Genomic DNA, 55250 nt, shown 5'->3' on the forward strand with positions numbered 1-55250 from the left:
AAAGCGTACTGGTTGGATACTTCCTGCAGGCGCGCGGTCTTTTCGGACACGCGCGGCGCACGGATCACTTCATAGAGCTTGGCGTCGTTCATGCCAGCCACTCCTCGATCTTCTTCACCGCTTCGGTGGTGACCAGCACGCTGTCCGCGCCGACCAGTGCGACCGGGTCCAGGCCCTGGACGTCGCGCACCTGGACGTACGGCAGGTTGCGCGCCGACAGGTACAGGTTCTCCGAGGCGTCCTCGGTGACGATCAGCGGGCGCTTGCCCAGGTCGAAATCCTTGAGCTTGGCGACCAGGCCCGAGGTCTTCGGCGCGTCGATGTCGAACGACTCGACGACCGTGATGCGGCCCTGGCGGTTGAGCTCGGACAGGATCACCGCGATCGCGGCGCGATACTGCTTGCGGTTGACCTTCTGCGCGAAGCTGCGCGGCTTGGCCGCGAAGGTCACGCCGCCGCCGACGAAGATCGGGGCCGTCAGGGCGCCATGCCGCGCGCCGCCGCCCTTCTGCTTCTTGGACTTCTTGGTGGTGCCGTTGACTTCGGCGCGGGTCTTCTGCGCCTTGGTGCCGGCGCGACCGGCGTTGCGGTAGGCAACGACGACCTGGTGGACCAGGTCCTCGCTGAACTCGCGGCCGAAGATCGCGTCGGAGACGGACAGTTTGCTGTTGCTACCGTTGATGGCGAGTTCCATCGTCATCTCTCCTTATGCCTTGCTCGAGGGACGCACGATGACGTCGCCGCCCGGCGCACCCGGGACCGCGCCCTTGACGGCGATCAGGCCGCGCTCGGCGTCGACCTTGACCACCTGCAGGCGCTGCGTGGTCTGGGTCTCGGCGCCCATGTGGCCCGACATCTTCTTGCCCGGGAACACGCGACCCGGGGTCTGGCGCTGGCCGATCGAGCCGGGGGCGCGGTGCGACAGCGAGTTGCCGTGCGTCGCGTCGCCCATCTTGAAGTTCCAGCGCTTGATGGTGCCCTGGAAGCCCTTGCCCTTGGTGACGCCCTGGACGTCGACGATCTGGCCGACTTCGAAGATGTCGGCCTTGATCTCGCCGCCGACCTGGAAGTCGGCGACCTTGTCGTCGGCCACGCGCAGCTCCCACAGGCCGCGACCGGCCTCGACCTTGGCCTTGGCCAGGTGGCCGGCTTCGGGCTTGGTGAGCAGCGAAGCGCGCTTGACGCCCACGGTGACCTGCACGGCGCTGTAGCCGTCGGTCTCGACCGTCTTCACCTGGGTGATGCGGTTCGGGGTGGCTTCGATCAGGGTGACGGGGACGGACTTGCCGTCCTCGGTGAATACGCGGCTCATGCCGGCCTTGCGGCCGACGATGCCCAACGAATGGATCTTCGCGGTCATGGTTCGGGGCCTCAGGTCAGCTTGATCTGGACGTCGACGCCAGCCGCGAGCTCGAGCTTCATCAGCGCGTCCACGGTCTTGTCGTTGGGGTCGACGATGTCGAGCACGCGCTTGTGCGTGCGGGTTTCGTACTGGTCGCGCGCGTCCTTGTCGACGTGCGGCGAGGTCAGCACGGTGTAGCGTTCGATCTTGGTGGGCAGCGGGATCGGGCCGCGCACCTGCGCGCCGGTCCGCTTGGCCGTTTCGACGATCTCGCTGGCCGAACGGTCGATCAGCCTGTGATCGAACGCCTTGAGCCGGATCCGGATTTTCTGGTCCGCCATGACGGAATTCCTTCGTTGAAAGAGCGACAGGCCCGACGGCTGTGTGCGCCGGACCCCGTATCGGGGCCCCGACTCCCGGACCAACCACGCCCGGACGCCTGGGAAGAACAAAAAAGCAGGGCAGACCGGTTGCCCGATCCGCCCAGACCTGGATCACAAGCGTGCCGAAACGCCCCGCCTATGTGTCCCGGAAACCTCCGGAACGGGCGGAGCACCTGCCACGCGACAAGATCCCTGTCTGGCGAAAACGAGGCGCTTCCTGCCCCTCATTTCGCGGTTCCGCGGCCGCCCTGACAGACTCGGCTGCGGTGAGTCGAACATTATGAAAGCTTCACGCGGCAGATGCAAGCGCTTTTCCGCATCTTTGCCGCGAGCCGGGGACTCGGCGTCGCCGCCCTGCCCCTTCGCACCCCGGAAAGGGCCTGCCCACCGGGGGCTTGCGGCACGGCGGGGCCCTGCCCCACCGCGCCTGGCGGATCCGCCGCAGCGGACCCCGGACCGCCGCGTGCCGGAGCGCGCGGCGACCTGGACTTACTTGATGATCTTGGCCACCACGCCGGCGCCGACGGTACGGCCGCCTTCGCGGATCGCGAAGCGCAGGCCCTCGTCCATCGCCACCGGGTTGATCAGCGCCACCACCATCTTCACGTTGTCGCCCGGCATCACCATCTCGGTGCCCTCCGGCAGCGTCACCGCGCCGGTGATGTCGGTCGTGCGGAAGTAGAACTGCGGGCGGTAGCCCTTGAAGAACGGGGTGTGACGGCCGCCCTCGTCCTTCGACAGCACGTACACCTCGGCCTCGAACTCGGTGTGCGGGGTGATCGAACCCGGCTTGGCCAGCACCTGGCCGCGCTCCACGTCGTCGCGCTTGGTGCCGCGCAGCAGCAGGCCCGCGTTGTCGCCCGCCTGGCCCTGGTCGAGCAGCTTGCGGAACATCTCAACGCCCGTGACCGTGGTCTTCTGGGTCGGACGGATGCCGACGATCTCGATTTCGTCGCCCACCTTGATGATGCCGCGCTCGATACGGCCGGTCACCACGGTGCCGCGGCCCGAGATCGAGAACACGTCTTCCACCGGCATCAGGAACGGCTTGTCGATGTCGCGCTCCGGCTCCGGAATCCAGGTGTCCAGCGCCTCGACCAGCTTGATGATCGCCGGCACGCCGATGTCGCTCTGGTCGCCTTCCAGCGCCTTCAGCGCCGAACCGTGGATGATCGGGGTGTCGTCGCCCGGGAACTCGTACTTCGACAGAAGCTCGCGCACTTCCATCTCCACCAGCTCCAGCAGCTCGGCGTCGTCCACCATGTCCGCCTTGTTCAGGAAGACCACGATGTACGGCACGCCCACCTGGCGCGCCAGCAGGATGTGCTCGCGCGTCTGCGGCATCGGGCCGTCCGCGGCCGAGCACACCAGGATCGCGCCGTCCATCTGCGCCGCGCCGGTGATCATGTTCTTCACGTAGTCGGCGTGGCCCGGGCAGTCCACGTGCGCGTAGTGACGGGTCGGGGATTCGTACTCGACGTGCGCGGTCGAGATCGTGATGCCGCGCGCCTTCTCTTCCGGCGCCGCGTCGATCGCGTCGTAGGCCTTGAACTCGCCGCCGAAACGCTCCGCACCGATCTTCGTCAGCGCCGCCGTCAGCGTCGTCTTGCCGTGGTCAACGTGACCAATCGTGCCCACGTTCACGTGGGGCTTGGTGCGCTCGAACTTGCCCTTTGCCATGGTTCTGTACCTCTGGATTCAATGAATGTGGGTGCCTGGCGCGCGGACGGCGCGCCAGGAGGCCGGGATCAGCCCTTCTTGATGACCGCATCGGCGATGTTCGCCGGCGCTTCCTCGTAGTGGTCGAACTCCATCGTGAAGGTCGCGCGGCCCTGCGACATCGAACGCAGCGAGGTCGCGTAGCCGAACATCTCGCCCAGGGGAATCATCGCGTTGATGATCTTGCCCGACGGGCTGTCGTCCTGGCCCTGCAGCACGCCGCGACGGCGGCTCACGTCGCCCATCACGTCGCCAAGGTAGTCCTCGGGGCTGACGATCTCGACCTTCATGATCGGCTCGAGCAGCGCCGGCGAGGCCTTGGCGAAGCCCTGCTTGAACGCCATCGAGGCGGCCAGCTTGAACGCCATTTCCGACGAGTCGACGTCGTGGTACGAACCGAACACGAGCTTGACCTTCACGCCCACCACCGGGAAGCCGGCCAGCGGACCGCTGGTGATGGTCTCGCGCATGCCCTTCTCGACCGAGGGGATGAACTCCTTCGGGATCACGCCACCGGTGATCTCGTTGATGAACAGGAAGTCGTCCTTGATGTCGGCCGCGTACTTCTCGCGGTCCTCGGCGGTGATCGGCGACATCTCGATCACGACATGGCCGTACTGGCCCTTACCACCGGACTGCTTGGCGTGCTTGTAGTCCGACTTCACGTCCTTCGAGCGGATGGTCTCGCGGTAGGCCACCTGCGGCTTGCCGACGTTGGCCTCCACGTTGAACTCGCGCTTCATGCGGTCGACGATGATGTCGAGGTGCAGCTCGCCCATGCCCGAGATGATGGTCTGGCCCGACTCCTCGTCGGTCTTGACGCGGAACGAGGGGTCTTCCTGCGCCAGGCGACCCAGCGCCAGGCCCATCTTCTCCTGGTCGGACTTGGTCTTGGGCTCGACCGCCATCGAGATCACCGGCTCCGGGAAGCTCATGCGCTCGAGCACGATCGGGGCGTCCTGGGCGCACAGCGTGTCACCGGTGGTGACGTCCTTCAGGCCCACCGCCGCGGCGATGTCGCCGGCCAGCACTTCCTTGATCTCGTCGCGGTTGTTGGAGTGCATCTGCAGCAGGCGGCCGATGCGCTCCTTCTTGCCCTTGACCGAGTTCAGCACCGCGTCACCGGCGTTGAGCGTGCCGGAATAGACGCGGAAGAAGGTCAGCGAGCCCACGAACGGGTCGGTCATGATCTTGAACGCCAGCGCCGAGAACGGGGCCTTGTCGCTGGACTCGCGGGTCAGCTCCTTGGTCTCGTCATCGACGTCCACGCCCTTCACCGCCGGCACGTCCACCGGCGACGGCAGCAGCTTCACCACGCCGTCGAGCATGGCCTGCACGCCCTTGTTCTTGAACGCGGTGCCGCAGAACATCGGCACGATCTCGGTCGCCAGCGTGCGGGCACGCAGCGCACCGTAGATCTCGTCCTCGGTCAGCTCCTCGCCGCCCAGGTACTTGTCCATCAGCTCTTCGTTGGCCTCGGCGGCCGACTCGACCATGAAGGCGCGCGCCTCCTCGGCCTGGGCCTGCAGCTCGGCCGGGATGTCGCGGTACTCGAAGCTCAGGCCCTGCGAAGCGCTGTCCCAGTGGATCGCCTTCATCTTGACCAGGTCGACCACGCCCTCGAAGCCGTCCTCGGCGCCGATCGGCACCTGCATCGGCACCGGCACGGCGCCCAGGCGCGACTTCAGCTGGTCGCGGACCTTGAAGAAGTTGGCGCCGGTGCGGTCCATCTTGTTGACGAACGCGATGCGCGGCACGTGGTACTTGTTGGCCTGGCGCCACACGGTTTCGGACTGCGGCTGCACGCCGCCGACCGCGCACAGCACGAACACCGCGCCGTCGAGCACGCGCAGGCTGCGCTCGACCTCGATGGTGAAGTCGACGTGCCCGGGGGTATCGATGATGTTGAAGCGGTGCTCCGGCATGGACTTGTCCATGCCCTTCCAGAACGCCGTGGTCGCGGCCGACTGGATCGTGATGCCGCGTTCCTGCTCCTGCTCCATCCAGTCCATCGTCGCGGCGCCGTCGTGCACCTCGCCGATCTTGTGGCTCTTGCCGGTGTAGAACAGGATGCGCTCCGACGTCGTCGTCTTGCCGGCGTCGATGTGCGCCATGATGCCGAAGTTGCGGTAGCGTTCGATGGGGGTCGTGCGGGCCACGGGTATGCCTCAGATTCGATGCTGTGGAAGTCCGCGCAGCTGGGCGGGGACCGTCGCGAAGGACTCGCTTCTTCAATGGCCGAATGCCGCCTGTCGGCGGCATCGGACCATCGCATGCGGCAGGGCCGCAGGAAGTGGCGCCAGGGGCGCCGTCGGGGGCCGAAGCACGGCCCCACTCGGGGATTACCAGCGGTAGTGCGCGAACGCCTTGTTCGCATCCGCCATGCGGTGCGTTTCCTCGCGCTTCTTGATCGCGCCGCCGCGGCTCTCGGACGCGTCGATCAGTTCGGCGGCCAGCTTGCGCGGCATCGAGTTCTCGCCGCGCTTGCGCGCCGACTCGATCAGCCAGCGCATGGCCAGCGCCATGCGGCGCGACTGGCGCACCTCGACCGGCACCTGGTAGGTGGCGCCACCGACGCGACGGGACTTCACCTCGACCGCCGGGGACACGTTGCTCAGGGCCTTTTCGACCACTTCGACGGCATTGCCGTTCTTCTCGCCGATGACGTCCATGGCGCCGTACACGATCTTCTCGGCGACCGACTTCTTGCCGCTCTGCATGACCATGTTGATGAAACGCGCGATGATCTCGCTGCCGTGCTTGGGATCGGGCAGGACCGAGCGCTGGGGAGTATTGCCTTTACGCGACATGATTCAGTTTCCTCAGGCCTTCGGGCGCTTGGCGCCGTACTTGGAACGCGCCTGCTTGCGCTTGGCGACGCCGGCGGCGTCGAGCGAGCCGCGCACGGTGTGGTAACGCACGCCCGGCAGGTCCTTGACGCGACCGCCGCGGATCAGCACCACGCTGTGCTCCTGCAGGTTGTGGCCTTCGCCGCCGATGTACGAGATGACCTCGTACCCGTTGGTCAGGCGCACCTTGGCGACCTTGCGAAGGGCCGAGTTCGGCTTCTTCGGGGTGGTGGTGTACACGCGCGTGCACACGCCACGCCGCTGCGGGCAGTTGGCCAGCGCGGGCGACGTGCTCTTGTAGATTTCAGGGCTGCGCGGCTTGCGCACCAGCTGATTGATCGTTGCCATCGGTCAGGGGTTTCTTGGGTTTCGGGGCGGATGCCCTCGTGAAAACGACGGCAGGCGGGAATCCCCACCTGCCGAGACGAAAAAGTATAGCCCGCGCTGACGGAGACCGTCAACGCAAGCCATGCTCCATGGTCCCGTCGCGGCGGTTTCCCGCTGCCGGACCAACTGCCTCCGCCCGTCCTGGGCCGAAAACGAGGCGCTCCCTGCGCCTCATTTCGAGATCTGGGCCCCCTGCCGGGGGCCGGGTGTCGCGTCTCAGCTCGCGCTGGACTCCTGCTCGCCTTCGCCCGCCGGCGCGTCCTCGATCATGACCGTGGACGGATCGGCCGCGGCCGGGGCCTGGACCGGGGCGCCGGACAGCGCCTCCAGCTCGGACTCGGTCAGGCCGGTGGCCTTGTTGCGACGGCGGGTATGGTACGCCAGACCGGTGCCGGCCGGAATCAGGCGGCCGACGATCACGTTCTCCTTCAGGCCGCGCAGGCTGTCGCGGGTGCCGCGGACGGCCGCCTCGGTCAGCACGCGGGTGGTTTCCTGGAAGGACGCCGCCGACAGGAACGACTCGGTCGCCAGCGAGGCCTTGGTGATGCCCAGCAGGACCGGCTCGACCTTGACCGGAAGCTCGTTGCGCGCCTCCAGCTTCTGGTTCTCCTCGATCACGCGCTGGCGCTCGGCCTGCTCGCCGGCCAGGTAGCGGCTGTCGCCCGGGTCGGTGATCTCGACCTTGCGCAGCATCTGGCGAATGATCACCTCGATGTGCTTGTCGTTGATCTTCACGCCCTGCAGCCGGTAGACGTCCTGGATCTCCTTGGTCAAGTACGAGGCCAGCGGTTCGACGCCCAGCAGGCGCAGGATGTCCTGCGGGCTCGGCTCGCCGTCCACCACGGTCTCGCCCTTCTCCACGTGCTCGCCTTCGAACACGATGATCTGGCGGTACTTGGGGATCAGCTCCTCATGGTCCTCGCCGTCCGCGCCCTTGATGATCAGGCGCTGCTTGCCCTTGGTGTCCTTGCCGAAGCTGACCACGCCCGACTTCTCGGCCAGGATCGCCGGATCCTTGGGCTTGCGCGCCTCGAACAGGTCGGCCACGCGCGGCAGGCCGCCGGTGATGTCGCGGGTCTTGGACGCTTCCTGCGGGATCTTGGCGACCACGTCGCCCACGCCCACCGGGGCGCCGTCCTGCAGGTTGACGATCGAGCGCGGCGGCAGCAGGTACTGCGCCGGCAGGTCGGTGCCCGGGATGCTGAGGTCGTTGCCGGCCTTGTCGACGATGCGCACGATCGGACGCAGGTCCTTGCCCTGCGAACCGCGGCGCTTGGGATCGGTGATCTCGCGCGAGGCCAGGCCGGTCAGCTCGTCGGTCTTCTCGATGACGGTGACGCCGTCGACGAAGTCCACGAAGCGGATGAAGCCCGCCACTTCCGAGACGATCGGGTGGTTGTGCGGATCCCAGTTGGCGACGGTCTGGCCGGCCTTGATCTCGGCCGCGTCCTTGACGGTGATGGTCGCGCCGTAGGGCAGCTTGTAGCGCTCGCGCTCGCGGCCGTGGCCGTCCAGCACCGAGAGCTCGCCCGAGCGCGACACCACGGTCAGGTTGCCGCTGGCGTGCTGCACCGTCTTGAGGTTGTTGAACTTGATCGAGCCGGTGGTCTTGACCGTCACGTTGTCGATGGCGGCCGCACGCGACGCCGCGCCACCGATGTGGAACGTACGCATCGTGAGCTGCGTGCCGGGCTCGCCGATCGACTGCGCGGCCACCACGCCCACGGCCTCGCCGAGGTTGACGATATGGCCACGGCCCAGGTCGCGGCCATAGCAGTGCGCGCAGACGCCGAAGCTGCTTTCGCAGGTGATGGTCGAGCGCACCTTGAACGACTGCACGCCCGCATCTTCCAGCTTCTGCACCCAGGCTTCGTCGAGCAGGGTGTTGCGGGTGACGATCGGATCCTCGTCGTTGCCCGGCAGGAACACGTCCTCGGCCACGACGCGCCCCAGCACGCGGTCGCGCAGCGGCTCGACCACGTCGCCGCCTTCCACGATCGGGGTCATGGTCAGGCCGTTCATGGTGCCGCAGTCGCTCTCGGTGATCACCACGTCCTGCGCCACGTCGACCAGGCGGCGGGTCAGGTAACCGGAGTTCGCGGTCTTCAGCGCGGTGTCCGCCAGGCCCTTTCGGGCACCGTGGGTCGAGATGAAGTACTGCTGGACGTTCAGGCCCTCGCGGAAGTTCGAGGTGATCGGCGTCTCGATGATCGAGCCATCGGGCTTGGCCATCAGGCCGCGCATGCCGGCCAGCTGGCGGATCTGCGCCTGCGAACCACGCGCGCCGGAGTCGGCCATGATGTAGATCGAGTTCATCGACTTCTGGTCGATCGTCTCGCCCTTGGCGTTGGTCACCTTCTCGGTGCCGATCGTGTCCATCATCGCCTTGGCCACGCGCTCGTTGGTGCGCGACCAGATGTCGACCACCTTGTTGTAGCGCTCGCCCGCGGTGACCAGGCCCGACTGGTACTGCTGCTGGATCTCAAGCACCTCGGCCTCGGCCTCGGCGAGGATGCCCTTCTTCTCGTCGGGGATGGTCATGTCGTCGATGCCGATCGACACGCCCGCGCGGGTGGCGAAGCCGAAGCCGGTGTACATCAGCTTGTCGGCGAACACCACCGTGTCCTTCAGGCCCAGCTGACGATAGCAGCTGTTGATCAGGCGCGAGATGTTCTTCTTGGTCAGCTCGGTGTTGGCCAGCGCGAACGGCAGGCCCTCCGGCAGGATCTCGGCCAGCAGCGAACGACCCACCGTGGTGTCCACGATCGAGGTCTTCTTCTCGCGGTTGCCTTCCTCGTCGATCACCGTCTCGGTGATGCGCACCTTCACCTTGGCGTGCAGGCCGGCGACCTTGTTGTCGTAGGCGCGGCGCGCCTCGGCGACGTTGGCGAACACCATGCCCTCGCCCGGGGTGTTTTCCAGCGCGCGGGTCATGTAGTACAGGCCGAGCACCACGTCCTGCGACGGCACGATGATCGGCTCGCCGTTGGCGGGCGAGAGGATATTGTTGGTCGACATCATCAGCGCGCGCGCTTCCAGCTGGGCCTCGAGGCTCAGCGGGACGTGCACGGCCATCTGGTCGCCGTCGAAGTCGGCGTTGAACGCGGTGCAGACCAGCGGGTGCAGCTGGATCGCCTTGCCTTCGATCAGCACCGGCTCGAACGCCTGGATGCCCAGGCGGTGCAGGGTCGGCGCGCGGTTGAGCAGCACCGGGTGCTCGCGGATCACCTCTTCGAGGATGTCCCACACCTCGGCCTCTTCGCGCTCGACCAGCTTCTTGGCGGCCTTGATCGTCGTGGCCAGGCCACGGCGCTGCAGCTTGGCGAAGATGAAGGGCTTGAACAGCTCCAGCGCCATCTTCTTCGGCAGGCCGCACTCGTGCAGGCGCAGGGTCGGGCCGACCACGATGACCGAACGGCCCGAGTAGTCGACGCGCTTGCCGAGCAGGTTCTGGCGGAAGCGGCCCTGCTTGCCCTTGATCATGTCGGCCAGCGACTTGAGCGGGCGCTTGTTGGTGCCGGTGATGGCGCGGCCACGGCGGCCGTTGTCCATCAGTGCGTCGACCGACTCCTGCAGCATGCGCTTCTCGTTGCGCACGATGATGTCGGGCGCGTTGAGCTCGAGCAGGCGACGCAGGCGGTTGTTGCGGTTGATGACGCGGCGGTACAGGTCGTTGAGGTCGGAGGTCGCGAAGCGGCCGCCGTCCAGCGGCACCAGCGGGCGCAGGTCCGGCGGCAGCACCGGCAGCACGGTCATGACCATCCACTCGGGGCGGTTGCCCGACTCGAGGAAGGCCTCGACCAGCTTGATGCGCTTGGTGAGGCGCTTGAGCTTGGTCTCAGAACCGGTCGCGGCGATCTCTTCCTTGAGCTTCACCACCTCGGCCTGCAGGTCGATCGTGCGCAGCAGGTCGTAAACGGCCTCGGCGCCCATCGCGGCGTCGAAGTCGTCGCCGTGCTCCTGGCGCATCTGCATGAACTGCTCTTCGTTGAGCAGCTGGCCGCGCTCGAGCGGGGTCAGGCCCGGCTCGGTGACCACGAACGCCTCGAAGTACAGGATGCGCTCGATGTCGCGCAGGGTCATGTCCAGCATCAGGCCGATGCGCGAGGGCAGCGACTTGAGGAACCAGATGTGCGCGACCGGCGAGGCCAGGTCGATATGGCCCATGCGCTCGCGGCGCACCTTGGCCAGGGTGACCTCGGTGCCGCACTTCTCGCAGACCACGCCGCGGTGCTTCATGCGCTTGTACTTGCCGCACAGGCACTCGTAGTCCTTGATCGGCCCGAAGATGGCGGCGCAGAACAGGCCGTCGCGCTCGGGCTTGAAGGTACGGTAGTTGATGGTCTCGGGCTTCTTCACCTCGCCGTAGGACCACGAACGGATCAGGTCCGGCGAAGCCAGCGCGATCTTGATCGCGTCGAAGTCGGGCGTCGGACGCTGCTGGTTGAAGAGGTTGAGCAGATCTTTCATTTCTTTCTCCAGGAATGAGGATGTCGAGGTGGTTCCGTTGCCCGCGCGGGAAGGGCGCTGCCCTGCCCGCGCGCGGTGCCTCAGTGCTCCTCAAGCTCCATGTTGATCGCCAGCGAGCGGATTTCCTTCACCAGCACGTTGAAGGACTCCGGCATGCCGGCGACCATCTCGTACTCGCCATCGACGATGTTCTTGTACATCTGGTTGCGGCCCTGCACGTCGTCGGACTTCACCGTCAGCATCTCCTGCATGGTGTAGGCCGCGCCATAGGCTTCCAGCGCCCACATTTCCATTTCGCCGAAGCGCTGGCCGCCGAACTGCGCCTTGCCGCCCAGCGGCTGCTGGGTGACGAGCGAGTACGGGCCGGTCGAACGCGCGTGCATCTTGTCGTCGACCAGGTGGTTGAGCTTCAGCATGTGCATGTAGCCCACGGTCACCTTGCGCTCGAACGCCTCGCCGGTACGGCCGTCGAACAGCTGCGCCTGGCCGCTGGTGGGCAGGTCGGCCAGCTCGAGCATGCGCTTGATCTCGGCCTCGCTGGCACCGTCGAACACCGGGGTGGCCATCGGCACGCCGTCGGTCAGGTTCCTGGCCAGGGTCAGCAGCTCCTCGTCGCTGAACTGCTTGAGGTCCACGCGCTGCGCGACCAGTTCCTTGTCGTGGTTGTAGATCTCGTCGAGGAACTTGCGCAGCTCGGCGACCTTGGCCTGCGCCTGCAGCATCTGGTCGATCTTGCGGCCCAGCCCCTTGGCGGCCCACCCCAGGTGGGTCTCGAGGATCTGGCCGATGTTCATACGGCTCGGCACGCCCAGCGGGTTGAGCACGATGTCGACCGTCTCGCCGTTGGCCATGTGCGGCATGTCCTCGACCGGGACGATGGTGGACACCACGCCCTTGTTGCCGTGGCGGCCGGCCATCTTGTCGCCCGGCTGGATGCGGCGCTTCACGGCCAGGTAGACCTTGACCATCTTGAGCACGCCCGGGGCGAGGTCGTCGCCCTGCATGATCTTGCCGCGCTTGTCGGCGAAGCGCTTCTCGAACTCCTTCTCGTGGACCTCGATCTGCTTCTGCGCACGCTCGATCGCCTCGGCGGCATCGTCGTCCTTCATCCGCAGCTGGAACCAGTCGGACTTCTTCAGGCCGTCGAGCACCAGCGAGGTGACGGTGTCGCCCTTCTTCAGGCCCGGGCCGCCGTTGGCGACCTTGCCCAGCAGCTGCGAACGCAGGCGGTCGTAGATCGCCGCCTCGAGGATGCGGAACTGGTCGTCGAAGTCCTTCTTGACGCGCTTGACCTCGGATTCCTCGATCTGGCGCGCGCGCTTGTCCTTCTCGATGCCGTCGCGGGTGAAGACCTGCACGTCGATGACGGTGCCGTCCATGCCCGGCGGCACGCGCAGCGAGCTGTCCTTCACGTCGGAGGCCTTCTCGCCGAAGATCGCGCGCAGCAGCTTCTCTTCCGGCGTCAGCTGGCTCTCGCCCTTGGGCGTGACCTTGCCGACCAGGATGTCGCCGGCGCGGACCTCGGCACCGATGTACACCACGCCCGACTCGTCGAGGCGGTTGAGCGCCTGCTCGGAGACGTTCGGGATGTCGGCCGAGATCTCCTCCGGCCCGAGCTTGGTGTCGCGGGCGACCGCGGTCAGCTCCTCGATGTGGATCGTGGTGTAGCGGTCTTCCTGGACCACGCGCTCGGACAGCAGGATCGAGTCTTCGAAGTTGTAGCCGTTCCAGGGCATGAACGCGACCAGCATGTTCTGGCCCAGGGCCAGCTCGCCGATGTCGGTCGAGGGGCCGTCGGCCAGCACGTCGCCGCGCGCGACCACGTCGCCCACGTTCACCAGCGGGGTCTGGTTGATGCAGGTGTTCTGGTTGGAGCGCGTGTACTTGATCAGGTTGTAGATGTCGACGCCGGCGTCGGTCTCGCCGGAGATCTCGTCCTCGTTGACCTTGACCACGATGCGGCCGGCGTCGATCTGCTCGATCACGCCGCCGCGGCGCGCGTTCACCGTCACGCCCGAGTCGCGCGCCACGGCGCGCTCGATGCCGGTGCCGACCAGCGGCTTCTGCGCACGCAGCGTGGGCACGGCCTGGCGCTGCATGTTCGCGCCCATCAGCGCGCGGTTGGCGTCGTCGTGCTCCAGGAACGGCACCAGCGCCGCGGCGACCGACACGGTCTGCATCGGCGAGACGTCCATGTAGTGGATCTCGGCCGGCGGCTTGAGCAGGTTCTCGCCCTGGAAGCGGCAGGACACGAACTGGGCGTCGAGGTTGCCCTTGGCGTCCTGCGGCGAGTCGGCCTGCGCGATGACGAACTCGTTCTCCTCGATCGCCGACAGGTACTCGATCTCGTCGGTGACGCGTCCGTCCACGACCTTGCGGTACGGCGTCTCGAGGAAGCCGTAGCGGTTGGTGCGGGCGAATACGGCCAGCGAGTTGATCAGCCCGATGTTCGGGCCTTCAGGCGTCTCGATGGTGCAGACGCGGCCGTAATGGGTCGGGTGCACGTCGCGCACTTCGAAGCCGGCGCGCTCGCGGGTCAGGCCGCCCGGGCCCAGCGCCGAGACGCGGCGCTTGTGGGTGACCTCCGACAGCGGGTTGTTCTGGTCCATGAACTGCGACAGCTGCGAGGAGCCGAAGAACTCCTTGACCGCGGCGGCGACCGGCTTGGCGTTGATCAGCTCCTGCGGGGTCAGGCCATCGGCCTCGGCCATGGTCAGGCGCTCGCGCACGGCGCGCTCGACGCGGACCAGGCCCACGCGGAACACGTTCTCCGCCATCTCACCGACCGAACGCACGCGGCGGTTGCCGAGGTGGTCGATGTCGTCGACCACGCCGCGGCCGTTGCGGATCTCGGTCAGCACCTTGATCACGTCGAGGATGTCGGAGGTGTCGCCGCAGGCTTCGCGCAGGCGCACGGATTCCTCGTCCTTGCGCTCGGCGAAGTACTTGGCGTCGTACAGCACCGGGGCGCCGGTCACCTCGCGGCGGCCCAGGCGGCGGTTGAACTTCATCCGGCCCACGGCCGACAGGTCGTAGCGCTCGAAGGCGAAGAACAGGTTGTGGAACAGGTTCTGCGCGGCGTCCTTGGTCGGCGGCTCGCCGGGACGCATCATGCGGTAGATCTCGACCAGCGCGTCGAGCTGGGTCTTGGTCGCGTCCACGCGCAGCGTGTTGGACAGGTACGGGCCGCGGTCCAGGTCGTTGGTCCAGATCGTGCCGACGGCCTCGATGCCGGCCTTGCGCAGCGCCGCCAGCGTGTCGTCGTTGATCTCGTCGTTGGCCGAGGTGATCAGCTCTCCGGTCGAGGCATCGACCACGTCGTGCGAGAGCACGCGGCCGACCAGGTACTCGTCCGGCACGGCCAGCGCGGCGACGCCGGCGGCCTCGAGCTGCTTGACGTGGCGCGCGGTGATGCGCTTGCCGGCCTCGACGATCACCTTGTCGCCATCGGCCAGGTCGAAGTTGAGCGTCTCGCCACGCAGGCGCTCGGGCACCAGCTCCAGCTGCACGCCCTCGCCTTCGGGCAGGATGTGGAAGGTGTTGATCTCGAAGAACTCGTTGAGCATCTCCTCGTTGGAGTAGCCCAGCGCGCGCAGCAGCACGCTGACCGGCAGCTTGCGGCGGCGGTCGATGCGGGTGTACAGCGCGTCCTTCGGGTCGAACTCGAAGTCCAGCCACGAGCCGCGGTAGGGGATCACGCGCGCGGAGAACAGCAGCTTGCCCGAGCTGTGGGTCTTGCCGCGGTCGTGGTCGAAGAACACGCCCGGCGAACGGTGCAGCTGCGAGACGATGACGCGCTCGGTGCCGTTGACGATAAAGGTGCCGTTGTCGGTCATGAGCGGGATCTCGCCCATGTAGACCTCCTGCTCCTTCACGTACTTGATCGCCTTGCTCGACGACTCGCGGTCGTAGATCACCAGGCGCACGGTCACGCGCAGCGGCGCGCCGTAGCTCATACCGCGCTGGCGGCACTCGCGCTCGTCGAACACGGGCTCGCCGAGCTTGTAGCCGACGTACTCGAGGGCGGCATAGCCGTTGTAGCTGACGATCGGGAACACCGACTTGAGCGCGGCGTGCAGGCCCTTGTCGTCGCGCTTGTTCGGGTCCTTGTCGGCCTGCAGGAACTCGCGGTAGGAGTCGACCTGGATGGCGAGCAGGAACGGCACTTCGAGGATCGAGCGGCGCTTTCCGAAATTCTTCCGGATGCGCTTCTTCTCGGTGAACGAGTAGTTCGACTGGAGTTGGGTCGTCATGGGGAGCTGATGCCTCGGTCGGGGGCCCGCGCGGACGCGGGTCCTTGAAAACGAAAAGTTGTCACTGGACAGTCGCTGGTATTGCCGGCACCAGCACGCCTTCTCCCGCTACTGACCACTGACCACTGTGTGAAGCGTGATTGGCGATTCGCAATTGACGTTCGATCAAAGCCGGGAAACGGGCCTGTTCGAACCACGGATCGCCGATCACCAATCCTGGCCTTACAACGGCCGAAGGCCGGGGACGTCCGTCCCCAGCCTCGGCTGCCGCCATCAGCCCCGCGTGGGCGGGACTGCGGCGGTTGCTGCTTCGATTTGCACTCGCTTGAGGGCCAATCTCTACCTCGGTTGGCATCCGCCGGAGCGGACACCGTGGACCCCTGCCTGGCAGGGAGGACGCGTCGGCCGACGCACGCCCTCAGGCGCGCGCGGGCCGTTGCATCACTTGACCTCGACGGTGGCGCCGGCCGCCTCGAGATCCTTCTTGCACTTCTCGGCTTCTTCCTTCGACACGCCTTCCTTCAGGACGCCGCCGGCCTCGGTGAGGTCCTTGGCTTCCTTCAGGCCCAGGCCGGTGATCGCGCGGACGGCCTTGATCACTTCGACCTTCTTGTCGCCGGCCGACTTCAGGGTGACGGTGAACTCGGTCTGCTCCTCGGCGGCGGCGGCCGGGCCAGCGGCGGCAGCCACGGCGACCGGGGCGGCGGCGGAGACGCCGAACTTCTCTTCGATGGCCTTGACCAGCTCCACCACTTCCATCAGGGACTTTTCGGCGATCGCGTCGACGATCTGTTCGTTGGTAAGGGACATTGTGTTTACCTTTGGAAATTATCTGGGGTTGGGTTCACACGAACCGGATGACGTCGAACTCAGGCTTCGGCCGGGGCTTCGGCGGCGGCTTCCGCCGGCGCTTCGCCACCACCCTGCTTGTCGGCCACGGCCTGGACGGCACGGGCGAACATCGCAACCGGCTCGAGCAGGACGCGGGCCAGCATGGACAGCGCCTGGTCGCGGGTCGGCAGGGCAGCCAGCACGTCGACGTGGCTGGCGGGATACAGCTCGCCCCCCACGGCCACGACCTTCGGCTGCAGCTTGTCGTTGCCCTTGGCGAATTCCTTGATCAGGCGACCGGCGGCGCCGGGCTCCTCGGTCGAAAACGCGTACAGCAGCGGGCCGACGAGCTTGTCCTTGACAACCTCGTAGTCCGTGCCTTCGACGGCGCGCGCGGCCAGGGTGTTCTTGACAACCTTCAAGAACACGCCTTCCTCGCGGGCCTTCTTGCGCATGGCGGTCATTTGCGCGACCGTCGTGCCTGCGTATTCGGCGGCGACCAGGGAGTGGGCCTTGGCGGCAACTTCTGCCAGTTCGGCGACAACTTCTTGCTTCTGGGACAGATTGAGAGCCATACACTCCTCACTTGGTGACTCCGCCCGCGGCTCCTGCCGCTGGCGGTCCTGGACGGCATCCGGTCCGTGGACGCCGGGGACGCGAGGTCCCGGGTTGGTGGCCTGTCCGGCTGGCGGTTCGCGAACGCACCAGAACAACTTCCATCGAGGCGGCACCATCTACGCAGGCGGACCCCTGGGGGTTCGATTAAGCGGTCCCGCTAGCCACGACGGCGATTCCCTGCCAGCACGAGCTCCCTGCCCGTCGTCGTTGCGCGCTGACCGCACCTGCGGTCTTTGACGGCTGTCGCCGACGTTGCCGGCGGCGACTGCCCTCAAGCGCCCCGTCCGTATCCGGGCGGGGCGGTAACACGATTACTTCAGGCTCAGCGTCGACGCATCGACGATGACGCCCGGACCCATGGTCGAGCTGACCGAGATCTTCTGCAGGTACTGGCCCTTGGAGGTGGCCGGCTTGGCCTTCACCAAGTCGACCAGCAGCGCCTGCAGGTTCTCCTTCAGGCGCTCGGACTCGAAATCCGCCTTGCCGATGGTGCAGTGGATGATGCCGGCCTTGTCGGTGCGGTAGCGCACCTGGCCGCCCTTGGCGTTCTTCACCGCTTCGCCCGGGTTCGGGGAGACGGTGCCGACCTTCGGGTTCGGCATCAGGCCGCGCGGGCCCAGCAGGGTGCCGAGCTTGCCGACCACGCGCATCGCGTCCGGCGTGGCGATGACCACGTCGTAGTTCAGGTCGCCGCCCTGCATCTTCTCGGCCAGGTCGTCCATGCCGACCGCGTCGGCGCCGGCGGCCAGGGCCTCGTCGGCCTTCGCGCCGGCCGGGGCGAACACCGCCACGCGCACGGTCTTGCCGGTGCCCTGCGGCAGCACGGTCGAGCCGCGCACCTGCTGGTCCGACTTCTTGGCGTCCACGCCCAGGCGCACGGCCACGTCGACGGCCTCGACGAACTTGGCCTTGCTGTGGTCCTTGACGATCTTCAGGGCTTCATCGATCGCGTAGGCCTTGCCCGGCTGGACGGCGGCCTTGATCGCCTTCTGTCGCTTGTTCAGTGCCATGTCCTCAGCCCTCCACCGTCAGGCCCATCGAACGGGCGGAGCCCGCGATGGTGCGTACCGCCGCGTCCAGGTCGGCCGCGGTCAAGTCGGGTTCCTTCGCCTTGGCGATGTCCTCGAGCTGGGCGCGGGTGACCTTGCCCACCTTCTCGGTGTTCGGGCGCTTGGAGCCGGAGGTGACGCCGGCGGCCTTCTTCAGCAGCACCGTGGCCGGCGTGCTCTTGGTGACGAAGGTGAAGGTACGGTCCGAGTAGGCCGTGATGATGACCGGGGTCGGCAGACCCGGCTCGAGCTTGGAGGTCGCCGCGTTGAACGCCTTGCAGAACTCCATGATGTTCAGGCCGCGCTGACCCAGCGCGGGACCGACCGGCGGCGAGGGGTTGGCCTGACCGGCCTTCACCTGCAGCTTGATGTAACCGACTACTTTCTTTGCCATTTTTCTGGTCTCTCCGGGTGCAAGCGCCGTCAGGCTCCCCATCGGGCCGGGAACATTCCATCCAGAGCAGCGCGCGTCCCGGCGTCGCGGCGCTCCTTCCACGCGAAAGACCGCCTGTGCGGCGGCCTGCGGTTCTGCCCGGCTTCCCGGGCGGGGAGCCGGCTAGTATAGCGGGTTTGCCGGGCCATTGCAGCCCGGGGCGGCTCAGGCCTTTTCGACCTGCCCGAACTCGAGCTCGACCGGGGTCGACCGGCCGAAAATCAGCACCGCCACGCGCAGGCGGCTCTTCTCGTAATTGACTTCCTCGACCACGCCATTGAAGTCGTTGAAGGGGCCGTCGACCACCCGGACCATCTGGCCCGGCTCGAACAGCACCTTGGGACGCGGCTTCTCGACGCCTTCCTGGACACGGTCGAGGATGGCGGCCGCCTCCTCGTCGCGGATCGGCAGCGGACGGTCGGCGGTGCCGCCGATGAAGCCCATCACCTTCGGGGTCTCCTTCACCAGATGCCAGCTCTCGCTGTCCATCCGGGGGATGCCGCCCTCGTCGCGGGTCGCGATCTGGACCAGCACGTAGCCCGGGAAGAACTTGCGCTCGGAACGGCGCTTCTGGCCGGAGCGCATCTCCACCACTTCCTCGGTCGGGACCAGGACGTCGCCGAAGCGGTCCTGCATTTCCGCGCGCGCGATGCGGTCACGCAGCGCCTGCGCCACCGACTTCTCGAAGCCGGAATAGGCGTGCACCACATACCAACGCTTGACGCTTTCGGCTTCCATCAAACCCGACTCTCCACTTATTGCCCGAGGAACAGCTTCACCAGCCACTGGATGACCGTGTCGAAACCCGCCAGCAGCAGCGCGATGATGACCACCACGATCATCACCACCCAGGTCATGCGCGTGGCCTCCTGGCGCGTCGGCCAGACCACCTTGCGCAGCTCGAAGCGCGACTCGGACAGGAACTCGCGCGTCTGGCGGCCCTTGAGGCTGGTCATGAAGACCGCCAGGCCCGCCACCACGCCCACGGCCACCGCGCCGACCCGCAGCGGCGACGGCCACTGCTGCTCGAACCAGTAGAACGCGAACACCCCGGCCGCCACCAGCAGCAGCGCCAGCGCGTACTTGACCATGTCGCCCGCGGACGCGGCCCCGGGTTGCTCGACTCTGCTGTTCACTCGACTCGGTACTCTGGATGGCACGCCAGGAGGGACTCGAACCCCCAACCTGCGGTTTTGGAGACCGCTGCTCTGCCAATTGAGCTACTGGCGTATCTTTGAATTATGCCGCTTCCGAAAATGGCAATGGCGGCTTGCGCCGCCTTGCCCTGTTCCGGCCGTCTCCGAGGAGCGGGGAAGCGGAAACCCCTCGCGGGGATCTTCCACCTGCCGCGCGCGCCGGGGCGCGCGCGGAGGCGGTCGGCTTACTTGATGATCTTGGCCACCACGCCGGCGCCGACGGTACGGCCGCCTTCGCGGATCGCGAAGCGCAGGCCCTCGTCCATCGCCACCGGGTTGATCAGCGCCACCACCATCTTCACGTTGTCGCCCGGCATCACCATCTCGGTGCCCTCCGGCAGCGTCACCGCGCCGGTGATGTCGGTCGTGCGGAAGTAGAACTGCGGGCGGTAGCCCTTGAAGAACGGGGTGTGACGGCCGCCCTCGTCCTTCGACAGCACGTACACCTCGGCCTCGAACTCGGTGTGCGGGGTGATCGAACCCGGCTTGGCCAGCACCTGGCCGCGCTCCACGTCATCGCGCTTGGTGCCGCGCAGCAGCAGGCCCGCGTTGTCGCCCGCCTGGCCCTGGTCGAGCAGCTTGCGGAACATCTCAACGCCCGTGACCGTGGTCTTCTGGGTCGGACGGATGCCGACGATCTCGATTTCGTCGCCCACCTTGATGATGCCGCGCTCGATACGGCCGGTCACCACGGTGCCGCGGCCCGAGATCGAGAACACGTCTTCCACCGGCATCAGGAACGGCTTGTCGATGTCGCGCTCCGGCTCCGGAATCCAGGTGTCCAGCGCCTCGACCAGCTTGATGATCGCCGGCACGCCGATGTCGCTCTGGTCGCCTTCCAGCGCCTTCAGCGCCGAACCGTGGATGATCGGGGTGTCGTCGCCCGGGAACTCGTACTTCGACAGAAGCTCGCGCACTTCCATCTCCACCAGCTCCAGCAGCTCGGCGTCGTCCACCATGTCCGCCTTGTTCAGGAAGACCACGATGTACGGCACGCCCACCTGGCGGGCCAGCAGGATGTGCTCGCGGGTCTGCGGCATCGGGCCGTCCGCGGCCGAGCACACCAGGATCGCGCCGTCCATCTGCGCCGCGCCGGTGATCATGTTCTTCACGTAGTCGGCGTGGCCCGGGCAGTCCACGTGCGCGTAGTGGCGGGTCGGGGATTCGTACTCGACGTGCGCGGTCGAGATCGTGATGCCGCGCGCCTTCTCTTCCGGCGCCGCGTCGATCGCGTCGTAGGCCTTGAACTCGCCGCCGAAACGCTCCGCACCGATCTTCGTCAGCGCCGCCGTCAGCGTCGTCTTGCCGTGGTCAACGTGACCAATCGTGCCCACGTTCACGTGGGGCTTGGTGCGCTCGAACTTACCCTTTGCCATGACTGTGACTCTCGCTGACGGTTGTGACTGCTGGTGGTGGGTGGCCCGGCCGATGGAACCGGACGCTTGCGGGGACGCCCGCCTGGGTGGTGCTCACGAATGGAATCGAACCATCGACCTCCTCCTTACCAAGGAGGTGCTCTACCGACTGAGCTACGTGAGCGTGAAACTGTTGCGTGTCGCAGGGTGCAATGGAGCGGGAGACGGGAATCGAACCCGCACCATCAGCTTGGAAGGCTGAGGTTCTACCATTGAACTACTCCCGCGCCGCGCGGTTGACTCGTTGTTCCCGGTTGTGACTGGTGGAGGGAGGTGGATTCGAACCACCGAAGGCGTAAGCCAGCAGATTTACAGTCTGCCCCCGTTGGCCGCTTGGGTATCCCTCCGGTCGTCGAAGAGCCGGTGAAACAGCCCGTTATTTTGGGGGTGCCGCACGGGCCTGTCAACGCATTCCTTGCGCCAATTGCGTCGTCGGGCGTACACAGGGCCTCGCGGACGCCCTGCCCCGCTCAGACGTTGAAGCGGAAATGCAGGACGTCGCCCTCCTGGACCCGGTATTCCTTGCCCTCCAGGCGCAGCCGCCCGGCCTCGCGGGCGCCCGCCTCGCCGCGGTAGCGGATGAAGTCCTCGTAGGCGATGGTCTCGGCGCGGATGAAGCCCTTCTCGAAATCGGTATGGATCACCGCCGCCGCCTGCGGGGCGGTGGCGCCGGCCTTCACGGTCCAGGCGCGGACCTCCTTCACCCCGGCGGTGAAATAGGTCTGCAGGCCGAGCAGCCGGTAGGCGGCGCGGATGACCCGGTTCAGGCCCGGCTCGTCGAGGCCGTAGCTGGCCAGCATCTCGTCCCGGTCGGCGTCGTCGAGCTGGCTCAGCTCCTCCTCGATCGCGGCCGAGACCGGCACGACCTCGGCGCCCTCGGCCGCGGCGCGGGCGCGCACCGCGTCCAGGTGCGGATTGCCCTCGAAGCCGTCCTCGAGCACGTTGGCGATGTAGAGCACCGGCTTCATGGTCAGCAGGAACAGCTCGCGCAGCAGCGCGCGCTCCTCGTCGGTCAACGCCACCGAGCGCGCCGGCCTGCCCTCGTCCAGCGCCGCGCGCAGCTTGCCCAGCACCTCGATGCGGGCCTTGGCGTCCTTGTCGCCGCTCTTGGCCACGCGCTCGTAGCGCGCGATCGCCTTGTCCACCGAATCCAGGTCGGCCAGGGCCAGCTCGGTGTCGATGGTGTCGATGTCGGCGATCGGGTCGACCTTGTTGGCGACGTGGATCACGTCCGGGTGCTCGAAGCAGCGCACCACGTGGGCGATCGCGTCGACCTCGCGGATGTGCGCCAGGAACTTGTTGCCCAGGCCCTCGCCGCTGGCCGCGCCGGCGACCAGGCCGGCGATGTCGACGAACTCGACCGCGGTCGGCACGACCTTCTCGGGCTTGACGATCCCGGCCAGGGCGCCGAGCCGCGGATCGGGCACCGGCACCACGCCGACGTTCGGCTCGATCGTGCAGAAGGGGAAGTTGGCCGCGGCGATGCCCGCCTTGGTTAGCGCGTTGAAGAGGGTCGACTTGCCGACGTTCGGCAGGCCGACGATGCCGCATTGGATGCCCATGGAAACCCGGATGTCTGGGGATTAGGGGCTGGGGACTGGGGACGTCGCGCGTCGCCCAATCGCCAGCCCCTAGCCTCCAGCGCCCCTGGCCGTGTGCAGGCGCTTCATCGCCTCGGCGAAGTCGCCGCGCACCGCCAGCGGCAGCACGTCGAGCGCGTCGTCGATGGCGCGGTTGATGAGGATGTCGTCGTCGGCGCCGGGGCGCCCCAGCACCCAGGACACCACGCGGTCCTTGTGGCCGGGATGGCCGATGCCGATGCGCAGGCGGTGGAACCGCCCGTGCCCCAGCAGCTTGATGGTGTCGCGCAGGCCGTTCTGGCCGCCGTGGCCGCCGTCGAACTTGAGCCGCGCGACGCCGGGGGGCAGGTCGAGTTCGTCGTGGGCCAGCAGCGCCTGCTCGGGCTCGATCTTCCAGTAGCGCAGGGCCGCGGCGACCGATTTGCCGCTGAGGTTCATGAAGGTGGCCGGCCGCAGCAGCCAGACCGGGCGTCCCGCGATCTCGATCTTCGCGGTCTCGCCGAACAGCTTGGACTCGATCCCGAAGCGCCCGCCCGCCTGGGCGACGAGCGCGTCGACGAAGCGGAACCCGGCGTTGTGCCGGGTCCGTGCGTGCTCCGGCCCCGGATTGCCGAGGCCGACGATGAGTCGCAGTCCTTCCATCGTGGCGTTCCCCGGGCGCAGCGGCCGGGCCGGGCGACGGACGCGCCTGGGCGCGCCGCCGCCGGCTCACCGTGGCCGGGGAGGACCTCCGCTAGGCGGGGGTCACTTCTCCTCGCCAGCCGCCTCGCCGCCATCGGCCGCCTCGTCGGCAGCCTCCTCGCGACCGGCCTTGGCGATCACCACGGCATCGTCGTGGTCCTTGCCCAGCTTCAGCTGCGGGATCTCGACGCCCTTGGGCAGCTTGAGGTTCGACAGATAGATGATGTCGCCGAGCTTGAGCTCCGACAGGTCGACCTCGATGGTCTCCGGCAGGTCGGTCGGCAGGCACTCCACGGTCACTTCCTTCAGTTCGTGGGTCACCACGACCTCGGACGACTTGCCGGCCGGCGAGACGTCCTCGTTGATGAAGTGCAGCGGCACCGAGGTACGCAGCGTCTCCTTGTCGTTCACGCGCTGGAAGTCCAGGTGCATGATCAGCTGCTTGTACGGGTGGCGCTGGATGTCGCGCAGCAGCACCTTCTGGATGTCGCCGCCCAGGCTCAGGTCCAGGATCGACGAGTAGAACCAGTCGTTCTGGCTGGCCAGCCACACCGGCTCGTGGTCGAGCTGGATGTTGACCGGGTCGAGCTCGCCACCGTAGACGATGGCCGGGATCTTGCCCGCGCGGCGAAGGCGGCGGCTCGCACCCTTCCCTTCGTCCGAGCGGCGCTCGACCTTGATTTCGTGAGTCGTTGCCATGTTTGCTTCTCTTCTTTGCTTGGTAGTGCCGCCTCGCGGCGGTCTGGAACGCTCACCCGCGACCAGGTGAGCGGCGTTGTCAGTCCAGGTAGAGCGAACTGACGGATTCTCCGAAGGCGATCCGGCGGATCGTCTCGGCCAGCATCTCGGCGACGCTGAGCTGGCGGATGCGGCCGCAGGCGCGGGCCGCGTCCGACAGCGGGATGGTGTCGGTGACCACCAGTTCGTCGAGCTGCGAACGGGTGATGTTGTCGATCGCCGCGCCCGACAGCACCGGGTGGGTGCAGTAGGCGACGACCTTCTGCGCGCCGTTGGCCTTGAGCGCGCCGGCGGCGGCGCACAGGGTGCCGGCGGTGTCGACGATGTCGTCGACCAGCACGCAGGTCTTGCCCTCGACGTCGCCGATGATGTTCATCACCGTGGCCACGTTGGCCTTCGGCCGGCGCTTGTCGATGATCGCCAGGTCCGCGTCGTCCAGGCGCTTGGCGATCGCGCGGGCGCGGACCACGCCGCCCACGTCGGGCGAGACCACGACCATGTTGTCGGTGCCGTGCGCGCGCCAGATATCGGCCAGGAGCAGCGGCGAGGCGTAGACGTTGTCGACCGGGATGTCGAAGAAGCCCTGGATCTGGTCGGCGTGCAGGTCGACCGTCAGCACGGCATCCGCGCGGGCGGCCGAGAACATCCTGGCCACCAGCTTGGCGGTGATCGGCACGCGCGAGGAGCGCATGCGGCGATCCTGGCGGGCGTAGCCGAAGTACGGCACCACCGCGGTGACCGAGGCCGCCGATGCGCGCTTGAGCGCGTCGATCAGCGCCAGCAGCTCCATCAGGTGCTCGGCCGAGGGCGCGCAGGTCGGCTGGATCACGAATACGTCCTGCCGGCGCACGTTCTCCTCGATCTCGACCTGCGCCTCGCCGTCGGAGAACGTCGAGACCAGGGCCTTGCCCGGCCGCACCCCGAGCTCGCGACAGACCGACTGCGCCAGCGGCCGGTTCGCATTGCCCGAGAAGATCAGCAGGTTTCGATCTTCTTTCATGTTGACTGCTCCGCTCCGCTCTGACCGTGCGGTGGTGAGATGGTGATTCGTGATTGGGGATTGGTGATTCGTAGAAGCAGGAACAGATGGTACGGCGTCGCCGCTTCTTCCAATCACGAATCACCAATCACGAATCACGGCTCGAGTGGCAGGGGCGGAAGGATTCGAACCTACGCATGCCGGGATCAAAACCCGGTGCCTTAACCACTTGGCGACGCCCCTGTGAAAGCCGTGATTCGTGATTCGTGATTCGTGATTGGGGATTCGGAAACAGCAGGCGCCTTCGCCCCGTCGAATCGCCAATCGCCAATCACCAATCACCAATCACCAGTCACGCTTCTTCGAGCGCATCCAGCAGCGGCGATCGCGCGGCGCCGGCCGCCACCCACGCCCTGAGCGAGGATGGCAGCGCCGCCAGCGCGGCCTCGGCGGATTCGCGCGTGGCGAATTCGACGAAGCAGCCGCTGCCCGACCCGGTCAACCGTGGCGTGCCGATCCGCGCCAGCGCTTCGAACACCGCCTCGACGGCGGGTTCGCGGCGGCGCAGCACCGGCTCGAACGCATTGCCGAGCCCAGCTCCCGAAACGAAGTCGGCTATTGTCGCGGGTGCGGCATTCCTCGTCAATTCAGGGGCTTGGAAAAGCGCCGCGGTCGCCACGTGTACCGCCGGATCGGCCAGCACGTACCAGGCCGGCGGCAGTTGCACGGGGGTGAGCAGCTCCCCGACCCCTTCTGCCCAGGCGTTGCGGCCGCGCACGAACACCGGCACGTCGGCCCCCAGGCGCAGCCCCAGTGCGGCCAGCCGGTCCTCCCCGAGGTCCAGCCCCCACAGCCGGTCCAGCGCTCGCAGCACGGTCGCCGCGTCCGAGGAGCCACCGCCCATCCCGGCGCCCGCCGGTATCCGCTTTTGAACGCGGATGTCGACACCTTTACCGACATTCGCCTCCATTTTCAGCATGTTCGCGGCCCGGACCATCAGATCGTCCGCTTCGGCAACCCCCGCCACCGAGTCGCCCTCACGGCGGACCGCGCCATCGTCGCGGAGCCGCAGGTGCACGGTGTCGCCCCAGTCCAGGATCCGGAACAGGGTCTGCAGTTCGTGGTAGCCGTCGGCCCGGCGCCGGGGAATGCGCAGGAACAGGTTGAGTTTGGCCGGTGCCGGCCAGGACGACCAGGCCGGATCGGGGAACGGGCGCGCCACCTCAGTCCGCCAGGTCGTCGCCGGCGACGTCGGGATGGGCCTGGCGCCAGGCCCGCAGCGCGCGGTTGTAGGCCTCGGCATAGGCATGGGCCTGGTGCTTGAGCGCAAGGTGCGCGCCGCCCATGACCACGTCGCCGGTGCCGTCCAGGATCCGCATGTCCTGTATCCGGCCCACCGCGGCATCGCGGTCCGCGCCGTAGCCCGGCGCCAGGCAGGCGAAGCCGCAGACCGCCACGGGGCGCAGATCGCCGTCGGCCACGCGTTCGCGCATGTCGGCCGCCGGATCGCCCAGGCGCAGTTCCCCCAGCGCCCGTGCCAGCACGCGGTCGGGCGCCTCGTGGCCGTCTTCGGACACGGTCGGCCCGCCCGGCACCACGGTCCAGCCATCGACCAGCAGGCGCACCCGGGCATCGCCGCGGCTGGCCTCGATCCGGCGCGGCAGCGCGGGCTGGCCGATACCGGCCTCGTACCAGTCGCGGTAGGCGATCTCCCAGCCGCCCTGCGCGATCGAGGCCGGCAGCCCGCCCTCGCCCGCGCGGACCTGGGCCGGCCCGTAGACCGCCTCGGGCGCGGCGACCGCCCGCACCCAGTCCACCATCGCCCGCACCGGCACGCTCCAGCCGGTGGCCGCGAACAGCAGGTCCTCGACGTCCGCGCTCTCGCGCGGCCCGCCCTCGACGCCCTCCAGACGCGCCGAGCCGGCGTCGCCGCTCAGCCGCCAGCCCTGACGGGTGACCGGCGCGGCCAGGGTGATGTCGTAGCGCTCGCCGCGCTGCGTCCAGTCGATGCGGCCGCTGCCGCCCTGGCGGCCGCCGGAGATGGCGACCCGGCCCGACAGGCTCCAGTCGGCCAGCGAGGCCCGCTGCAGGTCGGCCAGGCGCACCTGCGCCGGATCCACCGGTGCCGGCGCACGGGCGGGCTGCGAGACGCAGGCCGACAGCGACAGCGCCGCGACCACCGCCAGCGCGCAGGTATGCAGGCCTCTCATGCTCCGGTCTTCTCCAGCGCACGCTGCAGCGACCGGTTCTCGGGATCGAGCCGGCGCGCATCGTCGAAATAGCGGCGGGCCTCGTCGCGCCGGCCCAGCATCCACAGCACCTCGGCGATATGGGCGGCGATCTCGGCGTCCTTCTGCAGGGTGTAGGCGCGGCGCAGTTCCACCAGCGCTTCGTCGAGGCGGCCCAGGCGGTAGAGGACCCAGCCGTAGCTGTCGATGATCGCCGCGTTCCCCGGCTCGGCCACGCGCGCGCGGTCGATCAGCTCCAGCGCCTCGCCATAGCGTTCGGTGCGGTCGGCCAGGGTGTAGCCGAGGGCGTTGAGCGCGGCGACGTTCTCGGGCTCGGCCACCAGGATACGGCGCAGGTCCGCCTCGGCGCGCGCGATATCGTCGCGGCGCTCCCACATCAGCGCGCGCGCATAGAGCAGCGAGGGCTCGTCGGGCCAGTCGGCCAGGCCGCGCGCATAGGCGTCGTTCTCGGCGTCGAAGTCCTTGTCCTTCGCGCGCAGCTCGCCCTCGAGCAGATAGGCGGCGCGGCGCGCCTCCTCGTCGATCGAGCCGTCCACCTGCAGCCGCTGCAGCGCGGCGAACGCCTCTTCCCGCCGGTCCAGCTCGTGCAGCACGTTGGCTGCGCGCAGGCGGGCCTGCAGGCGCGGCTCGCCGCCCGGGACGCTGCCGTACCACTCCAGCGCCTCGGCGTGGCGGTCGAGGAATTCGGCCACCTGCCCCAGCAGCAGGCGCTGCTGCGGCTCGGGATCGGCCGCGTCGCGACGCAGTTCGTCGTACAGCGCGGCCAGCGTTTCCTTGTCGTCGGCGCGCGCCAGCAGCGAGGCGCGCAACGCGTAGCTGCGCCGGTCCTGCGGCCCGCGCGCCAGTACCTGCTCGGCCGCGGCGAAGTCGCCGAGCGCGTCGTATTCGGCCGCCATCGCCAGGCGCAGTTCGGGGACGATGCGGCCAGCGTCGCCGACCTCCTCGAGCGCGGCGCGTGCGCCGTCGAGATCGCCCGATTCGCGCAGCAGCGAAGCACGCAGCAGCGCGATGCGCGGCTCGCCCGGGAACCGCGCCACGATCTGCTCGACCACCTGCCGGGCCAGTTCGCCCTGCTCCAGCCGCTGGGCCAGGTCGCCGAAGGCCAGCCAGGCCTGCAGATCGTCCGGCACCGCGCCGGCGTCGAGCAGGCGACGCATGATCCGGCCCGACGTCTCGGGGTCGCGCGGGCCGGTGGCGATCACCGACAGCGCATGCCGCCAGCCGGCCGGATCGGGGTCGGCGATCAAGGTCCGCAGCCGGCGCAGGGCCGCCCGCTCGCGCCCCTGGCGCAGGGCCAGGGTGGCCTCCGCGGCACGCATCGCTAGCGAACCGGGCGCGCGCGCGCTCCACAACGACAGGGCGCGAGCGGCCAGGGCGTCGTCATTGCCGAGCAGGGCGATGCGGGTGGCGCGCTCGGCCAGGCCCGCCTCGTCGTCCCCGGCTGCCCGGGCGGCGTCGAGGTACCAGGCGGCGGCCTCGTCCAGGCGTCCGGCCTGCAGCGCGAACTCGCCAGCCATGGTGGCGCCGAGCACGTCCTCGCGCAGGGGATCGGCGCCGGCGAGCACCGGTCCGGCGGACAGGGTCAGCAGCAGGCAGGACAGCGCGATCCGGCGGACTGGGTTCGGAAAAACGGGCATCGACGTCGGCCGGGCCTTAAAATGGTGTCCTGACGACCGGAAGCTTATCGCAAGCGCCTGAACGGCAATCGCCGCGGGCAGCCAGCCAACGCGCATGACCCTGTACGCCCTCGGCATCAACCACCAGACCGCTCCGGTCGCCCTGCGCGAACGCGTGGCCTTCGGCGACAGCGCGATTCCGGCGGCGCTGGCCGAGCTGCGCTCGCTGCCGGGGGTGCGGGAGGTGGCGCTGCTGTCGACCTGCAACCGGACCGAGCTGTACGCCGCGGCGCAGGACGATGCGGTGCTGGCCGACTGGCTGGCCGCGCATCCCGGGGCGGAGGACGCCGCGGCCGATGCCCAGGGCCTGCACGCCTACCTGTACCGCCACGCCGGCGACGAGGCCGCGCGCCATCTGTTCCGGGTGGCCTGCGGGCTGGACTCGATGGTGCTGGGCGAGCCGCAGATCCTGGGCCAGGTGAAGCAGGCCTGGGCGATGGCGCGCGAGTCCGGGGCGCTGGGCGGCGAGCTCGACCGGCTGTTCCAGCACGCCTTCGTGACCGCCAAGCGCGCCCGCACCGAAACCCGCATCGGCTCGAGCCCGGTGTCGGTCGCATCGCTCGCCGTGCGCCTGGCGCAGGAATCCTTCGCCCGTCCCGACGATTCGGTGGTGCTGCTGATCGGCGCCGGCGAGACCATCGAGCTCACCGCGCGCCACCTCGCCCAGGCGCGGGTGAAGCGCCTGCTGATCGCCAACCGCACCTACCGCCACGCGCAGGAGCTGGCCGAGCGCCACGGCGCGGTCGCCCTGCCGTTGGACGAGCTGGAGCGCCACCTGTTCCTGGCCGACGTGGTGTTCAGCGCCACCGCGAGCCAGGTGCCGGTCCTGACCCGGCGACAGATCGAGCAGGCGCTGGCGCTGCGCAAGCGCCGGCCGATGCTGCTGATGGACCTGGCCGTGCCGCGCGACATCGAACCGGAAGTGGCCGGGCTCGAGGACGCGTTCCTCTACACCGTGGACGACCTCGACCGCGTGGTCGAGCAGAACCGGCGCAGCCGCGGCGACGCCGCGCAGCAGGCCGAAACCATCGTCGACCTGCAGGTCGGGCGCTACGCCCAGGCACTGGCCCTGGGCGCGCGCAACGAACCGCTCAAGCGCCTGCGCGCGCACGGCGGCGCGGCGCGCGCCGAACTGGCGGCGCGCGCGCAGCAGCAGCTGGCCGCGGGCCAGGATCCGGCCGTCGTGGTCGAACAGCTCGCGCACGCCCTGACCAACCGGCTGCTGCACGTGCCCACCGCGGTGCTGCGCGACGCCGCCGCGCGCGGCAACCTCGAGCTGCTGCGCGCGTTCGAACCCCTGCTGCCCCCCGCAACGCCCGACGACGACGACGATGCTGCCGACCCTGCGCCGTAAGCTGGAGGCGCTGGCCGAACGCCGCGACGAACTCGAACGCCTGCTCGCCGATCCCGCGGTGGCCGGCGACCAGGCGCGTTTCCGCGCGCTCTCGCGCGAATTTTCCCGGCTCGAACCGCTGGCCGTCGCCCTGGCCGACGAGCGCCGCGCGCGCGAGGACCTGGGCGCGGCCGAGGCGATGCGCGCCGATCCGGAACTGCGCGACCTGGCCGATGAGGAGATCGCCGCCGCGCAGGCGCGCCTGGCCGAACTGGACGAGGCGCTGATGGCCCTGCTGGTGCCGCGCGACGCGCGCGACGACGGCGGCCTGTACCTGGAGATCCGCGCCGGCACCGGCGGCGACGAGGCCGCGATCTTCGCCGGCGACCTGCTGCGCATGTACACCCGTTACGCCGAGCGGCAGGGCTGGCGGGTTGAAGTGGAATCGGCCAACCCGGGCGAACACGGCGGCTTCCGCGAAGTCATCGCGCGCGTCGATGGCGAAGGCGCCTATGCACGCCTGAAGTTCGAATCGGGCACCCATCGCGTGCAGCGCGTGCCCGAGACCGAGTCGCAGGGCCGCATCCACACCTCGGCCGCGACCGTGGCGATCATCCCGGTGGAGGAGGAAGGCGAGCCGGTCGAGATCAATCCGGCCGACCTCAAGGTCGACACCTTCCGCTCCTCCGGCGCGGGCGGCCAGCACGTCAACAAGACCGACTCGGCGATCCGCATCACCCACCTGCCATCCGGCATCGTGGTCGAGTCGCAGACCGAGCGCAGCCAGCACGCCAACCGCGACAAGGCGATGAAGCGCCTGCGCGCGACCCTGGCCGAGGCCGAGGCCGAGCGCCGCGCCGCCGCCACCGCCGCCAGCCGCAAGCTGCAGGTGGGCAGCGGCGACCGCAGCCAGCGCATCCGCACCTACAACTATCCGCAGGGCCGCATCACCGACCACCGCGTCGAGGGGCTGACCCTGTACGACCTGCCCAACGTGCTGGAAGGCAATATCGACGCCCTGGTCGATCGCCTCTCGCGCGAACACCAGGCCGACGAACTGTCCCGGTTGACCGAGGGAACCTGACCGATGCACACCACCGTGGCCCACGTCCAGCCGGCCGACCTCGATGCGCTCGCGCCGCTGTTCGACGCCTACCGCCAGTTCTACGGCCAGAGTTCGGACGTGCCGGCGGCGCGCGACTGGCTGCGCACCCGCCTGCGCTTCGGCGAGTCGCGGGTGCTGCTGGCGCGCCGCAACCGCGAGGCGGTCGGCTTCGCCCAGCTCTATCCGATGTTCTCGTCGGTGCGCATGGCGCGCATCTGGATCCTCAACGACCTGTTCGTGCTGCCGGCCACGCGCCGCCAGGGCATCGCCCGCCAGCTGCTGGACGCGGCCGCGGAGTTCGCCCGCGAGGACGGCGCCGCCGCGATCCAGCTCGAGACCACGCGCGACAACGTCGCCGCCCGCGCCACCTACCGCGCCGCCGGCTGGCACGAGGACGCAACCCAGTGGTACTCGCTGGCGCTGAAGTGAGCGGCCGGCCCCTTCGCCGCGCGCGGGGCGGCCGATGAACGCCATGCAGCCCGGCGACCCGCGCGCCATGGCGCGGCAGGGGGTGCGCCGCGAGCCTGGCAACGCCTTCGCCTGGATCCTGCTGGCCGATGCCGAGGTCGAGGCCGGTGCGGCGCAGGCCTGCATCGACGCCGCACAGCGGGCACTGCAGCTCGCGCCCGGCCACCCCGAGGCGCTGGCGCGGCTGGGCCGCGCGCAATGGATGCTCGGCCGCCACCAGGATGCCGTCGCCAGCCTGCGCGGGGCCGCGCGCAACGCGCCCTCGCACCCGGGCATCGCGGTGTGGCTGGCGCACGTGCTCGAGGACGCCGGCGACGCCGAAGGCGCCAACGCCACCTACGCCCACGCGCACGGACTTGCGCCCGACTCGCCCGAGATCGCCGCCTACCTCCTGGCCTGGCGCCGGCGCCTGTGCGACTGGCGCGGGATCGATGCGCTGTCGACGCAGGTGCGCGCCGCGATCGCCGCCGGCCGTGCGGCGGTCGAGCCCTTCGCCTTCCTCAGCGAGGACGCCAGCGCCGCCGAGCAGCTGCGCTGCGCGCGCCTGCGCGCGGCCCCCATCGCCGCAGCCGTGCGGCCGCTGCCGCCACCGCCGCCGCGTACGCCGTCGGCGCCGCTTCGGCTCGGCTTCCTGTCCAACGGCTTTGGCGCGCATCCCACCGGCCTGCTGACCGTGGCGTTCTTCGAGGCACTGCGCACGCAGGCGGAGATCGAACCGCACCTGTTCGCGCTCGCGCCGCATGACGGCAGCCCGATCGCGCAGCGCCTGGCCGCCGCCGCGCGCTGGCACGACGTCTCGCGCCTGCGCCATGTCGAGGCGGCCATGCGGATCCGCGCGGCCGGCATCGACGTGCTGTTCGACCTGCGCGGCTGGGGTGGCGGCGGGCGGCCGGAGATCCTGGCGCTGCGCCCGGCACGGGTGCAGGCCGGCTGGCTCGCCTATCCCGGCACCAGCGGCGCGCCCTGGCTCGATCATGTCGTCGCCGACCGCTACGTCCTGCCCGACACGCTGGCGCCGCACTTCTCGGAACGGGTCGCCTGGCTGCCGCGCTGCTTCCAACCCTCCGACACCCGCCGCGCACTGCCCGCGCCGCCTGCCCGCGCCGACTGCGGCCTGCCCGGGGACGCGGTGGTGCTGTGCTGCTTCAACAACAGCTACAAGCTCAATCCCGCCAGCTTCGGGCGGCTGCTGGCGGTGCTGCGCGGGGCCCCTGGCAGCGTGCTGTGGCTGCTGTCGGGACCGGGCGAAGCCGACCGCCGCCTGCGCGAGGCTGCCGCGGCGCAGGGCGTGGATCCGGCGCGGCTGGTGTTCATGGCCAAGCAGCCGCACCAGGCCTACCTGGCGCGGCTGCAGCTGGCCGACCTGTTCCTCGACACCAACCCGTACAACGCGCACACCACCGCATCCGATGCACTGTGGGCCGGCTGCCCCGTACTGACGACCCCCGGCCAGACCTTCGCCGCGCGCGTGGCCGGCAGCCTCAACCACCACCTCGGCCTCGACGGGATGAACATGGGCAGCGACGAGGACTTCATCGCCACGGCCATCCGCCTGGCGCGCGACCCGGACGAACGCACCGCCCTGCGCGCGCGCCTGGTCCGCGCGCGGGACGAGTCCGGCCTGTTCGACATGGCCGGCTTCGCCCGCGATTTCGCCGCGCTGGCACGGCGCCTGGCCGATGGCCCGCCGCCGGGCTGATCCTCTCCGCGCGCTTGCGGTAGGCTGCGGCCATGACCGCCATCGACGACAAGATTCCGCTGGGCCTGTGCCTGCTGACGGTGTCCGATACGCGCACCCTCGCTGAGGATGCGTCGGGCGACTACCTCGCCGGGGCGCTGCAGGCCGAAGGCCATCGCCTGGTCGAACGCGCCCTGCTCCCCGACGACCGCTATGCGCTGCGCGCGCTGGTGTCGAAGTGGATCGCCGATCCCGCGGTGGATGGCATCCTGGTCAGCGGCGGCACCGGCTTCACCGGTCGCGATTCCACGCCCGAAGCGCTGCTGCCGCTGCTGGACAAGCAGATGCCCGGCTTCGGCGAGCTGTTCCGGGCGATCTCCTTCGAGGAGATCGGCACCTCCTCGCTGCAGTCGCGTGCGTTCGCGGGGTTGGCCAACGCCACCTTCCTGTTTGCCCTGCCCGGCTCGACCTCGGCCTGCCGCACCGCTTGGGAGCGGATCATCCGCGCGCAGCTCGACGCGCGCACCCGCCCCTGCAACCTGGCCACGCTCAGGCCACGGCTGTCGGAACCGGCGTGAGCCTGCGGAGCCGGATCGCCGCGGCTCCTCCACCGACCGGGGCGGCAGCGACCCGAGGATCGGTCGCGTGAGCCGGATCCAGCGCACGACGGACTGCGGCGCGCCGCCGCAGACCGGGCTGCCGGGCGAAGCGCCGATCGGCCGCTGCGGCGTCGCGCGGCCGCTGCGGCGGCCCTCGCCCTGAACCATGCGGATCCTGCTGCTCGCCGCATGCCTGCTGCCGGCCCCGGCAACCCTGGCGCAGGACGCCGCACCCGCACCGCCTGCGCCGCCGGCGAGCGCAGCCGACGCGACGGACCTGGAGCCGGTGCGCGTGATCGGCCGGCGCCCCGACCCGTTCGGCTTCCGCAACCCGGTCGAGGCCGAAGGCACGGCCTTCAGCCGCGACTGGGACGAGCCGCCAAGCATCGAGGAGATCGGCCTGCGCGGCGGCATCGTGCAGATCGGGATCAACAAGGGGCTGGAGCTGGCCGCGAAAGGCATCCGCAGCCTGCCCTACTGGCAGGACCAGGTCATCGGCGCGCAGGCGCGTCCGCCGCCGCTGGACGAGGCCCAGCTTGCGCGCGCCGCGCGCCTGCGCGGGGCCGACGCGAGGCCAGGCGGGGAAGGTGCGAACCCGCGGGAAATCACGCCGCCGCACTGACGCCGGCAGGCGCGCCCTGCGAACGGCACGCGCCTGCCGTTCGTGCCGGCATGCGATACGCGCGCGTGGCCGCGCCAACGCTCCGCTAGAGAATGTCGAACCCCTGCACGGCCTCGTCGGCCTCGTGCGCGAACCGTTCCACACCGGAGACCCGCGCCGCGGGCGGCCCGTCCTCGAGCCACCGGGCCAGCGCAACGATGGCCTGCGCTTCGCCGACCGCCACCACTTCCACGCGACCGTCGTCGAGGTTGCGGGCGTGGCCGCGGAGTCCCAGGCGCAGGGCCTGCTCGCGCGTGGAGGCTCGGAAGAACACGCCCTGCACGTGCCCGCCGACCAGGAAGCGCGCCGCGCTGTTCATGCCTTGGCGGCTTCGGCAGGCTGGGCCTCGAGCCTGGGCCCGCCGCTGGCCTCGATCGCGGTCTCGATTTCCCTGGCGGTGACGGGGCCCAGGAACTGCCGCGCCACCTTGCCGTCGGGGGCGATCAGGTAGGTCATCGGCAGGCCGCGCGGCGTGTCGAAGTCCGCCGGCGGTGCGTAGACGTCGATGATCGCGATCGGATAGGCCACCGGATGCTCGGCCAGGAACGACTGCATGGACGCGACGTCGATCTCCTCGTAGGCCAGGCCCACCACGCTGATGTGTTCGCGCATGGTGTGCAGCGCCGAGAGTTCGGGCATCTCCTTCAGGCAGGGCGAACACCAGGTTGCCCAGAAGTTGACCACCACCCACTGTCCGCGCTGCTCGGCCAGGTCGTAGCGGCCGCCGTCGATGGTGTCCACCTGGAGGCCCGGCTGGTCCGGGCGCTCGGGCTCCAGCGGTTCGGTCGCCACCGTGTCGGCCGGCGCGTCCGTGGCGGCGGCGGCGTCGCGGGCGGGCGCAGGATCGGTCGTGTCGGGGGCGTCGCTGGCCTGGCGGCAGCCTGCCAGCAGCAGTGCGAGGAGAACGGCGGCACAGACGACACGGTTCATGCGGGACTTCCTGCGGAGGGATAGAGGTGGGCCACGTTGCGCTTGAGCAGGTCGCGCATCGGCAGGCGGAGATCGTCGAGCGCCGCGATCGCGGCCGCGCCGAGCGCATCGTCGCGGCAGGGCAGCCAGGCCTCGGTGACGGGCACGCGCAGCTGGCAGGCTTCGTAGAGGTCGGCCAGGGTCAGGGTGTCGAGGTCGCGCGCGAGCAGCCATTCGCCGCTCTCGGCGCGCTTGAGCAGGTCGATGTCGGCCAGCTGTTCGAGGAACTGCTGCAGCTGGCTGTCGGTGAGCATCGGCTCGATTTCCAGCATCTGCGCGGTGTGCAGGCCGCGGCCGGACCGCCGCGCCTCGGCGAAACGGCCCAGCAGGCGCAGCAGGCCGTAGATCTCGTAGCCCTCCGGCAGCCGCATCGCGGCGGGCTGGTAGCGGAAGGCCGACACCGCCGATGCGAAGGACGCGCCCAGCAGCACCGCCACCCAGCCCAGGTAGATCCAGATCATCAGCACCGGCAGCGCGGCCAGCGTGCCATACAGGCGCTGGTACGTATTGAACATGCCCAGGTACAGGCCCAGTCCCCACTTCACCAGTTCCAGCAGGACCGCCGCCAGCAGCGCCCCGGCGAAGGCATGGCGCAGGGCGACCGAGCGGTGCGGCACCACCCGGTACAGGGCGGTCACCAGCAGCAGTTCGATCGTGAACGGGCCCAGGCGCAACGCCAGGCCCGACAGGGCCTGCCCCTCCGTGGTGCTGAACACGGGCAGCGCCAGCAGCCATGCCGACATTGCCAGCGATGCCGCGGCGAGCAGCGCGCCCAGCGTCAGCACGGTCCAGTACACCAGGAAGCGCCCCAACTGCGGCCGCGACGAGGGCACCCGCCAGATCTGGTTGAAGGTGGCCTCGACGCTGTTCAGGGTGATCAGCAGCGACACGATCAGGCCCACGGCGCCGGCCACGGTGAGCGTGGTCGCGTTCTCCACCAGCTTCAGCAGTTCCACCTTCAGCGTGCTGGCAGCGCCGGGAACGAAGTTGGAAAAAATGTAGTCGGTGAGATCCTGGCGCCACTCGGCGAACATCGGGAAGGCTGACAGCACCCCCAGCACCACGATCGCCAGCGGCACCAGCGCGAAGATCGTGGTGTAGGCCAGCGCCGCCGCGGCCTGGAACAGGCGGTCGTCGAGGAAGCGGCGGGCGAGGAAGCGCGCGAACGTGCCCACGCGCTCCCGGTCGCGCACCCGGTCCATCCATTGTTCGAGCGTCGCCAGCGGCTGCATCGTCGCAGCGTAGCAAAGCCGCGGCCCACGCCGTGAGCCGCGCGGCAAAGCCTGTCAGAATTGCGCTCCTTGCCCGCGGAGCCGCGCATGCCCGACATCCTGGTGCTCTACTACAGCCGCAACGGTTCGGTCGCGCAGCTGGCCCGGCAGGTCGCGCGCGGGATCGGCGAAGTGCCGGGCATGCAGGCGCGGCTGCGCACCGTTCCGCCGGTGGCGGTGGTGACCCGCACCGCGGAGCCGCCGGTGCCCGACAGCGGCGCGCCCTACGTGGAGGCAGCGGACCTGGACGAATGCGCCGGCCTGCTGCTCGGCAGTCCCACGCGCTTCGGCAACATGGCCGCGCCGCTCAAGCACTTCCTCGACGGGCTCGGCGCGCAGTGGGCCAGCGGCACCCTGGTCGGCAAGCCTGCCGGGGTGTTCACGTCCACGGCCTCGATGCATGGCGGCCAGGAGTCGACCCTGCTGTCGATGATGCTGCCGTTGCTGCACCACGGCTGCGTGATCGCCGGCATTCCCTTCACCGAGCCGCTGTTGAGCACCACCCGCGGCGGCGGCACGCCCTATGGCGCCAGCCACGTCGCCGGGCAGGCGGACGAGCCCACGCCGACCGACGAGGAAGCCACGCTTGCGCGTGCGCTGGGCCGCCGGATCGCGACCCTGGCCGGGAAGCTGGCCTGATGTCCGCGCGCCCGCCCAGGCGCCTGCTCGCCGCGCTGCTGCTGATGCAGGCGGCGCTGTACGCGCTCTGGTTCCGCGACGACCGCCACCTGGTCGCCGCGCTGCTCGTGTTCGTGCTGCCGCCGGTGCTGCTGGCCATCGGCGCGCTGGCCGGCAGCGCGCGCGCCGCGTTCTGGGCCGGCGTGCTGGCGCTGCTGCTGTTCTGCCACGGGGTGATGACCGCATGGGCCGACCCGGCGCAGCGCGGCCTGGCCCTGGCCGCAACCGCACTGTCGGTGCTGGTGGTGTTCGCATCGAGCTGGAGCGGCCTGCGCGCGCGTTTCGGACGGCGCGGCTGAACGCCGCCATGCGCCCTTGTTCCACTTGAAGAGCCTGCGCCAGCCGCAGGCAGGAGTACCCGCAATGGAAGAACTGCTGATCGTCACCACCGGTGGCACGATCGACAAGATCTACTTCGACGACAAGTCCGACTACCAGGTCGGCGACCCGCAGATCGGGCGCATCCTCGAGGAACTCGGGGTGGCGTTCCGCTTCCGCGTGATCCCGATCCTGCGCAAGGACTCGCTGCACATCAGCGACGCGGACCGTGAGCTGGTGCGCGCCACCATTGCCGCGCAGCCGGCGCGCCACGTACTGGTGACCCACGGCACCGATTCGATGGTCGAGACCGCGCGCGTGCTGTCCTCGATCCCCGGCAAGACCATCGTGCTCACAGGCGCGCTCAACCCGGCGCGCTTCCGTGGATCGGATGCGGAGTTCAACATCGGCACGGCGGTCGGCGCGGTGCAGAGCCTGCCGCCTGGCGTCTACATCGCCATGAACGGGCGGATCTGGGATCCGGCCAAGGTGCGCAAGAACGTCGACGCCAACCGCTTCGAAGCGGCGGGCTGAAGCGGACCGACCTCAGTCGCCGTCGCGCATGGGCATCGTTGGCTGCGGCCCGATGCCCATCATCCGGTCCACCTCGACATACTCGACGTCCGGATCGCGGGCCAACGCCTGCATCAACGCTTCGGCCGCCCTTCGGTCCAGCGGCGGGTCCACCGTGAACACGTCGGCGCCCACGGCCAGCCGCCGCTGCCACCGCGGCACGGGCGCCGGCGACGACCGGACCTGGGCAGCCGCCCTGGCCAGGCGGCCGGGCACGCTGTCGCGGTCGCGCGCGGGTACGCTGCCGTCGCGGTAGCGCACGATGAAGCGCTGGAACGGACCTTCGCCCTGCAGCCGGTGACCTGCCATCGTGTCCTCTCCCGTTGCCGTCGCGCACGCCGCCAACAGCAGGGCGGGCAGCACGAGCGGCATGAGCGGCCGTCGCAGCGGGTGGGTCATCGTGGCCATCCTCGTCGGCAGTATGCGCGCCATCATGTGCCGGCAGGGGTTTGCGCCGGATGAATCGCGACCGGCCAGGCGGCCGCCGGACAGACAGGAACCCCGGCCTGCGCCGGGGTTCCTGGTCGCGCCGCAAGGGGCTCCGCGACGCGGAGCCCCCGGTTGCCTCAGAAGGTGATGCTCCAGCGGTTGAGCGTGCCGGTGTCGGCGCCCGCATTGTCGGACACGTGCAGGCGCCACGTGCCGTTCTTCGGCTCGCTGGACAGGTCGACGGTGTAGGTCGCCTCGATGTTGTCGGTGCTGCCGCCGGTGCGGTTGTGCAGCACGTAGGACGAGCCATCGGGCGCACGCAGGGTGACGATGAGGTCGCCGATCCAGGTGTGGGTGATGTTGACGTACACCTCGGTCGTCGACGACGCGTTGCCGCTGGCGCCGGACACCGTGATCGGGCTCTCCACGCCCGTCGCGCTGTTGTCCGGGATCGGATACGCGGTGTTGTTGCCGTACGTCTCGCTCAAGCCGTGCGTGGCCACCAGGCGCACGCCCGAGTACGCGGTCTCGCCGCGGACCAGCACGTAGTACACGCCCGGCTCCGGATCGGCGATGACGATGGTCTCGTTGTTGCCCGGGCGGGTAGAGCGCCAGTCGTACTCGGTGGCGGTCGGCACGTCATCGTGGCTCACGTACAGCGAGACGTTGCCGGTGCCGCTGTAGGTGCGGAAGCTCAGCGGGCCGGTGCCGTTCTCCGGCACCTCCAGGCGGTACAGGGTGTCGCTGCCGGCGGCACCGGAGATCACGCCGACCTCGCCGTTGACCAGCTCGATCGCGTCGGGCGTCGCCTCCACTGCCACCGTGGCGGTGTGCGTGTCGGTGTTGCCGTCGGCGTCGGTCACCGTGAGTGTCACGGTGTAGCTGCCGTCCGCCGCGTAGCTGTGGACCGGGTTCTCGTCGGTCGAGCTGTTGCCGTCGCCGAAGTCCCAGGCATGGTCCAGCGTCGCGCCGTCGTCGGTCGAGGTGCTGGTGAAGCTCACCGTCAGTTCGTCGGCGGCCCAGGTGAACCCGGCCACGGGGAGGGTGGGGTCGGTCGGGGTGGAATCCAGGCCGTCGATGAACTCGGCCCCGGTGCCCAGCGGGTCGAGCCAGTTGCTCAGGCGGGTGCCGTCGCTGCCGCCGCCGCTCCAGGAGGTGTACACGCGGCCGTACCAGTCCACGTGCTGCTCGGGACCACTGGTCGAGCACGAGGCGTAGCCGCCGTGCAGCTGGCCGATCACCCGGCCATCGGGGCTGTACAGCGGCGAACCCGACGAGCCGCCCTCGGTGGTGCCGGGCTGGTTCCAGTACACGTACAGGTGGTTGGTGCCGGAGGCGCCGAGGTAGCCCTCGATGCGCAGCGGGTTGCTCGAATGGGTGATGCGCTTTTCGGCCACGCGCGGATGGTGGATGCCGGTGGCGCCCGGGAAGGTCACGTCGCGGCGGTCCCAGCCCGACCAGTAGAGGTTGAATTCCTCATTGGCGGGCGTGTCGAGCTCGAGCAGGGTGAAGTCCGAACCCGACCAGGTGGCGACGGGGGTCGCGCCGGTCTGGTTCTGGGCCAGGCTGCCGTCGCCGTTCTGGCCGCTCTCCGCGCTGCCCGGGGTGCGGCAGTAGGAGTTCTGGTAGTTCCAGTACACCACGATGCTGGCCGCGGCGTCGGGGGTACCCATGCTGCAGTGGTGCGCGGTGAGGAAGTACATGCGCTGGTCGTTGGCGGTGTTGTTCACCAGCGAACCGGAGCAGTAGAAGGTGCCGAAGCGCGAGTACGCACCGACCGAACGGATCTGGTCGCGCCAGCCGTCGCCTTCCGGGCAGGCCACGTCGATATTGCAGCTGCCCGAGATGCCCTGCGGCTGCACCAGCCCGCGAGCCAGCCGGTCGAAGCCGACGTAGTCGTGGTTCACGCTGGTCAGCCGCAGCCGCAGCTCACCCGCGCGCGCCTTGGGCACTGCGACCTCGATCACCGCGTGGTCGCCCGGCACCACCGGCGTCCACAGCCGGCCATGGGCCTTGTTGTCGGCGCTGGTGAAGGTCCGGATCAGGTCCTGGCTGGCATTGCTGCGCAGGCCGGCCGGATAGACCAGCATGTGCCCGCCTTCGGGCATGTGGTACTCGCTGAAGCCGAAGTTGAGGGTCAGCGCGTCCTTCGACTGCACGCGCAGCCGCCAGACCAGCATGTCGCCCGCCTCGTCCCAGTCGCCTGCCGTGGCGGGCGTGATGTCGACCGCAAGCGGAGCCGCGAACCTCACGGGGGCATTGGCGAGCTTGGCGGAGCGACGGGCATCCTCCGCCCGCAGCCGCGCAACGTCGACGCCGGGCAGGCTCTTCACCTCGACGGTGTGTTCCGCGGGCAGCCTGTGATTGAACGCTGCTGGCCGCGCATCGCCGGCAGCGGCCTGCGCCGCCCCCGCCGCCAGTAGTCCCGCGATGATCCAACCGGTGAACCGTTTCATTCCTTCGACTCCTCTTGCGGTGGGCTTCGCCCCGATAAGGAAAGACGGCACGCCGGTCGTCCGGCGTGCCGTCCTGTCACCCTGCCTTGCGGTGGTGCATGCGCTGGTGCATCAGAACGTGATGCTCCAGCTGTTGATGTAGCCGGTGTCGCTGCCGGCGCGGTCGCTTGCGCGCAATCTCCAGGTGCCGTTGAGTGGCTCGCTCGAGAGGTTGAGCGTGTACGTGGCGTTGATGTTGTCGGCGCTGCCGCCGCTGCGGTTGCTGAGGCTGTAGGCCGACCCGTCCGGTGCCACCAGGTCGACGACCAGGTCGCCGCGATAGGTGTGCACGATGTTCACCGCGACGGGCACGCTGCTGCCGGCGTTGCCGCTGCGTCCGGACACGGTGATCGGGCTGCTGACGCCCGTGGCGTTGTTGTCCGGGATGCTGTAGTCGGCGCCATTGCTGTAGGTCTGGCTGCCCCCGCCTCCGCCCGCGCCGTAGCTGCCCACCAGGCTCACGCCGGAGAACGTGCTGTAGGCCCGCAGCGAGACGTGGTAGGTGCCTGCCTGCGGTGTGGCGAAGCTGCAGGTTTCGGCGTTCCCGGAGCGGTACGGCCGGCAGTCGTAGGCGCTGGTGGTGGGCTGGCTGCCGAAACGCACGTACAGGTCGGCGTCGCCACTGCCGCCGGAGCTGGCGATGCTGAGGTTCGACGCGCCGGCCGGCACGTTGATCGTGTAGTGCAGCCAGTTGCCGCTGCTGGCCGACAGGCCGGTCGCCGGCACGCCGTTCTGCAGCACGTTGCCACTGCCGCCCCCGCTGCTGACCGTCACGGACTGGGTGCGGGTATTGCTGGCGCCGTCGTCGTCGGTCACGGTCAGCGAGACGCTGTAGGTGCCGGCCGCGGCATAGGTCTTCGATGGATTGGCCGCCGTCGAGCTGGTGCCGTCGCCGAAGTTCCAGCTGCGCGAGGCGATCGAGCCGTCGCTGTCGGTCGAGGTGTCGGTGAACTGCACGCTCAGGCCGTTGATCGACGAGGTGAAGCCCGCGCTCGGAGGCGCGTTTCCACCGCCGCCGACCGCGTCGACCGCGGCGCGCGCATTCACGATGCCGGCGCCGATCGGCTGCGACGGCGTCGACGGGAATGCGCGAGCACTGCTCTTCAACACGGCCTCGACCTGCGCGGGTGTCAACGGCGTGGACGCCGCCGACTGCATCAGTGCGACCACGCCCGCCACGTGGGGAGCGGCCATCGACGTACCGTTGTAGCTGGCATAGCTGGGCGACCCCGGCCCCTGGGTGCCGGTATTGAGCGTGGACAGGATCGACGAACCGGGTGCCGAGACGTCGATCAGCGCGCCGTAGTTGGAAAAGCTCGAGCGCGCCCCGGTGCTGGTGTTGGACGCGACCGCGACCACGTTGCTGCAGTTGGCCGGCGAAAAACCGGAGACGTTGGCGTTGCTGTTTCCCGCCGCGATCACCACCGTGGTGCCGCGGCCGACCGCACCGTTGATCGCGCTCTGCATCGCACTACCGCAACTGCCGCTGCCGCCCAGGCTGAGATTGATCACCTCCGCAGGGTTGGCGTTGGCAGGCACGCCGCTGACGCTGCCGCCGGATGCCCAGATGACGGCATCGGCGATGTCCGAATCGTAGCCTCCCCCGCGGCCCAGCACGCGCACCGGCACCACCTTGGCGTTGTACGCGGTGCCCGCGACGCCGACGCCGTTGTTGGTCACCGCCGCGACCGTGCCCGCCACGTGCGTACCGTGCCAGCTGGAGGGATCTCCGCCGTAGAAGTCGCCCGGGTCGCTGGGGTCGGAGTCGCGCCCGTTGCCGTCGCCGCCCACCGTGGCGTTGGACACGAAGTCGTATCCCGGCAGGATGTTGGCGTTGAGGTCGGGGTGGCTGGTGATGCCGGTATCGAGGACCGCGACGACCGTTCCCGCGCCACTGGTGATGTCCCAGGCCTCGGTGGCGCGGATGCCGCCCGCGCCGGTCCCGAAGCCGTACTGCTGTCCGAACTGCGGATCGTTGGGGGTCAACGCGATGCGGTTGATCTTGTCGACCTCGACGTACTCGACATTGGGATCGGCCGCGAGCTGGCGCATCAGGGTCTCGGCATCGATGCGGTCGAGCTTGCGGCTGGCCCGGACCACGTCGGCACCGATCGCCATGCGACGATGGTGGACCAGGTCCAGGCGAGCGCCGCGCGGATCGCCGCGCAGCGCCTGCGCGCCGCTGACGACGGACGCCGCAGCCAGGTCAAGCCCGCGGCCAATCGCAGCCGGGTTGGCCGCCTCGGGCGTCCCTGTCCTGTACTTGACGATGAACTGGTCGAACGCGGTGTCGGACTGCAGTCCGCTCAGCTCGACGCGGCCTGCGAAGGCCGGAGCCGCGGCGACGGCGGACAGGGCGAGCGCGGTCGCGGCCGCGAGCGCATGCAGGCGCATCTGGCGCCTGGAGTAATGCTTCATCTGGATGACCCCCGCAAAAGGAGCAAGCCGCCTCGGCGGCGAAATGCCGGCAGGCACGGGGGCACACAAATGGACGAGCCGTGGAACATCCCTGTGTCCTCGCGTCAGTCGGACCTGATGCGAACTGACAAAATCCGTCCGCAAACTGACGCTACACGACAGCTGAACGCTACCGCAACGGGATGACGAGAATCAGTTGCATGTGAAATAGTGACTTTCGTCACATATCCCACATGTCGAGCGCTGTCTCGGCGCTACAGCATCCCGGTCTCGAGGCGCGCGGCCTCGGACATCATGGTCTGGTTCCACGGCGGATCGAACACCAGTTCGACGTCCGCCTCCTCCACCGTGGGGATCAGCTCGAGCTTGCTGCGCACGTCCTCGACCAGGATGTCGCCCATGCCGCAGCCGGGCGCGGTCAGGGTCATCTTCACGTCGACCGCGCGCCTGCCCTCGCCCAGCGCGCGCACGTCGGCCTCGTAGACCAGGCCCAGGTCGACGACGTTGATCGGAATCTCCGGGTCGAAGCAGGTGCGCAGCTGCTTCCACACGAGCTGCTCGACCGCCGAATCGTCGGCCCCCTCGGGCAGCTCCAGCGGCTCCGGCGGCTCCTTGCCGATGGCGTCGGCGTCCTTGCCCGCGATGCGGAACAGGTTGCCTTCGACGAACACCGTCCAGCTGCCGCCGAGCGCCTGGGTGATGTAGCCGACGCTGCCGGCGGGCAGGGTCACCTGCTCGCCCTGCGGCACCAGGACGGCATCGCTGTCGCGCTCGAAGCGCACCGGTTCACTGCTGCGGGAATACATGCGGGGAAGATGGGGCCGGCGGCCCGGAGTGCAATGCGCCATTGTACCGGCGCCGGACCGGTATCCTGTGCGGCCGCCCGCAACGCAGCCTTCCGATGCCGCCATCGCGCCGCCCCGTGCAGCCCGCCCTCGCCGTCGCACTGCTGGCCCTGGCCAGCCTCGGCGTGGCCGCGATCTGGGTGCTGCTGGCGATGCGGCTGGACCGCCAGTGCAGCTGGATGGCCGTGGTCGCGGCGCTGGATGCCGCCCTGGTGCTGCGCCTGCTGCGGGTACGTCCTGGCCCGATGCGCGCGGCCTGGGGCGTGCTGGCGACCGCGGTCGCGATCCTCGCCGCCAACTGGGCGATCGTGGCCAGCTGGCTCGGGCGTTACCTGGGCCTGCTGCCCTGGGAGTCGATGCTGAGGCTGGGCCCCGAACTGGGCACGCTGCTGGTCCGGCTGTCCAACAGCCCGGGCGACCTGGCCTGGCTGGCGGCGGCGCTGCTGGCCGCCGCCGTGGCATCGCGCTGACCGGGCTCAGTGCCCGCCGTCGAGCGCCTTGAGTTCGCTCACCAGCGCATTGGCCATCTCGGCCCCGTCGCCATAGAGCATGCGCGTGTTGTCGGCATAGAACAGCGCGTTCTCGATGCCGGCGAAGCCGGTGCCCCTGCCGCGCTTGATCACGATGGTGTGCCTGGATTCCACCACGTCGAGGATCGGCATGCCGTAGATCGGCGAGGCCGGATCGGTCTTCGCCACCGGGTTGACCACGTCGTTGGCGCCGATCACCAGCGACACGTCGGTGTTGGCGAACTCCGGGTTGATGTCGTCCATGTCCGCGATCAGGTCGTAGGGCACGCCGGCCTCGGCCAGGAGCACGTTCATGTGGCCGGGCATGCGGCCCGCGACCGGATGGATGGCGAACTTCACCTTGACCCCGCGCTCGATCAGCCGCTGGGTCAGCTCCCAGATCTTGTGCTGCGCCTGCGCCACGGCCATGCCATAGCCCGGCACGATCACCACCCGCTCGGCGAAGGCCATCATCGCCGCCACGTCGGCAGCCTCGATCGGCTTCTGGCTGCCGGCGATCTCCGCGGCTTCGCCGCTCGCGCCACCGAAGTTGGAGAACAGCACGCTGCCGATCGAGCGGTTCATGGCCTTGGCCATCAGCCGGGTCAGCAGGATGCCGGCCGCGCCGACCATCATGCCGGCGATGATCAGCGCCTCGTTGCCCAGCACGTAACCCTCGAACGCCACCGCCAGGCCGGTCAGCGCGTTGTACAGGGAGATCACCACCGGCATGTCGGCGCCACCGATGGGCAGCGTCATCAGCACCCCCAGCGCCAGCGCGGCGACGAAGAACGCGATGATCCAGTGCACGCCCAGCGACCACACGACCAGCCCGCCCAGCACCACCGTGACCAGCGCCACCAGTGCATTGAACGCCTGCATGCCCGGGAAGGCGTAGCGCTTGTCCATGCGTCCGTCGAGCTTGGCCCAGGCGATGATCGAACCCGACAGCGCGACCGACCCGATCAGCGCGCCCAGCACCGCGAGCCCGAGCGGGACGGGGGCGGAGGCCTGCCCGGCCTGCGCCCAGCGCAGCAGTTCCACCGCGCCAATCGCCGCCGCCGAACCTCCGCCCAGGCCGTTGTACAGCGCGACCATTTGCGGCATGTCGGTGATCGCCACCTTCTTGCCGGAAATCCACGCCAGTGCGGTGCCGATGGCGACCGCGGCCAGGATCAGCGGGACGTTGTGCAGGTCGGGCAGGAAGAAGGTGGCGACCGTGGCGATCACCATGCCCACGCCCGCCCAGCGGATGCCGCTGCGCGCGGTCATCGGCGAGGCCATGCGCTGCAGGCCGAGCAGGAACAGGGTGGCGGCAACCAGGTAGCTGGCCTTGACCACGAGGTCGACGATGTCCGCCCCGCTCATGCGCCGGTCCCCGGCTTCTTCGAGGACTTGAACATCTCCAGCATGCGCTCGGTCACCACGTAACCGCCGGCCGCGTTGCCCGCGCCCATCAGCACCGCCAGGAAACCGATCGCCTTCTCCAGCGTGGTGTCGGCATGCCCGAGCACCACCATCGCCCCGATCAGCACGATGCCGTGGATGAAGTTGCTGCCCGACATCAGCGGCGTGTGCAGGATCACCGGGACCCGCGAGATGATCACGTGGCCGGCGATGGCCGCCAGCATGAAGATGTACAAGGCCACGAACCCGTCGATCATCCCGTCCCCCGGACCGCTGCGTGAGTCCGCATCATAACCGCGGCTGAACCCGCCTGGCGGCGGTCAACCGGGCCGCTCCCGGCGCGTTCCCCTGCCTGCACCCGCAGCGAGCGCAGCACCGGACGATGGATGGCGGATACCCCGTGAGGCGAGATTCCCCGGCCCCCGAGGCGCCCGAAGGCGGGGCAGCGGTTAGGCTGGCCGTCGTGGACAGTCCCGCCCCATCCCCTGCCCCGCCCGCCGCGACGCTGGAACAGTTCCTGGCGTCGGTGTCGACCCGCGCCTTCCGTTTCGCCGAACTCGGCCTGCGCCATCGCGAGGACGCGCTGGACGCGGTGCAGGACGCGATGGCCAGGATGCTCGGCTATCGCGACCGCGCGCCGGAGGAATGGACGCCGTTGTTCTGGTCGGTCCTGCGCAGCCGGATCATCGACCTGCAGCGCCGGCGCACGTTCCGGCTCAAGTGGATGAGCGATGCGCGCGATCCCGACGGCGAGGAGATCGACTGGGCGGACGAGTCCACCCCCGACCCCTCGCGCACGCACGACGGGCGCGAGGCCTGGAGCCGGCTGGCCACCGCGCTGCGCGGCCTGCCGGCGCGGCAACGCGAAGCCTTCAGCCTGCGGGTGCTGGAGGAACTGGATGTCGAGGCGACCGCACGCGTGATGGGCTGCAGCGAGGGATCGGTGAAAACCCACCTGTTCCGCGCCCGCGAGGCCCTGCAGAAACAACTGGAGGAATTCCGATGACCACCCCCGATCCCGGCCACGACCGGCTGGACCAGGTCGCGCGCGCCGCACATGCGGACGCGCTGGCGCACGTGTCCGCCGCCACCATGGCCCGGCTGCACCGCCGGCGGCATGCCGCGCTCGAGGTGCCGGGCAGGCGCTGGCGCTGGCGAATGCCCGCGGCGGCGTTCGCCTCGCTGCTGGTAGTCGCGGCGGGGCTGGGCGTCGGCCTGCGCACCGCGGGCGACCCGCCGGTCGCGCCCGAGGCGCCGATGGTCGCCGCCGCCAGCCCGGAGACCGGCATCGAAACCGTGCTGGACGAACTCGACCAGACCCCCGACTTCTACGTCTGGCTCGCCTCCGGCGAAGCCGACCTGATCGCGATGGAGTGAACCATGTCGCCGCGTAACCGCCTGCTTGCCCTCGTCCTCGCCCTGGCGCCGCTGGTCGCCATCGCGCAGCCGCAGACCACCCCCCTGCCCGCCTGGGACCAGCTCACCGCCGAGCAGCGCGAACTGCTGCTGGCGCCCGTACGCGAGCGCTGGAACCGCAGCGAACCCGAGCGCCGTGCGCACATGCTCGAGCATGCGCGTCGCTGGCAGTCGATGACTCCCGAACAGCGCGAGCACGCCCGCCACGGCATGAAGCGCTGGCGCAGCCTGCCGCCGGAACAGCGCCAGAACGCGCGCGCGCTGTTCGAGCACACCCGCGGCATGCCCGAGGGCGAGCGCAAGGCGCTGCTCGAGCGCTGGAAGGCGATGACGCCCGAACAGCGCAAGGCCTGGGTCGAGGCGCATCCGCCGCCGCGGGAGGATCGCCCGCGCTGAGCGGACGCGGCCGCCTCAGGCGGCGCCGCGCTCCGGCCAGACGGTCCTGGCCAGCAGCTCGTCGTCCCAGTCGAACGCCAGCGCGCCGTCCCTAAGCAGCAGGGACACGAAGTTGTAGACGTTGCGGGCGTACATCTCGCTGGCGTGCAGTGCGCCCTGGCTGGCGAGATCGAGCGGGCCGGCGATGGTCACGCCGCCGCTGTCGATGGTTTCGCCGCGACGGGTCAGCTCGCAGTTGCCGCCGGTCTCGGCGGCGAGATCGACGATCACGCTGCCGGGCTTCATGCCGGCCACCATCTGCGCGCTGACGATCTTCGGCGCCGGCCGCCCGGGCACGGCCGCGGTGCAGACGATCACGTCGATGCCGCGCAGGTGCTCGCCCAGGCGCTGCTGCTGCAGCGCGCGCTCCTCGTCGGTGAGCTGCCGTGCGTAGCCGCCCTCTCCCGCCGCGCTGACGCCGAGGTCGAGGAAGCGGCCGCCCAGCGATTCGATCTGCTCGCGCGTCTCCGGACGCACGTCGAAGCATTCGACCTGCGCGCCCAGGCGCCTGGCCGTTGCGACGGCCTGGAGACCCGCCACGCCGGCGCCGACCACCAGCACCTTGGACGGCCGGATCGTACCGGCGGCCGTGGTCAGCATCGGGAAATAGCGCGGCGCCAGCTGAGCGGCGATCAGCACCGCCTTGTAGCCGGCGATGCCGGCCTGCGAACTGAGGATGTCCATGGCCTGGGCGCGCGTGGTCCGCGGCAGGCGCTCGAGCGGGAAGGCGACCACCCCCGCATCGCGGATCGCCGCGCCTCGCGCCTCGTCCGCCTGCGGCTGCAGCGCGCCGACCAGGACCGCGCCCGGCTTCAGCCGCGCGATCGCGTCCGACGGAGGCGGCTGCACGCACAGCACCACGTCCGCGCCCTCGACGACATCGCCGTCGAGCACCGCGGCCCCGGCATCGGCATAGGCCTGGTCGGGGAAGTGCGCCAGCGCGCCCAGCCCCCGCTCCACTCGCACCGTGGCGCCCGCGGCCACCAGCTTTTTCGCGGTCTCCGGCGTCAACGCCACCCGCCGCTCGCCCGGCGCGCTCTCGCGCGCGACCGCAATGATCACCGTCATGCATCCATCCCCGCGGAAGTCGCAGCCATCCTAGCGAATCGCCCCGGCAGGCGCGATGCGATGGCGGGGCGGGGAAAACCGGTTGCCGGCCCGGACGCCGGCAGCGCCGCTCAGCCGTGGCGGCGCTGCAGCGGCGGCTGGGTCGCGGCCTCTTCGGCCGCCGCGTTGATCCGCTGCCACAGCTGCTTCATCGCCTCGTCGAACGGCGAGTCGACGGATCGGACCTGCGCCGTGCCCTGCGCCACCATCGCCGCGAGTTCCTCGGGCGAGACCACGGTCTTGCGCAGGCCGCGCCGGTTGACGATCAGGAAGCGGCCGGTGAGCGGGCTGATCCAGGCGATGCGGCCGGCGCTTTCCTGCCCGTCCTCGTCCACCAGGCGCAGGCCCTGGCCGACGCGCAGGCGGCGCATGCGTGCGGCGATCGCCGGATCGAACTCGAGCTGGGCGCTGCCGCCGGCCACGCGCAGCACGCCGTCGCCCTCGGCCGGCTCGCCATCGTCGAGTTGCGGCTGGTGGACGGTGCGCGGCGTATCGGGCAGCGCCAGCGCGGAGATGATGCGCGCCATCGCGTCGCGCGCGCTGCCGGCTTCCATGCCGCAGTTGGCGTAGCACTCGCCCAGCGGCACCTGCAGCGCCAGCAGCTGGCGTGCGACGACCGCGCCACGCACCTCGGCGGCATCGACATCGACCTGCACCATGGCATCGCCGAGGTTGATGGCGGCAAGGTGGCGCTCGGACTCGGCACCGTCGCGCAGCCAGGTCTGGGTGAGGTGGTGGCGCCAGTGGCGGTCGAGGAAATGGGCGACCGCGGCGGTCAGCGGCCGCCCGGCCAGGCGCGAGGCCACCAGGTCGGCGGCGCTGCGCCGGGCCTGCTGCAGGCGCTCGCGGCCGTGGATGGCCTCGGCGGCGCGCTTCTCCGTCAGCTCGGCCCGGCGGCGCTGCTGGTCGAGATGGTCACGCAGTTCCGCGGCGGCCAGCTCGAAGATCGCCTGGTCGTCCTGGTACTCCTCGACCACGCGGTCGACCGCGTGCCCGGCCTGGTTGAGCGTTTCCTGGTCCTGCGGGGTCTTGCCCTCGTTGCCGTCGCAGGCTTCGGTCACCGCGTCCAGCAGCCGGCGCGCGGGATGGCTGCGCCGGTTGAACAACGAGTCGTCGGTCAGCGCCACCTTCAGGTACGGCACCACCAGCTTGCCGTACAGCTGGCGCGCGTCGCCGACCAGGTCGTTGGCGTCGAACAGCGACTGGAACAGGATCCCGATCAGGTCGATCGCGTCCTCTTCGTCGCCGCTGAAATGGGTATGCGCCGGGTCGAACCCGATCTGGCGCACGCCATCGAGCAGCGAATGCCGGATCACGTCGGCCAGCGGGCGCGAATCCTCGCCGGCCAGCACCTTCTCGAACGGCGCCGGGTCGTCGCCCTGCAGCAGCGAGGCGAGGCTGACCAGTTCCTGGGTGTCCAGCACGTGCCCGCCGGAGGGCGCGGACTGGGTGGGCACGGCCGGAATCGCGGACCGACCCAGCCCCTGCGCGGGCGCGGCATCGACAAGGTCCGCGGCACGCGCACGCCAGGCGCGCAGCTGGTCGCGCACCAGGTCGCGGTAGCGCAACGGCCGTCCGCTGGCCAGCGCGTCGGCCACGACCTGTTCGCGCACGCGGCTGGTCGCGGCGCTTTCGCCGCCGTAGGCGTTCGCGGACGTCCCGGCCGGCGCGTCGCCACCGATCGCGCCGCCGGAGGGGGCGCCCCAGCCACCGCTGGCGCCGTCCTGGCCGGCAAAGCCGCCCTGGCCGCCGGGCGCCGCGGCACCGCCAGCGGGACCCGAATGCGGCACCACGCCGCCGTCCGGGACCCACTCTCCCGAGGCTTCCTGTGCTGGCGCGCGCGGCGCCGGACGCTGCGCGGGGGGCGCCTGCCGCGCCTGCGCGGCAGCGCTGAACGCCGCCGCGTCCAGGGTGGCGTTAGCCTTGTCGTACAGCTCGCCCAGCACCTTGGGCAGGCGCTTGTCGAACTGCTGGAACACCATCGAGCGCAGGCCGGTGGTGAGGTCGTCCTCGTCGAACAGCGCGACGAAGGCGGTCACCGCCACTTCGGGGCGCAGCGGGTTGGGCCGCCGCCGGCTGATGCCCAGCGCCTCCGACAGCTGGCGCAGGCGCTCGTCGAGCTGGGCCAGCGGGTGCAGGAACTGGTGGTCGAGCAGCTCGACGATCTGCTGCCCGGCCAGGTGGATCTCCAGTTCGGACTCCGACATCAGGGTCAGCGAGCGCTCGCTTTGCGGCGACTCGTCGGGGTCCAGCCAGCGCGCGAATTCCTTCTCTATCGACTCGCGGAAGCGGGTGGCCAGCTCCAGCGCGCGATGGCTGAGCGCCATCACCGCGACGCGGTCCTCCTGCGCGGCGACATAGTCGTGTCCGGCCAGGGCCGCCAGCCGCACCTGCTCCTCGATCGCGCTCCAGAAGCCGGACAGGATGCCGCCCAGCTCGGTCATGGCCTCGTGCTTCAGCGTCTCCAGGACCCGGGCAGGCGCCCGCGCGGGATCTGCCCGGCCGGCTGGCTGACCTGTCGGAACGGAACGAGGCATCATTCTGGGGGACAATGCGCTGGATTTAGACGCCCCGCCATCATTCAGTTTTCACCCTGCACAGTCTGTGACTGCATCCGCAAATAACTCCGACACCGCCCTGGCCGCGCTCGACCAGCGCCGCTCCGTCCCCGCCAGGCAACTCGCCCCGCCCGGGCCGGACGAGGCCACCCTGCTGCGCATGCTGCAATCCGCGGTGCGGGTGCCGGACCACGGCAAGCGGGTTCCGTTCCGCTTCATCCGCGTGGCCGGCGAGAGCGCGGTGCGCCTGGGCGAGGCGCTGGCCGCGCTGACCCTGGCGCGCGACCCGGATGCCCCGCCTGCCGCCCTGGACAAGGACCGGCAGCGGTTCACCCATGCCCCCCTGGTCGTCGTGGTGGTGGCGGTGATGGACCCGGCGGACGCGCAGATCCCGGAGGTCGAGCGCCTGCTCAGCGCCGGCAGCGTCTGCTTCGCCCTGCTGCAGGCGGCCCAGGCGCTGGGGTTCGGCGCCTGCTGGCTGACCGGCTGGCCGGCGCACGACACGCAGGCCCAGCGGCTGATGGGGCTGGCCGAGCACGAGCAGGTGGCCGGCTTCATCCACATCGGCACGCCGCTGCAGGACGCGCCCGAGCGCAACCGCCCCGACCCGCGATCGCTCCTGCAGGACCTGGTGCTCGGCGAATGACCCGGCAACCGCGGAGGCCGGCGCCTACAATGCCGGCATGACCCGCCCCACCCTGTACCTGGTCGACGCCAGCCTCTACGTCTTCCGCGCCTGGCATTCGATGCCCGACCAGTTCCGCGATGCCGATGGCTGGCCCAGCAACGCGGTGCACGGGTTTGCCCGCTTCCTGCTGGAGCTGGTCGAGCGCGAACGGCCGCGCCACATCGCCGTGGCCTTCGACGAGGCGCTGGACAGCTGTTTCCGCAACGCCCTGTACCCGGCCTACAAGGCCAACCGCCCGCCCGCTCCGGAGGAGCTGCGCCGCCAGTTCGCGCACTGCAAGGCGCTGGCCGGCGCGCTCGGCCTGAACGTGCTGGCCCACGGCGAATACGAGGCCGACGACCTGATCGGCAGCGCACTGCGCGGCGCGCGCGCGCTCGGCCACCGCGGCCTGATCGTCTCGGCCGACAAGGACCTCTCGCAGCTGCTCGAGGCGGACGACGAGCAGTGGGACTTCGCCCGCGGCCAGCGCTGGGGCGCGGCCGGGGTGAAGGCCCGCCACGGCGTGGACGCGCGGCAGATCGCCGACTACCTGGCCCTGTGCGGCGATGCGGTGGACAACATTCCCGGCGTGCCCGGCATCGGCGCCAAGACCGCCGCGGTGCTGCTGGCGCACTTCGGTTCGCTGGATGCCCTGCTGGCCCGCGTCGATGAAGTCCCGTTCCTGCGCCTGCGCGGCGCTGCCCAGGCCGCGGCGCGCCTGCGCCAGCATCGCGAGCAGGCGCTGCTGTGCCGGCAGCTGACCACGATCTCCTGCGATGCGCCGCTGGGCGATGCCGCTCCGTCGTTCGCGCGCGCGGCCGCCGATGCCGACGCCGTCGCCGGGCTCTGCGAGCAACTGCGTTTCGGCCCGCTGACCCGGCGCCGGCTGTACGCGGCCGCCGGCCTCGATTACACGCCACCGGCGGCCGATGCCGCCTGGGAAGAAGGAGCCCTTCCTGCATGAACGCGCCTCCCGCAGACGCCGAGCTGCTGTACGAGGGCCAGTGGCTGCGCCTGGTCCGGCGCGGCCGCTGGGAGTCCTGCGAACGCACCCACGGCCGCGACGGCATGGCGGTGCTGGTGATCGCGGTCACCCCGGACGACGAGGTGCTGTTCGTCGACCAGTACCGGGTGCCGCTCGGCGCCCGCACGATCGAGATGCCCGCCGGCCTGGTCGGCGACAGCCACGACGTGGACACGCTGGAGTCGGCCGCGCGCCGGGAGCTGGTGGAGGAAACCGGCTGGGACGCCGGCCGCGTGGACGTGCTGCTGGTCGGGCCGACCTCCTCGGGCATGAGCAACGAGCGCATCGCTTTCGCGCGCGCGCTCGACCTGCGCAAGGTCGGCGACGGCGGCGGCGTGGACGACGAGGACATCGTGGTCCACGCGGTGCCGCGCAGGGACGCACCGGCCTGGCTCATGCGCAAGCACGCCGAAGGCTACGAGCTCGATCTCAAGCTCTGGGCCGGCCTGTGGATGATCGACCATGAGCCCGATGGCTCGCCGCGTCGCTGATCCGGGGGCCGCCGGGCTGCTCGGCCCGGGCGACCCCGCGCCGGTCGAGGTGCTGCACGCCGGCGGCGCGTCGCCCTGGCTGCTGATCGCCGACCACGCCGGCCAGGCCGTGCCCGCGTCGCTCTCCATGCTCGGCCTGCCTCGGCGCGAACTCGACCGCCACATCGGCTGGGACATCGGCATTGCCGGCGTGACCGCGCGACTGGCCGAACGCCTGGACGCGTGCGCGATCCTGCAGGCCTATTCGCGGCTGGTGATCGACTGCAACCGCCCGCTCGACGCGCCCGGCTCGATCGTCGAGCGCAGCGATGGCACCGATGTCCCCGGCAACGCCGGCATCGACACCGGCGCGCGCCAGCGCCGCATCGACGGGATCTTCCGCCCCTACCACGCACGCATCGAAGCCGAACTGGAGGAGCGCGCAGCCGCGTCGCGCCCCACGCTGCTGGTGGCGATGCACAGTTTCACGCCGGAGATGGGCGGACAGCGCCGGCCCTGGCACGCCGGCGTGCTGTACCAGCGCGACGCGCGGCTGGCGCATGCCCTGCTGGAGCTGCTGCGCGCCGAGGGCGACCTCGTGGTCGGCGACAACCAGCCCTACTCGGTCAGCGACGCCACCGACTACGCGATCCCGGTGCACGCCGAGCGGCGCGGGCTGCCGCACGTCGAGCTGGAAATCCGCCAGGACCTGATCGCCGATGCCCGCGGGCAGCAGGCCTGGGCCGAGCGCCTGGCGCGCCTGTTCGCGCGCCTGCAGTCGCGCTTCGCTCCGGCCTGAGCCGGCGCCTCAGGCGCCGGCGAACGCGTCGGTCGCGCGCACCAGCGCGTCGACGTTCTCGGCCTCGAATGCCGAATGGCCGGAGGTCGGCGTGATCACCAGCTCCGCCTTGGGCCAGACCTTGTGCAGGTCCCAGGCGTTCTGCACCGGGCAGACCACGTCGTATCGGC

52 protein-coding genes, 5 tRNA genes and 1 pseudogene (2 of these 58 only partly in view) are annotated in these 55250 nt (G+C 69.8%); 17 read left to right on the forward strand and 41 right to left on the reverse strand.

Features of this window, described 5'->3' with window-relative positions:
• From rplW to ACFQ2D_RS15420, 29 genes and pseudogenes are all read right to left on the reverse strand, one after another.
• On the reverse strand, positions 1-92 hold the beginning of the coding sequence (rplW, locus tag ACFQ2D_RS15280; RefSeq protein ID WP_280943406.1) for a 50S ribosomal protein L23. Its footprint begins 208 nt before the window's first position; the window shows 92 of its 300 coding nt (coding positions 1-92); it begins with the start codon at positions 90-92; its stop codon lies off the left edge, out of view.
• Positions 89-694, reverse strand: a complete 606-nt coding sequence (rplD, locus tag ACFQ2D_RS15285) for a 50S ribosomal protein L4 (RefSeq protein ID WP_280943405.1) — start codon at positions 692-694, stop codon at positions 89-91. The genes rplW and rplD overlap by 4 nt, the downstream gene beginning before the upstream one ends.
• A 12-nt stretch (positions 695-706) precedes the next feature.
• Entirely contained in the window at positions 707-1360 is a 654-nt protein-coding gene (gene rplC, locus ACFQ2D_RS15290) for a 50S ribosomal protein L3 (RefSeq protein WP_280943404.1), read from the reverse strand.
• Positions 1361-1371: 11 nt separating this feature from the next.
• Complete coding sequence (gene rpsJ, locus ACFQ2D_RS15295; protein ID WP_140908250.1) at positions 1372-1683, reverse strand: 30S ribosomal protein S10; 312 nt, start codon at positions 1681-1683, stop codon at positions 1372-1374.
• A gap of 531 nt (positions 1684-2214) precedes the next feature.
• A complete protein-coding gene (gene tuf, locus ACFQ2D_RS15300; RefSeq protein WP_280942912.1) occupies positions 2215-3405 on the reverse strand; it encodes an elongation factor Tu in 1191 nt (396 codons plus the stop codon).
• Between the two features lie 68 nt (positions 3406-3473).
• Entirely contained in the window at positions 3474-5603 is a 2130-nt protein-coding gene (gene fusA / locus ACFQ2D_RS15305) for an elongation factor G (protein ID WP_280943521.1), read from the reverse strand.
• 183 nt (positions 5604-5786) lie between these two features.
• The gene (gene rpsG, locus ACFQ2D_RS15310) at positions 5787-6254 is read right to left on the reverse strand and encodes a 30S ribosomal protein S7 (protein WP_280943520.1); all 468 of its coding nucleotides are present in this window, start codon (positions 6252-6254) and stop codon (positions 5787-5789) included.
• Between the two features lie 12 nt (positions 6255-6266).
• A complete protein-coding gene (rpsL, locus tag ACFQ2D_RS15315; protein WP_146387473.1) occupies positions 6267-6641 on the reverse strand; it encodes a 30S ribosomal protein S12 in 375 nt (124 codons plus the stop codon).
• Positions 6642-6896: 255 nt separating this feature from the next.
• Positions 6897-11150, reverse strand: coding sequence for a DNA-directed RNA polymerase subunit beta' (rpoC, locus tag ACFQ2D_RS15320; protein ID WP_280943519.1), 4254 nt, complete (start codon positions 11148-11150; stop codon positions 6897-6899).
• 80 nt (positions 11151-11230) lie between these two features.
• Positions 11231-15403 (reverse strand): DNA-directed RNA polymerase subunit beta, encoded by a 4173-nt coding sequence (gene rpoB / locus ACFQ2D_RS15325; RefSeq protein ID WP_280943518.1) that lies wholly within the window; start codon positions 15401-15403, stop codon positions 11231-11233.
• Between the two features lie 441 nt (positions 15404-15844).
• Positions 15845-16213 (reverse strand): 50S ribosomal protein L7/L12, encoded by a 369-nt coding sequence (gene rplL, locus ACFQ2D_RS15330; protein WP_280943517.1) that lies wholly within the window; start codon positions 16211-16213, stop codon positions 15845-15847.
• Between the two features lie 59 nt (positions 16214-16272).
• Positions 16273-16809 (reverse strand): 50S ribosomal protein L10, encoded by a 537-nt coding sequence (rplJ, locus tag ACFQ2D_RS15335; RefSeq protein ID WP_280943516.1) that lies wholly within the window; start codon positions 16807-16809, stop codon positions 16273-16275.
• Between the two features lie 354 nt (positions 16810-17163).
• On the reverse strand, positions 17164-17862 hold the full coding sequence (gene rplA, locus ACFQ2D_RS15340; protein ID WP_280943515.1) for a 50S ribosomal protein L1: 699 nt from the start codon (positions 17860-17862) through the stop codon (positions 17164-17166).
• A 4-nt stretch (positions 17863-17866) separates the two neighbouring features.
• Complete coding sequence (rplK, locus tag ACFQ2D_RS15345) at positions 17867-18295, reverse strand: 50S ribosomal protein L11 (RefSeq protein ID WP_028840193.1); 429 nt, start codon at positions 18293-18295, stop codon at positions 17867-17869.
• Positions 18296-18499: 204 nt separating this feature from the next.
• A complete protein-coding gene (gene nusG, locus ACFQ2D_RS15350) occupies positions 18500-19072 on the reverse strand; it encodes a transcription termination/antitermination protein NusG (RefSeq protein WP_280943514.1) in 573 nt (190 codons plus the stop codon).
• A 17-nt stretch (positions 19073-19089) separates the two neighbouring features.
• Positions 19090-19470, reverse strand: coding sequence for a preprotein translocase subunit SecE (gene secE, locus ACFQ2D_RS15355; protein ID WP_280943513.1), 381 nt, complete (start codon positions 19468-19470; stop codon positions 19090-19092).
• Positions 19471-19488: 18 nt separating this feature from the next.
• Positions 19489-19564, reverse strand: a tRNA-Trp gene (locus ACFQ2D_RS15360).
• A gap of 151 nt (positions 19565-19715) precedes the next feature.
• Positions 19716-20906 carry an elongation factor Tu gene (gene tuf, locus ACFQ2D_RS15365; protein WP_280942912.1) on the reverse strand — a complete coding sequence of 397 codons (1191 nt, stop codon included), beginning with the start codon at positions 20904-20906 and terminating at the stop codon, positions 19716-19718.
• A gap of 87 nt (positions 20907-20993) precedes the next feature.
• Positions 20994-21069: transfer RNA gene (locus ACFQ2D_RS15370), tRNA-Thr, on the reverse strand.
• Between the two features lie 29 nt (positions 21070-21098).
• Positions 21099-21172 (reverse strand) — tRNA-Gly (locus tag ACFQ2D_RS15375).
• A gap of 34 nt (positions 21173-21206) precedes the next feature.
• Positions 21207-21292: transfer RNA gene (locus ACFQ2D_RS15380), tRNA-Tyr, on the reverse strand.
• A 123-nt stretch (positions 21293-21415) separates the two neighbouring features.
• On the reverse strand, positions 21416-22507 hold the full coding sequence (ychF, locus tag ACFQ2D_RS15385) for a redox-regulated ATPase YchF (protein WP_280942911.1): 1092 nt from the start codon (positions 22505-22507) through the stop codon (positions 21416-21418).
• Positions 22508-22576: 69 nt separating this feature from the next.
• Entirely contained in the window at positions 22577-23167 is a 591-nt protein-coding gene (pth, locus tag ACFQ2D_RS15390; protein ID WP_280942910.1) for an aminoacyl-tRNA hydrolase, read from the reverse strand.
• A 102-nt stretch (positions 23168-23269) separates the two neighbouring features.
• Positions 23270-23905 carry a 50S ribosomal protein L25/general stress protein Ctc gene (locus ACFQ2D_RS15395; protein ID WP_280942909.1) on the reverse strand — a complete coding sequence of 212 codons (636 nt, stop codon included), beginning with the start codon at positions 23903-23905 and terminating at the stop codon, positions 23270-23272.
• A 79-nt stretch (positions 23906-23984) separates the two neighbouring features.
• A complete protein-coding gene (locus ACFQ2D_RS15400; protein WP_280942908.1) occupies positions 23985-24944 on the reverse strand; it encodes a ribose-phosphate diphosphokinase in 960 nt (319 codons plus the stop codon).
• A gap of 146 nt (positions 24945-25090) precedes the next feature.
• A tRNA-Gln gene (locus ACFQ2D_RS15405) sits at positions 25091-25166 on the reverse strand.
• 109 nt (positions 25167-25275) lie between these two features.
• Positions 25276-26145, reverse strand: coding sequence for a 4-(cytidine 5'-diphospho)-2-C-methyl-D-erythritol kinase (ispE, locus tag ACFQ2D_RS15410; protein ID WP_280942907.1), 870 nt, complete (start codon positions 26143-26145; stop codon positions 25276-25278).
• Positions 26146-26512: 367 nt separating this feature from the next.
• Positions 26513-27133: pseudogene (gene lolB, locus ACFQ2D_RS15415) on the reverse strand (lipoprotein insertase outer membrane protein LolB); the annotation flags it as partial.
• Positions 27130-28809, reverse strand: a complete 1680-nt coding sequence (locus ACFQ2D_RS15420) for a tetratricopeptide repeat protein (RefSeq protein WP_280942905.1) — start codon at positions 28807-28809, stop codon at positions 27130-27132. The gene ACFQ2D_RS15420 and the pseudogene lolB, both read right to left, overlap by 4 nt.
• Positions 28810-28903: 94 nt before the next feature.
• Between ACFQ2D_RS15420 and hemA the strand changes: the two genes are divergently transcribed.
• The 6 genes from hemA to ACFQ2D_RS15450 all read left to right on the forward strand — a co-directional run bounded on the left by hemA (position 28904) and on the right by ACFQ2D_RS15450 (position 34653).
• Entirely contained in the window at positions 28904-30202 is a 1299-nt protein-coding gene (gene hemA / locus ACFQ2D_RS15425; RefSeq protein WP_280942904.1) for a glutamyl-tRNA reductase, read from the forward strand.
• Positions 30180-31265, forward strand: a complete 1086-nt coding sequence (prfA, locus tag ACFQ2D_RS15430; RefSeq protein WP_280942903.1) for a peptide chain release factor 1 — start codon at positions 30180-30182, stop codon at positions 31263-31265. The genes hemA and prfA overlap by 23 nt, the downstream gene beginning before the upstream one ends.
• Before the next feature lie 3 nt (positions 31266-31268).
• Positions 31269-31715 carry a GNAT family N-acetyltransferase gene (locus tag ACFQ2D_RS15435; RefSeq protein WP_280942902.1) on the forward strand — a complete coding sequence of 149 codons (447 nt, stop codon included), beginning with the start codon at positions 31269-31271 and terminating at the stop codon, positions 31713-31715.
• Between the two features lie 43 nt (positions 31716-31758).
• Positions 31759-33453: an O-linked N-acetylglucosamine transferase, SPINDLY family protein gene (locus ACFQ2D_RS15440; RefSeq protein ID WP_280942923.1), complete on the forward strand. Its 1695-nt coding sequence runs from the start codon at positions 31759-31761 to the stop codon at positions 33451-33453.
• A 32-nt stretch (positions 33454-33485) separates the two neighbouring features.
• The gene (gene moaB, locus ACFQ2D_RS15445; RefSeq protein WP_280942901.1) at positions 33486-34010 is read left to right on the forward strand and encodes a molybdenum cofactor biosynthesis protein B; all 525 of its coding nucleotides are present in this window, start codon (positions 33486-33488) and stop codon (positions 34008-34010) included.
• Positions 34011-34197: 187 nt separating this feature from the next.
• Positions 34198-34653: a hypothetical protein gene (locus ACFQ2D_RS15450; protein ID WP_280942900.1), complete on the forward strand. Its 456-nt coding sequence runs from the start codon at positions 34198-34200 to the stop codon at positions 34651-34653.
• Between the two features lie 85 nt (positions 34654-34738).
• Here ACFQ2D_RS15450 and yccX read toward each other — a convergent pair whose 3' ends face one another.
• From yccX to ACFQ2D_RS15465, 3 genes are read right to left on the reverse strand one after another with little or no spacing between them, the layout of a single operon-like run.
• Complete coding sequence (gene yccX, locus ACFQ2D_RS15455) at positions 34739-35011, reverse strand: acylphosphatase (protein WP_280942899.1); 273 nt, start codon at positions 35009-35011, stop codon at positions 34739-34741.
• A complete protein-coding gene (locus ACFQ2D_RS15460; RefSeq protein WP_280942898.1) occupies positions 35008-35622 on the reverse strand; it encodes a TlpA family protein disulfide reductase in 615 nt (204 codons plus the stop codon). The genes yccX and ACFQ2D_RS15460 overlap by 4 nt, the downstream gene beginning before the upstream one ends.
• The gene (locus tag ACFQ2D_RS15465) at positions 35619-36893 is read right to left on the reverse strand and encodes a YihY family inner membrane protein (RefSeq protein WP_280942897.1); all 1275 of its coding nucleotides are present in this window, start codon (positions 36891-36893) and stop codon (positions 35619-35621) included. Before ACFQ2D_RS15465 ends, ACFQ2D_RS15460 begins: the two co-directional genes overlap by 4 nt.
• Before the next feature lie 87 nt (positions 36894-36980).
• On the opposite strand from ACFQ2D_RS15465, the gene wrbA reads away from it, so the two are divergent.
• From wrbA to ACFQ2D_RS15480, 3 genes are all read left to right on the forward strand, one after another.
• Entirely contained in the window at positions 36981-37571 is a 591-nt protein-coding gene (wrbA, locus tag ACFQ2D_RS15470; protein ID WP_280942896.1) for an NAD(P)H:quinone oxidoreductase, read from the forward strand.
• On the forward strand, positions 37571-37909 hold the full coding sequence (locus ACFQ2D_RS15475) for a DUF2069 domain-containing protein (protein ID WP_280942895.1): 339 nt from the start codon (positions 37571-37573) through the stop codon (positions 37907-37909). The genes wrbA and ACFQ2D_RS15475 overlap by 1 nt, the downstream gene beginning before the upstream one ends.
• Before the next feature lie 64 nt (positions 37910-37973).
• Positions 37974-38462, forward strand: coding sequence for an asparaginase domain-containing protein (locus ACFQ2D_RS15480; protein WP_280942894.1), 489 nt, complete (start codon positions 37974-37976; stop codon positions 38460-38462).
• A gap of 12 nt (positions 38463-38474) precedes the next feature.
• Here ACFQ2D_RS15480 and ACFQ2D_RS15485 read toward each other — a convergent pair whose 3' ends face one another.
• The 4 genes from ACFQ2D_RS15485 to sufT form a co-directional block, all read right to left on the reverse strand.
• Positions 38475-38900: a hypothetical protein gene (locus tag ACFQ2D_RS15485; RefSeq protein WP_280942893.1), complete on the reverse strand. Its 426-nt coding sequence runs from the start codon at positions 38898-38900 to the stop codon at positions 38475-38477.
• Between the two features lie 167 nt (positions 38901-39067).
• Positions 39068-41182 (reverse strand): proprotein convertase P-domain-containing protein, encoded by a 2115-nt coding sequence (locus ACFQ2D_RS15490; RefSeq protein ID WP_386795704.1) that lies wholly within the window; start codon positions 41180-41182, stop codon positions 39068-39070.
• A gap of 315 nt (positions 41183-41497) precedes the next feature.
• Positions 41498-43843, reverse strand: coding sequence for a S8 family serine peptidase (locus ACFQ2D_RS15495; protein ID WP_386795705.1), 2346 nt, complete (start codon positions 43841-43843; stop codon positions 41498-41500).
• Positions 43844-44097: 254 nt separating this feature from the next.
• Positions 44098-44649: a putative Fe-S cluster assembly protein SufT gene (sufT, locus tag ACFQ2D_RS15500; RefSeq protein WP_280942891.1), complete on the reverse strand. Its 552-nt coding sequence runs from the start codon at positions 44647-44649 to the stop codon at positions 44098-44100.
• A 95-nt stretch (positions 44650-44744) separates the two neighbouring features.
• On the opposite strand from sufT, the gene ACFQ2D_RS15505 reads away from it, so the two are divergent.
• Positions 44745-45158, forward strand: coding sequence for a hypothetical protein (locus ACFQ2D_RS15505; protein WP_280942890.1), 414 nt, complete (start codon positions 44745-44747; stop codon positions 45156-45158).
• A 6-nt stretch (positions 45159-45164) separates the two neighbouring features.
• Here ACFQ2D_RS15505 and ACFQ2D_RS15510 read toward each other — a convergent pair whose 3' ends face one another.
• Both ACFQ2D_RS15510 and ACFQ2D_RS15515 read right to left on the reverse strand, forming a co-directional pair.
• A complete protein-coding gene (locus ACFQ2D_RS15510) occupies positions 45165-46565 on the reverse strand; it encodes an NAD(P)(+) transhydrogenase (Re/Si-specific) subunit beta (protein ID WP_280942889.1) in 1401 nt (466 codons plus the stop codon).
• A complete protein-coding gene (locus ACFQ2D_RS15515) occupies positions 46562-46861 on the reverse strand; it encodes an NAD(P) transhydrogenase subunit alpha (protein WP_280942888.1) in 300 nt (99 codons plus the stop codon). Before ACFQ2D_RS15515 ends, ACFQ2D_RS15510 begins: the two co-directional genes overlap by 4 nt.
• 206 nt (positions 46862-47067) lie before the next feature.
• Between ACFQ2D_RS15515 and ACFQ2D_RS15520 the strand changes: the two genes are divergently transcribed.
• Genes ACFQ2D_RS15520 through ACFQ2D_RS15530 form a run of 3 tightly spaced genes read left to right on the forward strand, consistent with a single transcriptional unit; the run spans position 47068 to position 48416 of the window.
• Positions 47068-47610 (forward strand): RNA polymerase sigma factor, encoded by a 543-nt coding sequence (locus tag ACFQ2D_RS15520; protein WP_386795706.1) that lies wholly within the window; start codon positions 47068-47070, stop codon positions 47608-47610.
• Positions 47607-47981 (forward strand): hypothetical protein, encoded by a 375-nt coding sequence (locus ACFQ2D_RS15525; protein ID WP_280942887.1) that lies wholly within the window; start codon positions 47607-47609, stop codon positions 47979-47981. The genes ACFQ2D_RS15520 and ACFQ2D_RS15525 overlap by 4 nt, the downstream gene beginning before the upstream one ends.
• A gap of 3 nt (positions 47982-47984) precedes the next feature.
• Positions 47985-48416 carry a DUF3106 domain-containing protein gene (locus ACFQ2D_RS15530; RefSeq protein WP_280942886.1) on the forward strand — a complete coding sequence of 144 codons (432 nt, stop codon included), beginning with the start codon at positions 47985-47987 and terminating at the stop codon, positions 48414-48416.
• A gap of 15 nt (positions 48417-48431) precedes the next feature.
• Here ACFQ2D_RS15530 and ACFQ2D_RS15535 read toward each other — a convergent pair whose 3' ends face one another.
• Together ACFQ2D_RS15535 and ACFQ2D_RS15540 are read right to left on the reverse strand one after the other, a co-directional pair.
• Positions 48432-49523: an NAD(P) transhydrogenase subunit alpha gene (locus ACFQ2D_RS15535; RefSeq protein WP_280942885.1), complete on the reverse strand. Its 1092-nt coding sequence runs from the start codon at positions 49521-49523 to the stop codon at positions 48432-48434.
• Between the two features lie 110 nt (positions 49524-49633).
• Complete coding sequence (locus tag ACFQ2D_RS15540) at positions 49634-52102, reverse strand: DUF1631 family protein (protein WP_386795707.1); 2469 nt, start codon at positions 52100-52102, stop codon at positions 49634-49636.
• Positions 52103-52166: 64 nt separating this feature from the next.
• Between ACFQ2D_RS15540 and ACFQ2D_RS15545 the strand changes: the two genes are divergently transcribed.
• Genes ACFQ2D_RS15545 through ACFQ2D_RS15560 form a run of 4 tightly spaced genes read left to right on the forward strand, consistent with a single transcriptional unit; the run spans position 52167 to position 55080 of the window.
• Positions 52167-52766 (forward strand): nitroreductase family protein, encoded by a 600-nt coding sequence (locus ACFQ2D_RS15545; protein WP_280942883.1) that lies wholly within the window; start codon positions 52167-52169, stop codon positions 52764-52766.
• Between the two features lie 37 nt (positions 52767-52803).
• A complete protein-coding gene (locus ACFQ2D_RS15550; protein ID WP_280942882.1) occupies positions 52804-53751 on the forward strand; it encodes a 5'-3' exonuclease in 948 nt (315 codons plus the stop codon).
• Positions 53748-54302: an NUDIX hydrolase gene (locus tag ACFQ2D_RS15555; RefSeq protein ID WP_280942881.1), complete on the forward strand. Its 555-nt coding sequence runs from the start codon at positions 53748-53750 to the stop codon at positions 54300-54302. The genes ACFQ2D_RS15550 and ACFQ2D_RS15555 overlap by 4 nt, the downstream gene beginning before the upstream one ends.
• The gene (locus ACFQ2D_RS15560; protein ID WP_280942920.1) at positions 54283-55080 is read left to right on the forward strand and encodes an N-formylglutamate amidohydrolase; all 798 of its coding nucleotides are present in this window, start codon (positions 54283-54285) and stop codon (positions 55078-55080) included. Before ACFQ2D_RS15555 ends, ACFQ2D_RS15560 begins: the two co-directional genes overlap by 20 nt.
• Before the next feature lie 9 nt (positions 55081-55089).
• Here ACFQ2D_RS15560 and pip read toward each other — a convergent pair whose 3' ends face one another.
• A protein-coding gene (gene pip, locus ACFQ2D_RS15565) for a prolyl aminopeptidase (protein WP_280942880.1) crosses the window boundary here: on the reverse strand, positions 55090-55250 show its 3' end. Its footprint extends 787 nt past the window's final position; only the last 161 of its 948 coding nucleotides appear in the window; its start codon lies beyond the right edge, outside the window; its stop codon occupies positions 55090-55092.

Source organism: Luteimonas composti (assembly GCF_042678665.1).
Taxonomy (GTDB): Bacteria; Pseudomonadota; Gammaproteobacteria; order Xanthomonadales; family Xanthomonadaceae; genus Luteimonas; species Luteimonas composti.

What these genes read in the sequence shown, in the direction of transcription:
- rplD (WP_280943405.1), bottom strand. Translation starts at nt 694, where the DNA reads ATGGAACTCGCCATCAACGGTAGCAACAGCAAACTGTCCGTCTCCGAC.
- rplC (WP_280943404.1), bottom strand. Translation starts at nt 1,360, where the DNA reads ATGACCGCGAAGATCCATTCGTTGGGCATCGTCGGCCGCAAGGCCGGC.
- rpsJ (WP_140908250.1), bottom strand. Translation starts at nt 1,683, where the DNA reads ATGGCGGACCAGAAAATCCGGATCCGGCTCAAGGCGTTCGATCACAGG.
- tuf (WP_280942912.1), bottom strand. Translation starts at nt 3,405, where the DNA reads ATGGCAAAGGGCAAGTTCGAGCGCACCAAGCCCCACGTGAACGTGGGC.
- rpsG (WP_280943520.1), bottom strand. Translation starts at nt 6,254, where the DNA reads ATGTCGCGTAAAGGCAATACTCCCCAGCGCTCGGTCCTGCCCGATCCC.
- rpsL (WP_146387473.1), bottom strand. Translation starts at nt 6,641, where the DNA reads ATGGCAACGATCAATCAGCTGGTGCGCAAGCCGCGCAGCCCTGAAATC.
- rpoC (WP_280943519.1), bottom strand. Translation starts at nt 11,150, where the DNA reads ATGAAAGATCTGCTCAACCTCTTCAACCAGCAGCGTCCGACGCCCGAC.
- rpoB (WP_280943518.1), bottom strand. Translation starts at nt 15,403, where the DNA reads ATGACGACCCAACTCCAGTCGAACTACTCGTTCACCGAGAAGAAGCGC.
- rplL (WP_280943517.1), bottom strand. Translation starts at nt 16,213, where the DNA reads ATGTCCCTTACCAACGAACAGATCGTCGACGCGATCGCCGAAAAGTCC.
- rplJ (WP_280943516.1), bottom strand. Translation starts at nt 16,809, where the DNA reads ATGGCTCTCAATCTGTCCCAGAAGCAAGAAGTTGTCGCCGAACTGGCA.
- rplA (WP_280943515.1), bottom strand. Translation starts at nt 17,862, where the DNA reads ATGGCACTGAACAAGCGACAGAAGGCGATCAAGGCCGCCGTCCAGCCG.
- rplK (WP_028840193.1), bottom strand. Translation starts at nt 18,295, where the DNA reads ATGGCAAAGAAAGTAGTCGGTTACATCAAGCTGCAGGTGAAGGCCGGT.
- nusG (WP_280943514.1), bottom strand. Translation starts at nt 19,072, where the DNA reads ATGGAAGCCGAAAGCGTCAAGCGTTGGTATGTGGTGCACGCCTATTCC.
- tuf (WP_280942912.1), bottom strand. Translation starts at nt 20,906, where the DNA reads ATGGCAAAGGGTAAGTTCGAGCGCACCAAGCCCCACGTGAACGTGGGC.
- ychF (WP_280942911.1), bottom strand. Translation starts at nt 22,507, where the DNA reads ATGGGCATCCAATGCGGCATCGTCGGCCTGCCGAACGTCGGCAAGTCG.
- pth (WP_280942910.1), bottom strand. Translation starts at nt 23,167, where the DNA reads ATGGAAGGACTGCGACTCATCGTCGGCCTCGGCAATCCGGGGCCGGAG.
- ACFQ2D_RS15395 (WP_280942909.1), bottom strand. Translation starts at nt 23,905, where the DNA reads ATGGCAACGACTCACGAAATCAAGGTCGAGCGCCGCTCGGACGAAGGG.
- ACFQ2D_RS15400 (WP_280942908.1), bottom strand. Translation starts at nt 24,944, where the DNA reads ATGAAAGAAGATCGAAACCTGCTGATCTTCTCGGGCAATGCGAACCGG.
- ACFQ2D_RS15420 (WP_280942905.1), bottom strand. Translation starts at nt 28,809, where the DNA reads ATGCCCGTTTTTCCGAACCCAGTCCGCCGGATCGCGCTGTCCTGCCTG.
- hemA (WP_280942904.1), top strand. Translation starts at nt 28,904, where the DNA reads ATGACCCTGTACGCCCTCGGCATCAACCACCAGACCGCTCCGGTCGCC.
- prfA (WP_280942903.1), top strand. Translation starts at nt 30,180, where the DNA reads ATGCTGCCGACCCTGCGCCGTAAGCTGGAGGCGCTGGCCGAACGCCGC.
- ACFQ2D_RS15435 (WP_280942902.1), top strand. Translation starts at nt 31,269, where the DNA reads ATGCACACCACCGTGGCCCACGTCCAGCCGGCCGACCTCGATGCGCTC.
- ACFQ2D_RS15440 (WP_280942923.1), top strand. Translation starts at nt 31,759, where the DNA reads ATGCAGCCCGGCGACCCGCGCGCCATGGCGCGGCAGGGGGTGCGCCGC.
- moaB (WP_280942901.1), top strand. Translation starts at nt 33,486, where the DNA reads ATGACCGCCATCGACGACAAGATTCCGCTGGGCCTGTGCCTGCTGACG.
- ACFQ2D_RS15450 (WP_280942900.1), top strand. Translation starts at nt 34,198, where the DNA reads ATGCGGATCCTGCTGCTCGCCGCATGCCTGCTGCCGGCCCCGGCAACC.
- yccX (WP_280942899.1), bottom strand. Translation starts at nt 35,011, where the DNA reads ATGAACAGCGCGGCGCGCTTCCTGGTCGGCGGGCACGTGCAGGGCGTG.
- ACFQ2D_RS15460 (WP_280942898.1), bottom strand. Translation starts at nt 35,622, where the DNA reads ATGAACCGTGTCGTCTGTGCCGCCGTTCTCCTCGCACTGCTGCTGGCA.
- ACFQ2D_RS15465 (WP_280942897.1), bottom strand. Translation starts at nt 36,893, where the DNA reads ATGCAGCCGCTGGCGACGCTCGAACAATGGATGGACCGGGTGCGCGAC.
- wrbA (WP_280942896.1), top strand. Translation starts at nt 36,981, where the DNA reads ATGCCCGACATCCTGGTGCTCTACTACAGCCGCAACGGTTCGGTCGCG.
- ACFQ2D_RS15475 (WP_280942895.1), top strand. Translation starts at nt 37,571, where the DNA reads ATGTCCGCGCGCCCGCCCAGGCGCCTGCTCGCCGCGCTGCTGCTGATG.
- ACFQ2D_RS15480 (WP_280942894.1), top strand. Translation starts at nt 37,974, where the DNA reads ATGGAAGAACTGCTGATCGTCACCACCGGTGGCACGATCGACAAGATC.
- ACFQ2D_RS15485 (WP_280942893.1), bottom strand. Translation starts at nt 38,900, where the DNA reads ATGACCCACCCGCTGCGACGGCCGCTCATGCCGCTCGTGCTGCCCGCC.
- ACFQ2D_RS15495 (WP_386795705.1), bottom strand. Translation starts at nt 43,843, where the DNA reads ATGAAGCATTACTCCAGGCGCCAGATGCGCCTGCATGCGCTCGCGGCC.
- sufT (WP_280942891.1), bottom strand. Translation starts at nt 44,649, where the DNA reads ATGTATTCCCGCAGCAGTGAACCGGTGCGCTTCGAGCGCGACAGCGAT.
- ACFQ2D_RS15505 (WP_280942890.1), top strand. Translation starts at nt 44,745, where the DNA reads ATGCCGCCATCGCGCCGCCCCGTGCAGCCCGCCCTCGCCGTCGCACTG.
- ACFQ2D_RS15510 (WP_280942889.1), bottom strand. Translation starts at nt 46,565, where the DNA reads ATGAGCGGGGCGGACATCGTCGACCTCGTGGTCAAGGCCAGCTACCTG.
- ACFQ2D_RS15515 (WP_280942888.1), bottom strand. Translation starts at nt 46,861, where the DNA reads ATGATCGACGGGTTCGTGGCCTTGTACATCTTCATGCTGGCGGCCATC.
- ACFQ2D_RS15525 (WP_280942887.1), top strand. Translation starts at nt 47,607, where the DNA reads ATGACCACCCCCGATCCCGGCCACGACCGGCTGGACCAGGTCGCGCGC.
- ACFQ2D_RS15530 (WP_280942886.1), top strand. Translation starts at nt 47,985, where the DNA reads ATGTCGCCGCGTAACCGCCTGCTTGCCCTCGTCCTCGCCCTGGCGCCG.
- ACFQ2D_RS15535 (WP_280942885.1), bottom strand. Translation starts at nt 49,523, where the DNA reads ATGACGGTGATCATTGCGGTCGCGCGCGAGAGCGCGCCGGGCGAGCGG.
- ACFQ2D_RS15540 (WP_386795707.1), bottom strand. Translation starts at nt 52,102, where the DNA reads ATGATGCCTCGTTCCGTTCCGACAGGTCAGCCAGCCGGCCGGGCAGAT.
- ACFQ2D_RS15550 (WP_280942882.1), top strand. Translation starts at nt 52,804, where the DNA reads ATGACCCGCCCCACCCTGTACCTGGTCGACGCCAGCCTCTACGTCTTC.
- ACFQ2D_RS15555 (WP_280942881.1), top strand. Translation starts at nt 53,748, where the DNA reads ATGAACGCGCCTCCCGCAGACGCCGAGCTGCTGTACGAGGGCCAGTGG.
- ACFQ2D_RS15560 (WP_280942920.1), top strand. Translation starts at nt 54,283, where the DNA reads ATGGCTCGCCGCGTCGCTGATCCGGGGGCCGCCGGGCTGCTCGGCCCG.